The organism is Salinarimonas soli (assembly GCF_008386575.1).
GTDB classification, from domain to species: Bacteria; Pseudomonadota; Alphaproteobacteria; order Rhizobiales; family Beijerinckiaceae; genus Salinarimonas_A; species Salinarimonas_A soli.
Genome location: NZ_VUOA01000016.1, coordinates 23,465 through 77,122 on the forward strand (window position 1 = coordinate 23,465; position 53,658 = coordinate 77,122).

The 53,658-nt window shown below is 70.8% G+C and carries 61 protein-coding genes; 43 read left to right on the forward strand and 18 right to left on the reverse strand.

Annotated elements, in window-relative coordinates; genetic code table 11:
- Positions 1–88: 88 nt before the first annotated feature.
- The gene (purU, locus tag F0L46_RS06755; RefSeq protein ID WP_149816298.1) at positions 89–931 is read right to left on the reverse strand and encodes a formyltetrahydrofolate deformylase; all 843 of its coding nucleotides are present in this window, start codon (positions 929–931) and stop codon (positions 89–91) included.
- A 232-nt stretch (positions 932–1,163) separates the two neighbouring features.
- Here purU and ccoN point away from each other — a divergent pair, with 232 nt between their 5' ends.
- From ccoN to ccoP, 4 genes are read left to right on the forward strand one after another with little or no spacing between them, the layout of a single operon-like run.
- Entirely contained in the window at positions 1,164–2,792 is a 1,629-nt protein-coding gene (gene ccoN, locus F0L46_RS06760) for a cytochrome-c oxidase, cbb3-type subunit I (RefSeq protein WP_149816299.1), read from the forward strand.
- An 11-nt stretch (positions 2,793–2,803) separates the two neighbouring features.
- Positions 2,804–3,541: a cytochrome-c oxidase, cbb3-type subunit II gene (gene ccoO / locus F0L46_RS06765; protein ID WP_149816300.1), complete on the forward strand. Its 738-nt coding sequence runs from the start codon at positions 2,804–2,806 to the stop codon at positions 3,539–3,541.
- Between the two features lie 12 nt (positions 3,542–3,553).
- Positions 3,554–3,706 carry a cbb3-type cytochrome c oxidase subunit 3 gene (locus tag F0L46_RS06770; protein WP_149816301.1) on the forward strand — a complete coding sequence of 51 codons (153 nt, stop codon included), beginning with the start codon at positions 3,554–3,556 and terminating at the stop codon, positions 3,704–3,706.
- Positions 3,707–3,710: 4 nt separating this feature from the next.
- On the forward strand, positions 3,711–4,592 hold the full coding sequence (gene ccoP / locus F0L46_RS06775) for a cytochrome-c oxidase, cbb3-type subunit III (RefSeq protein WP_149816302.1): 882 nt from the start codon (positions 3,711–3,713) through the stop codon (positions 4,590–4,592).
- A 292-nt stretch (positions 4,593–4,884) separates the two neighbouring features.
- Here ccoP and F0L46_RS06780 read toward each other — a convergent pair whose 3' ends face one another.
- The 4 genes from F0L46_RS06780 to F0L46_RS27145 all read right to left on the reverse strand — a co-directional run bounded on the left by F0L46_RS06780 (position 4,885) and on the right by F0L46_RS27145 (position 7,053).
- Positions 4,885–5,586 carry a DUF4142 domain-containing protein gene (locus tag F0L46_RS06780; RefSeq protein ID WP_188311881.1) on the reverse strand — a complete coding sequence of 234 codons (702 nt, stop codon included), beginning with the start codon at positions 5,584–5,586 and terminating at the stop codon, positions 4,885–4,887.
- Between the two features lie 191 nt (positions 5,587–5,777).
- Positions 5,778–6,413: an SGNH/GDSL hydrolase family protein gene (locus F0L46_RS06785; RefSeq protein ID WP_149816304.1), complete on the reverse strand. Its 636-nt coding sequence runs from the start codon at positions 6,411–6,413 to the stop codon at positions 5,778–5,780.
- 83 nt (positions 6,414–6,496) lie between these two features.
- Positions 6,497–6,766, reverse strand: a complete 270-nt coding sequence (locus tag F0L46_RS06790) for a GlsB/YeaQ/YmgE family stress response membrane protein (RefSeq protein WP_149816305.1) — start codon at positions 6,764–6,766, stop codon at positions 6,497–6,499.
- Entirely contained in the window at positions 6,763–7,053 is a 291-nt protein-coding gene (locus F0L46_RS27145; RefSeq protein WP_306461767.1) for a hypothetical protein, read from the reverse strand. Before F0L46_RS27145 ends, F0L46_RS06790 begins: the two co-directional genes overlap by 4 nt.
- A gap of 227 nt (positions 7,054–7,280) precedes the next feature.
- Between F0L46_RS27145 and F0L46_RS06800 the strand changes: the two genes are divergently transcribed.
- Entirely contained in the window at positions 7,281–8,525 is a 1,245-nt protein-coding gene (locus F0L46_RS06800; RefSeq protein ID WP_149816307.1) for a cytochrome P450, read from the forward strand.
- 16 nt (positions 8,526–8,541) lie between these two features.
- Here F0L46_RS06800 and F0L46_RS06805 read toward each other — a convergent pair whose 3' ends face one another.
- The gene (locus F0L46_RS06805) at positions 8,542–8,832 is read right to left on the reverse strand and encodes a hypothetical protein (protein WP_149816308.1); all 291 of its coding nucleotides are present in this window, start codon (positions 8,830–8,832) and stop codon (positions 8,542–8,544) included.
- A gap of 241 nt (positions 8,833–9,073) precedes the next feature.
- On the opposite strand from F0L46_RS06805, the gene F0L46_RS06810 reads away from it, so the two are divergent.
- From F0L46_RS06810 to F0L46_RS06820, 3 genes are all read left to right on the forward strand, one after another.
- The gene (locus F0L46_RS06810; protein ID WP_149816309.1) at positions 9,074–9,355 is read left to right on the forward strand and encodes an SWIB/MDM2 domain-containing protein; all 282 of its coding nucleotides are present in this window, start codon (positions 9,074–9,076) and stop codon (positions 9,353–9,355) included.
- Positions 9,356–10,074: 719 nt separating this feature from the next.
- A complete protein-coding gene (locus tag F0L46_RS06815; protein ID WP_149816310.1) occupies positions 10,075–10,419 on the forward strand; it encodes an ArsR/SmtB family transcription factor in 345 nt (114 codons plus the stop codon).
- Positions 10,409–10,915, forward strand: a complete 507-nt coding sequence (locus tag F0L46_RS06820; protein WP_149816311.1) for an SRPBCC domain-containing protein — start codon at positions 10,409–10,411, stop codon at positions 10,913–10,915. Before F0L46_RS06815 ends, F0L46_RS06820 begins: the two co-directional genes overlap by 11 nt.
- Positions 10,916–10,924: 9 nt before the next feature.
- On the opposite strand, the gene F0L46_RS06825 is transcribed toward F0L46_RS06820, so the two are convergent.
- Positions 10,925–11,977 (reverse strand): histone deacetylase family protein, encoded by a 1,053-nt coding sequence (locus tag F0L46_RS06825; RefSeq protein WP_149816312.1) that lies wholly within the window; start codon positions 11,975–11,977, stop codon positions 10,925–10,927.
- A gap of 145 nt (positions 11,978–12,122) precedes the next feature.
- Here F0L46_RS06825 and F0L46_RS06830 point away from each other — a divergent pair, with 145 nt between their 5' ends.
- From F0L46_RS06830 to F0L46_RS26060, 11 genes are all read left to right on the forward strand, one after another.
- Complete coding sequence (locus F0L46_RS06830) at positions 12,123–12,611, forward strand: YbaK/EbsC family protein (protein ID WP_149816313.1); 489 nt, start codon at positions 12,123–12,125, stop codon at positions 12,609–12,611.
- Complete coding sequence (locus F0L46_RS06835; protein ID WP_149816314.1) at positions 12,608–12,940, forward strand: hypothetical protein; 333 nt, start codon at positions 12,608–12,610, stop codon at positions 12,938–12,940. The genes F0L46_RS06830 and F0L46_RS06835 overlap by 4 nt, the downstream gene beginning before the upstream one ends.
- A gap of 85 nt (positions 12,941–13,025) precedes the next feature.
- On the forward strand, positions 13,026–14,459 hold the full coding sequence (locus tag F0L46_RS06840) for a patatin-like phospholipase family protein (protein WP_188311882.1): 1,434 nt from the start codon (positions 13,026–13,028) through the stop codon (positions 14,457–14,459).
- A 141-nt stretch (positions 14,460–14,600) separates the two neighbouring features.
- On the forward strand, positions 14,601–14,987 hold the full coding sequence (locus F0L46_RS06845) for a c-type cytochrome (RefSeq protein ID WP_149816316.1): 387 nt from the start codon (positions 14,601–14,603) through the stop codon (positions 14,985–14,987).
- Positions 14,988–15,481: 494 nt separating this feature from the next.
- Positions 15,482–16,663: a cell surface protein gene (locus F0L46_RS06850; RefSeq protein ID WP_210247617.1), complete on the forward strand. Its 1,182-nt coding sequence runs from the start codon at positions 15,482–15,484 to the stop codon at positions 16,661–16,663.
- On the forward strand, positions 16,656–17,645 hold the full coding sequence (locus tag F0L46_RS06855; protein WP_149816317.1) for a DUF6384 family protein: 990 nt from the start codon (positions 16,656–16,658) through the stop codon (positions 17,643–17,645). Before F0L46_RS06850 ends, F0L46_RS06855 begins: the two co-directional genes overlap by 8 nt.
- A 28-nt stretch (positions 17,646–17,673) precedes the next feature.
- Positions 17,674–19,083 carry a coiled-coil domain-containing protein gene (locus F0L46_RS06860; RefSeq protein WP_188311883.1) on the forward strand — a complete coding sequence of 470 codons (1,410 nt, stop codon included), beginning with the start codon at positions 17,674–17,676 and terminating at the stop codon, positions 19,081–19,083.
- Between the two features lie 487 nt (positions 19,084–19,570).
- On the forward strand, positions 19,571–20,536 hold the full coding sequence (locus F0L46_RS06865; RefSeq protein WP_149816318.1) for a hypothetical protein: 966 nt from the start codon (positions 19,571–19,573) through the stop codon (positions 20,534–20,536).
- A 239-nt stretch (positions 20,537–20,775) separates the two neighbouring features.
- Positions 20,776–21,783 (forward strand): 2-hydroxyacid dehydrogenase, encoded by a 1,008-nt coding sequence (locus F0L46_RS06870; protein ID WP_149816319.1) that lies wholly within the window; start codon positions 20,776–20,778, stop codon positions 21,781–21,783.
- A gap of 192 nt (positions 21,784–21,975) precedes the next feature.
- Positions 21,976–22,356: a response regulator gene (locus F0L46_RS06875; protein ID WP_149816320.1), complete on the forward strand. Its 381-nt coding sequence runs from the start codon at positions 21,976–21,978 to the stop codon at positions 22,354–22,356.
- 76 nt (positions 22,357–22,432) lie between these two features.
- Complete coding sequence (locus tag F0L46_RS26060; RefSeq protein WP_188311884.1) at positions 22,433–22,579, forward strand: hypothetical protein; 147 nt, start codon at positions 22,433–22,435, stop codon at positions 22,577–22,579.
- Positions 22,580–22,594: 15 nt separating this feature from the next.
- Here F0L46_RS26060 and F0L46_RS06880 read toward each other — a convergent pair whose 3' ends face one another.
- A complete protein-coding gene (locus tag F0L46_RS06880) occupies positions 22,595–22,999 on the reverse strand; it encodes a rhodanese-like domain-containing protein (protein ID WP_149816321.1) in 405 nt (134 codons plus the stop codon).
- A gap of 81 nt (positions 23,000–23,080) precedes the next feature.
- On the opposite strand from F0L46_RS06880, the gene F0L46_RS06885 reads away from it, so the two are divergent.
- Entirely contained in the window at positions 23,081–23,764 is a 684-nt protein-coding gene (locus tag F0L46_RS06885) for a DUF599 domain-containing protein (protein WP_149816322.1), read from the forward strand.
- A 79-nt stretch (positions 23,765–23,843) separates the two neighbouring features.
- Positions 23,844–24,161, forward strand: a complete 318-nt coding sequence (locus F0L46_RS06890; RefSeq protein ID WP_149816323.1) for a DUF3253 domain-containing protein — start codon at positions 23,844–23,846, stop codon at positions 24,159–24,161.
- Here F0L46_RS06890 and F0L46_RS06895 read toward each other — a convergent pair.
- The 4 genes from F0L46_RS06895 to F0L46_RS06910 are packed head-to-tail and all read right to left on the reverse strand — an operon-like array spanning position 24,092 to position 27,010.
- Entirely contained in the window at positions 24,092–24,913 is an 822-nt protein-coding gene (locus F0L46_RS06895) for a YdcF family protein (protein WP_149816324.1), read from the reverse strand. The two genes, F0L46_RS06890 and F0L46_RS06895, sit on opposite strands and share 70 nt — an antisense overlap.
- 19 nt (positions 24,914–24,932) lie before the next feature.
- Entirely contained in the window at positions 24,933–25,637 is a 705-nt protein-coding gene (locus F0L46_RS06900) for a ribonuclease activity regulator RraA (protein ID WP_149816325.1), read from the reverse strand.
- Between the two features lie 24 nt (positions 25,638–25,661).
- Positions 25,662–26,528, reverse strand: a complete 867-nt coding sequence (locus F0L46_RS06905; protein ID WP_149816326.1) for an HpcH/HpaI aldolase/citrate lyase family protein — start codon at positions 26,526–26,528, stop codon at positions 25,662–25,664.
- Positions 26,528–27,010, reverse strand: coding sequence for a MaoC family dehydratase (locus F0L46_RS06910; protein WP_149816327.1), 483 nt, complete (start codon positions 27,008–27,010; stop codon positions 26,528–26,530). The genes F0L46_RS06905 and F0L46_RS06910 overlap by 1 nt, the downstream gene beginning before the upstream one ends.
- Positions 27,011–27,134: 124 nt before the next feature.
- Here F0L46_RS06910 and F0L46_RS06915 point away from each other — a divergent pair, with 124 nt between their 5' ends.
- Positions 27,135–28,139, forward strand: coding sequence for a lytic transglycosylase domain-containing protein (locus tag F0L46_RS06915; protein WP_149816328.1), 1,005 nt, complete (start codon positions 27,135–27,137; stop codon positions 28,137–28,139).
- Positions 28,136–29,359 carry a DUF2336 domain-containing protein gene (locus F0L46_RS06920; RefSeq protein ID WP_149816329.1) on the forward strand — a complete coding sequence of 408 codons (1,224 nt, stop codon included), beginning with the start codon at positions 28,136–28,138 and terminating at the stop codon, positions 29,357–29,359. Before F0L46_RS06915 ends, F0L46_RS06920 begins: the two co-directional genes overlap by 4 nt.
- Here F0L46_RS06920 and hemB read toward each other — a convergent pair.
- Positions 29,356–30,429, reverse strand: a complete 1,074-nt coding sequence (gene hemB / locus F0L46_RS06925; protein ID WP_149816330.1) for a porphobilinogen synthase — start codon at positions 30,427–30,429, stop codon at positions 29,356–29,358. The two genes, F0L46_RS06920 and hemB, sit on opposite strands and share 4 nt — an antisense overlap.
- A 309-nt stretch (positions 30,430–30,738) precedes the next feature.
- Positions 30,739–31,011, reverse strand: a complete 273-nt coding sequence (locus F0L46_RS06930) for a hypothetical protein (RefSeq protein ID WP_149816331.1) — start codon at positions 31,009–31,011, stop codon at positions 30,739–30,741.
- A 172-nt stretch (positions 31,012–31,183) separates the two neighbouring features.
- Between F0L46_RS06930 and F0L46_RS06935 the strand changes: the two genes are divergently transcribed.
- From F0L46_RS06935 to F0L46_RS06950, 4 genes are all read left to right on the forward strand, one after another.
- A complete protein-coding gene (locus tag F0L46_RS06935) occupies positions 31,184–32,251 on the forward strand; it encodes an enoyl-CoA hydratase/isomerase family protein (protein ID WP_149816332.1) in 1,068 nt (355 codons plus the stop codon).
- On the forward strand, positions 32,248–32,703 hold the full coding sequence (locus F0L46_RS06940) for a DUF6163 family protein (RefSeq protein ID WP_149816333.1): 456 nt from the start codon (positions 32,248–32,250) through the stop codon (positions 32,701–32,703). Before F0L46_RS06935 ends, F0L46_RS06940 begins: the two co-directional genes overlap by 4 nt.
- A 262-nt stretch (positions 32,704–32,965) precedes the next feature.
- Positions 32,966–33,478 (forward strand): transcriptional regulator LdtR, encoded by a 513-nt coding sequence (gene ldtR / locus F0L46_RS06945; RefSeq protein WP_149816334.1) that lies wholly within the window; start codon positions 32,966–32,968, stop codon positions 33,476–33,478.
- 335 nt (positions 33,479–33,813) lie between these two features.
- The gene (locus tag F0L46_RS06950; protein ID WP_149816335.1) at positions 33,814–35,082 is read left to right on the forward strand and encodes a L,D-transpeptidase family protein; all 1,269 of its coding nucleotides are present in this window, start codon (positions 33,814–33,816) and stop codon (positions 35,080–35,082) included.
- Between the two features lie 64 nt (positions 35,083–35,146).
- Here the strand turns inward: F0L46_RS06950 and F0L46_RS06955 are convergent, their stop codons facing one another.
- From F0L46_RS06955 to F0L46_RS06965, 3 genes are all read right to left on the reverse strand, one after another.
- On the reverse strand, positions 35,147–35,401 hold the full coding sequence (locus F0L46_RS06955; protein WP_149816336.1) for a hypothetical protein: 255 nt from the start codon (positions 35,399–35,401) through the stop codon (positions 35,147–35,149).
- Positions 35,398–36,285 (reverse strand): DNA/RNA non-specific endonuclease, encoded by an 888-nt coding sequence (locus F0L46_RS06960; protein WP_149816337.1) that lies wholly within the window; start codon positions 36,283–36,285, stop codon positions 35,398–35,400. Before F0L46_RS06960 ends, F0L46_RS06955 begins: the two co-directional genes overlap by 4 nt.
- A gap of 150 nt (positions 36,286–36,435) precedes the next feature.
- Complete coding sequence (locus tag F0L46_RS06965) at positions 36,436–37,497, reverse strand: ATP synthase subunit B family protein (RefSeq protein WP_240539895.1); 1,062 nt, start codon at positions 37,495–37,497, stop codon at positions 36,436–36,438.
- 371 nt (positions 37,498–37,868) lie between these two features.
- Here F0L46_RS06965 and glyA point away from each other — a divergent pair, with 371 nt between their 5' ends.
- From glyA to F0L46_RS07015, 10 genes are all read left to right on the forward strand, one after another.
- A complete protein-coding gene (gene glyA / locus F0L46_RS06970) occupies positions 37,869–39,173 on the forward strand; it encodes a serine hydroxymethyltransferase (RefSeq protein ID WP_149816338.1) in 1,305 nt (434 codons plus the stop codon).
- A 234-nt stretch (positions 39,174–39,407) separates the two neighbouring features.
- Positions 39,408–39,902 carry a transcriptional regulator NrdR gene (gene nrdR / locus F0L46_RS06975; protein WP_149816339.1) on the forward strand — a complete coding sequence of 165 codons (495 nt, stop codon included), beginning with the start codon at positions 39,408–39,410 and terminating at the stop codon, positions 39,900–39,902.
- Positions 39,903–39,928: 26 nt separating this feature from the next.
- Positions 39,929–41,011: a bifunctional diaminohydroxyphosphoribosylaminopyrimidine deaminase/5-amino-6-(5-phosphoribosylamino)uracil reductase RibD gene (gene ribD / locus F0L46_RS06980; RefSeq protein ID WP_149816340.1), complete on the forward strand. Its 1,083-nt coding sequence runs from the start codon at positions 39,929–39,931 to the stop codon at positions 41,009–41,011.
- The gene (locus F0L46_RS06985) at positions 41,011–41,637 is read left to right on the forward strand and encodes a riboflavin synthase (RefSeq protein ID WP_149816341.1); all 627 of its coding nucleotides are present in this window, start codon (positions 41,011–41,013) and stop codon (positions 41,635–41,637) included. The genes ribD and F0L46_RS06985 overlap by 1 nt, the downstream gene beginning before the upstream one ends.
- A gap of 387 nt (positions 41,638–42,024) precedes the next feature.
- Positions 42,025–42,516: a 6,7-dimethyl-8-ribityllumazine synthase gene (gene ribH / locus F0L46_RS06990; RefSeq protein WP_149816342.1), complete on the forward strand. Its 492-nt coding sequence runs from the start codon at positions 42,025–42,027 to the stop codon at positions 42,514–42,516.
- A 3-nt stretch (positions 42,517–42,519) separates the two neighbouring features.
- The gene (nusB, locus tag F0L46_RS06995) at positions 42,520–43,017 is read left to right on the forward strand and encodes a transcription antitermination factor NusB (RefSeq protein WP_149816343.1); all 498 of its coding nucleotides are present in this window, start codon (positions 42,520–42,522) and stop codon (positions 43,015–43,017) included.
- 56 nt (positions 43,018–43,073) lie between these two features.
- On the forward strand, positions 43,074–44,072 hold the full coding sequence (gene thiL / locus F0L46_RS07000) for a thiamine-phosphate kinase (protein ID WP_149816344.1): 999 nt from the start codon (positions 43,074–43,076) through the stop codon (positions 44,070–44,072).
- A 19-nt stretch (positions 44,073–44,091) separates the two neighbouring features.
- Positions 44,092–45,288, forward strand: coding sequence for an MFS transporter (locus tag F0L46_RS07005; RefSeq protein ID WP_149816345.1), 1,197 nt, complete (start codon positions 44,092–44,094; stop codon positions 45,286–45,288).
- Between the two features lie 198 nt (positions 45,289–45,486).
- The gene (locus F0L46_RS07010; protein ID WP_149816346.1) at positions 45,487–47,643 is read left to right on the forward strand and encodes a sodium-translocating pyrophosphatase; all 2,157 of its coding nucleotides are present in this window, start codon (positions 45,487–45,489) and stop codon (positions 47,641–47,643) included.
- Positions 47,644–47,743: 100 nt separating this feature from the next.
- A complete protein-coding gene (locus tag F0L46_RS07015) occupies positions 47,744–48,979 on the forward strand; it encodes a cytochrome P450 (protein ID WP_149816347.1) in 1,236 nt (411 codons plus the stop codon).
- A gap of 3 nt (positions 48,980–48,982) precedes the next feature.
- Here the strand turns inward: F0L46_RS07015 and F0L46_RS07020 are convergent, their stop codons facing one another.
- A complete protein-coding gene (locus F0L46_RS07020) occupies positions 48,983–49,438 on the reverse strand; it encodes an outer membrane protein assembly factor BamE (protein ID WP_149816348.1) in 456 nt (151 codons plus the stop codon).
- Between the two features lie 194 nt (positions 49,439–49,632).
- On the opposite strand from F0L46_RS07020, the gene F0L46_RS07025 reads away from it, so the two are divergent.
- The 6 genes from F0L46_RS07025 to F0L46_RS07050 all read left to right on the forward strand — a co-directional run bounded on the left by F0L46_RS07025 (position 49,633) and on the right by F0L46_RS07050 (position 53,627).
- Positions 49,633–49,929 carry a hypothetical protein gene (locus tag F0L46_RS07025; protein WP_149816349.1) on the forward strand — a complete coding sequence of 99 codons (297 nt, stop codon included), beginning with the start codon at positions 49,633–49,635 and terminating at the stop codon, positions 49,927–49,929.
- A 169-nt stretch (positions 49,930–50,098) separates the two neighbouring features.
- Positions 50,099–50,632 carry a ubiquinol-cytochrome C chaperone family protein gene (locus tag F0L46_RS07030; RefSeq protein WP_149816350.1) on the forward strand — a complete coding sequence of 178 codons (534 nt, stop codon included), beginning with the start codon at positions 50,099–50,101 and terminating at the stop codon, positions 50,630–50,632.
- Entirely contained in the window at positions 50,629–51,138 is a 510-nt protein-coding gene (locus F0L46_RS07035) for a YceD family protein (RefSeq protein ID WP_149816351.1), read from the forward strand. Before F0L46_RS07030 ends, F0L46_RS07035 begins: the two co-directional genes overlap by 4 nt.
- A 79-nt stretch (positions 51,139–51,217) precedes the next feature.
- Positions 51,218–51,499, forward strand: a complete 282-nt coding sequence (locus F0L46_RS07040; RefSeq protein WP_149816352.1) for a hypothetical protein — start codon at positions 51,218–51,220, stop codon at positions 51,497–51,499.
- Between the two features lie 97 nt (positions 51,500–51,596).
- Positions 51,597–52,631, forward strand: coding sequence for a phosphate acyltransferase PlsX (gene plsX / locus F0L46_RS07045; protein WP_149816353.1), 1,035 nt, complete (start codon positions 51,597–51,599; stop codon positions 52,629–52,631).
- Positions 52,632–52,649: 18 nt separating this feature from the next.
- Entirely contained in the window at positions 52,650–53,627 is a 978-nt protein-coding gene (locus tag F0L46_RS07050; protein WP_149816354.1) for a beta-ketoacyl-ACP synthase III, read from the forward strand.
- Positions 53,628–53,658 lie beyond the last annotated feature (31 nt).

A 53,658-nucleotide genomic window follows, 5' to 3' on the forward strand; every position in this document is an offset into this window, starting at 1 on the left:
ACAAGCGGAGGTGCAGGAGCGAACCTTCCGGCGTGCACCCTCACTCCCTGGCACTTCCTGCATTTCTGTCCCATCCGGGAGAGGGGAGTCAGCGGAAGACCACCGTCCGGTTGCCGTTCGGCAGCACCCGGCGCTCGATGTGGAAGCGGACCGCCCGCGCCAGCACCGAGCATTCCACGTCGCGGCCCGCCGCCATGAGGTCGTCGGGGGTCATGGTGTGGTCGACCCGGACCACGTCCTGCTCGATGATCGGCCCCTCGTCGAGGTCGGGCGTCACGTAATGCGCCGTGGCGCCGATGAGCTTCACGCCGCGGGCATGGGCCTGGGTGTAGGGCGCGGCGCCCTTGAAGCTCGGCAGGAACGAGTGGTGGATGTTGATGGCCCGTCCCGACAGGGCGACGCACAGGTCGCGGGACAGGATCTGCATGTAGCGGGCGAGCACCACGCAGTCGATGCGCTCCTCCTCGACAAGCTCCAGGATCTTGCGCTCCTGCACCGCCTTCGTCTCGGCCGTGACGGGCAGGTGGTGGAAGGGCACGTCGTAGGACGCGGCGAGCCGGTAGAAGTCGCGGTGGTTCGACACCACGGCGGCGATGTCGGCCTTCACGAGCCCCGACCCGTAGCGGTAGAGCAGGTCGTTGAGGCAGTGCCCGAACTTCGACACGAGGATGAGCAGCCGCGGACGCCGGCCAGCATCCGCGAGCAGCCACTCCATCCTGAACCCCTCGGCAACGGGCGCGAAGGCCCGGTTGAGTTCGTCCTCCCCTGCCTCGATCTCGAAGCGCACCCGCATGAAGAACCGGCCCGAGGCCCGGTCGTCGAACTGCGCGCTTTCCAGGATGTCGCCCTGGCGCTCGGCGAGGAATCCCGCGACTGCGGCCACGATGCCGATGCGGTTGGGGCAGGAGAGGGTGAGGATGTAGGAGGGCATGCGGGCTTCTGACCGGTGGGGCAGGGGGAGTCAACGGGGGGCTCCCCTCTCCCCATGGGAGAGGGGGGCGTTCCCCTCCGTAGCGTTCCCGATGCTTGATCCACATCAAGGAGGCGGCTCGCGGGAGGTCCGATGAAAGGGGCAACGTCCGGGGAACCCTGGGCGAACGGCTCCAAATCGGGGAACCCACATGGCCTCGGCAGGCACATTTCCGACCGCTCCGGGCAAGCGGATGACGACGGGTGAGGGCGGGACGGCCGTCGCGCTCGGGCTGCTCGCGCTGCTCTCCATCATCATCGCGTCGGGGGCCCACACGGCCGCCTACGCCTTCCATGCCTATCTCTTCGCCGCAGCGAGCGTCGCCGGCGTGTTCGCGGTGATCAACCGCTATTACGAGCGCCCGGCCGAGCTTCCGCCGCAGGAGATCGCGGGCAAGCCGAACTACAATTTCGGCCCCGTGAAGTTCGCGGTCACGGCGTCCATGCTCTGGGGTATCGCGGGCTTCCTGATCGGCTGCATCATCGCGTTCCAGCTCGCCTATCCGGTGGTGAACCTCGACATCGCGCAGATCGCGTTCGGGCGCCTGCGGCCGCTGCACACGTCCGCCGTGATCTTCGCCTTCGGCGGCAACGTGCTCATCGCCTCGTCCTTCTACGTGGTGCAGCGCACCTGCCGGGCGCGGCTGGCGGGCGACGTCGCCCCCTGGTTCGTGGTGCTGGGCTACAACTTCTTCATCGTCGTCGCCGGCACCGGCTACCTGCTCGGCATTACGCAGGGCAAGGAATACGCCGAGCCCGAGTGGTACGCCGACCTGTTCCTGACGGTGGTGTGGGTCGCCTACCTCCTCGTCTTCCTGGGCACGATCTGGAAGCGCAAGGAGCCGCACATCTTCGTGGCGAACTGGTTCTACCTCGCCTTCATCGTCACGATCGCGATGCTCCACATCGTCAACAACGCCGCGATCCCCGTCTCGATCTTCAGCCCGAAGTCCTACATCGTGTGGGCGGGCGTGCAGGACGCCATGGTGCAGTGGTGGTACGGCCACAACGCGGTGGGCTTCTTCCTCACCGCCGGCTTCCTCGCCATCATGTACTACTTCATCCCCAAGCGCGCCGAGCGGCCGGTCTATTCCTACCGCCTCTCCATCATCCACTTCTGGGCGCTGATCTTCCTCTACATCTGGGCGGGCCCCCACCACCTGCACTACACGGCGCTGCCCGACTGGGCCCAGACGCTGGGCATGGTGTTCTCGATCATGCTGTGGATGCCCTCCTGGGGCGGCATGATCAACGGCCTCCTGACGCTCCAGGGCGCATGGGACAAGCTGCGCACCGACCCGGTCCTGCGCCTCATGGTCGTGTCGCTCGCCTTCTACGGCATGTCGACCTTCGAGGGCCCGATGATGTCGATCAAGGCGGTGAACGGCCTGTCCCACTACACCGACTGGACCATCGGCCACGTGCATTCCGGCGCGCTCGGCTGGGTGGCCTACGTGTCCTTCGGCGCCATCTACTGCCTCGTGCCCTGGCTGTGGAACCGCGAGCGGCTCTACTCCCTGCGCCTGGTCTCCTGGCACTTCTGGGTCTCGACGCTCGGCATCGTCCTCTACATCTCGGCGATGTGGGTGGCAGGCATCATGCAGGGCCTGATGTGGCGCGCCTACAATGCGCTGGGCTTCCTCGAGTACTCGTTCATCGAGTCGATCGACGCCACCCACCCGCTCTACGTGATCCGGGCGCTGGGCGGCGTGCTGTTCCTCCTGGGCAGCCTGATCATGGCCTTCAACCTCTACATGACCGTGCGGTCGCCCTCGACCGCCGCCGAACCCCGCGCCGCCGGCGCTCTCGTCCCGGCCGAGTGAGGAGGGAACCCATGTCCGTCTGGAACAAGCACGCGATCTTCGAGAAGAACTCGATCATCCTCATCGCCGGCATCCTCGTGGTCGTCGCCATCGGCGGCCTCGTGGAGATCGCCCCCCTCTTCTACCTCAAGAACACGATCGAGACGGTGGAGGGGATGCGTCCCTACACGCCCCTCGAGCTCGCCGGCCGCAACATCTATGTCCGCGAGGGCTGCTACAACTGCCACAGCCAGATGATCCGCCCCATGCGGGACGAGGTCGAGCGCTACGGCCATTACTCGCTCGCCGCCGAGTCCATGTACGACAAGCCTTTCCAATGGGGCTCCAAGCGCATCGGCCCGGACCTCGCCCGCGTCGGCAGCAAGTACTCGGACGACTGGCACGTGGAGCACCTGAAGGACCCGCGCGCCGTGGTGCCGACCTCGATCATGCCGGCCTACGCCTTCCTGTTCGCCACGCCGCTCGACTACCGGCACATCGAGAGCGACATGAAGGTGCAGTCGGTGTCGGGCGTGCCCTACACGCCGGAGATGATCGCGCACGCCAAGGCCGACGTGCAGATCCAGGCCGCGGCCGACGATCCGGACGCCCCGAAGCTCCAGGCCCGCTACCCGAAGGCCGTCGCCCGCAACTACACGGGCAACCGCACGGGCGAGGTTTCCGAGGGCGACGCGCTCGTCGCCTACCTGCAGATGCTGGGCACGCTCGTCGACTTCAAGAAGTACGACGGCAAGGCCAACGTTCGCTGAGGGGAGAGCATCATGAGCACCTACACGTTCCTGGCGGGGATCGCGCAGACCTGGGGGATGATCGCCTTCATCTCCGGCTTCGCCCTCGCCGTCCTCTACGCCCTCCTGCCGTCGAACCGGGTCACGTTCGACGAGGCGGCCCGCCGCCCGCTCCTCGAGGACTAAGGCCATGGCACATCCGAACGCTAACCCCGTCGACGCCGCGACCGGCGTCCCCACCACCGCCCACGAGTGGGACGGAATTCGCGAGCTGAACAACCCGCTGCCGCGCTGGTGGCTCAACGTGTTCTACGTGACGATCGTCTGGGCGCTGCTCTACGCGATCGCCTATCCGGCGATCCCCCTGATCCACTCCGCGACGGGCGGCCTGTTCGGCTGGAACACCCGCTCGGCGGTGGAGCGGGACCTCGCGGCTTTGAGCCAGCAGCGCGGCGCGCGGCTCGACGTCCTCAAGAGCGCGTCCCTGGAGGAGATCGCCGGCAACCCCACGATGCTCACCTTCGCCCGCGCCGCCGGCAAGGCGGCCTTCGCCGACAATTGCGCCGCCTGCCACGGCGTGGGAGCGGGCGGCGCCAAGGGCTACCCGAACCTCAACGACGACGACTGGCTGTGGGGCGGGACGCTGGCCGAGGTGCAGCAGACGATCCAGTACGGCATCCGGTCGGGTCACGACCAGGCCCGCGCCGGCGCCATGCCCGCCTTCGTCCGCGACGGCATCCTCAAGCGCGACGAGGCCGTGGTGCTGGCCGACTACGTGCGCTCGATCGCGGGGCTGCCCGTCGAGCCCAAGGCCGACCTGAAGCGTGGCGAGACCCTGTTCGCCGCCAACTGCGCCGCCTGTCACGGCGACAAGGGCGCCGGCAACAAGGAGATGGGCGCCCCCAACCTCACCGACGGCATCTGGCTCTACGGCTCGGAGAAGGCCGCGGTCGTCGAGACCCTCACCAACGGCCGCGGCGGCGTCATGCCCGCCTGGACCGGCCGCCTCGACGAGGCGACCATCAAGGCGCTGACGGTCTACGTGCACACGCTGGGGGGCGGGACGAAGTAGGGGCTCTCCCCTCTCCCGGATGGGAGAGGGGCCGGGGGTGAGGGAGTACGCTGGGCGTTACATGTGACGTCTCCGCCTCACCACCGTCATCCCCGGGCCTGACCCGGGGACCCAGCCCCACGCCTCGACTGGATGGCCGGGTCAAGCCAGGCCATGACAACCGGAGAGGTGAGGTAAACCTCTCGGCGTGCACCCTCACCCCAACCCCTCTCCCATCCGGGAGAGGCGAGCCACACATGAAAACGGCGGGCCTTGCGGCCCGCCGTTCCCGTTTCAGAGGTGCCCTTGAGCCTTAGCGCGCGCGGTTGCGAACGCCCGGCAGGCGGGACGACATGGCGATGTGCTGCTCGACGACGGGGGCCGTCTGGGCCGCGAAGGCGCGCAGGTTCGGGTCCGTGCCATTCTGGGCGAAGGCCATGTGCATGGCGAGCGCCTCCTGGTGCGAGGCATACTGCATCTGGCCGTAGGCCGCGTCGAACGACGCGCCCTGGAGGCCCTGGAGCTGGGCCAGCATGGCGGCGTGGCGGGCGTCGAGCTGGGCCACGACGATGGGAGCCTGGCGTCCGCCGGCGACCGAGCCGGTCTGGTCGGCGGTCATGCCGCCCGTGGCGGCGCCCGAGGCCGCGCCCACGCCGGCACCCACCACGGCGCCGACCGGGCCGGCCACCAGCGCGCCCACGCCCGCGCCCACCAAGGCGCTGGAGCCCGTGCCGACGCCGGCGCTCGCCTGGGCGGCCGGCAGCAGCATCTGGGTGGTCATCGCGTGGTGCTGGATCATCGTCTGCGCGTGACGGCGCACCCGGGGATTGCGCGAACGCTCGAGGGCGAGCGCGCTCGTCTGAATCTCGAACGAGTCGGAGATCAGGGACATCTGGCGGTAGCCTTCCGCGGTCATCGGCATAGCCATCGGCGCGGGTGCCACCGCCATGCCCTGGGCGAGGACGGGGGAGGCGAGCGCTGCCATGAGGGCGGCGAGAGCGATCTGCTTTTTCATAACGGCTCCTGTTGCGCGGCGGTCCTTGGGACCTGTTGTCGATCGGCCGACGCGGCGTCCGCCGGGCGGGCGCCTCGCAAGCCGATGTCGTGCAACCAACGGGCTTTCACCTGCACAGTTCCCTCGCAACCCGCGCCAAACCCTCGCGCGCAATGAAGCCTGGCAGTATTGGTTGAGCAAATCTTGCATCGTCACCGCGCGAAGACCTCGGTGCGGCGCCGACCGAAGGAATGTTCCGTTACGGCACGTGCGATGGCCGCCGCGATCTTGTCGCCGCCCTTCGTCGAGGGCTCGATCGGGTTGGCGAAGTCCTCGTCGGCGTCGCATACGAGCCGCAGGTCGAGAACCGGCACGCCCCGGGCGGTGGCGGCGCGCAGGATGGCGTCGTTGCACAGCGCGAGGCCCAGGATCGCGAGGCGGCGCTGGAGCGGATCGGGGAAGCGCGGGTCGTAGATCGTGCACACGATCGTGGGCAGGCCGCGGGCCGTCACGGCGTCGAGCATGGAGTCGTAATCGCCCGCGAAGCCGCGCACGATCCCGCCGACCCGCGCCAACGCCTCGCCGACCGTGCCCGCGCGCTCCTGAAAGGCGCCCGTGTGGCGCAGGGCGTCGTTGCCGCCGACGCTCACCACGAGATGCGTCGCCTCCGCGGGGATGCGCTCCAGCTGGCGCGCGACGCCCCGGGTGACGTCGCCGTCGATCGCCCGGAGGCTCGCCTCGCTGCCGGGCCCGAGCCGGGCGCGCAACTGGCGCACCACGTCGGGGCCGCCGGCCACATAGGCGGCGTTGTCGAAGATGGAATCGCCGAGGAGAACGATGTGGGTCACGGGCCGACCGGTGCGCGAGGGGGCATGAAAAAGGCCGCCTCCCGAGGGGAAGGCGGCCGATCGGACAGGCGCGGTGCGCCGGCTCAGTAGGTGGTGTGCGTGCTGCGGCGGCCGGCGATCATGCCGTAGATGAACAGCACGACGATGGCGCCGACGATCGAGCCGATGAGGCCCGCGCCCTCGCCCGCCCGATACCAGCCGATGGCCTGGCCCAGATAGGTGGCGACGACGGCGCCGACGATGCCGAGCAGCGTCGTCAGGATGAAGCCCGACGGCTCGTTGCGGCCGGGCATGATCAGCTTGGCGATAATGCCGGCGATGAAGCCTATGATGATGGTCCAGATGATGCTCATGACGTGTGGGCTCCGTGAGAGGCAGTGTTGGTGCGGGTCGAGGGGATCGGCTGGCGGCCCCGATCCTCGTGGGTCATGCGGGACCCGCCCTGCCGGCCGATCATCGAGCCGTCCGCCCCGCCGTCGACGAGCGCCGCCTTCACGGGGCAGTGGCCCTGATAGCCGCTGAGCACGAGATAGGCGCCGCCCGCCAGGGCGAGCAGGTTGAGGAGCGGGTTGGGGCGCGGCTGCGCGGCGGCGGCCGCGAGGCCGAGACCCCCTGCGATGTAGAGACCGCGCTGGGTCATCGAGAGATTGCGCTCCCCCCCGAAAATGGGGTCGAGCAAGTCGCTGGCTGAGGTCACGTCGATCTCCATCGTTCCTAGGCCGAACGCGGCAATCGCGCGCAGGTTCCGAACCTTGGCCTAGGCGCGAGGGCCATTCCGGGCGGGTTTCGGGGCCGACCCGGCGGCAACCAAAGCGAGTCCCGGCGCTTGTCCCCGCGCCTGCCCCTCAGACCAGCCCTGGAGCCCTCATGCCGATCCCCCGGGACCCGAGCCCCGACAGCACGCTCGCCCTCCTGCGTGAGGGCTACGCCTTCATTCCCGAGCGCTGCCGGCGCCTCGGCTCGGACCTGTTCGAGACGCGGCTCATGTTCACGAAGGCGGTCTGCATGTCCGGTCCGGAGGCCGCCGCGCAGTTCTACCGGCGCGACCGGTTCACCCGGCGCGGCGGCATGCCGATCACCACGCTCACCCTCATCCAGGACGTGGGCAGCGTCATCACGCTCGACGGCGACGATCACCGGCGCCGCAAGGCGATGTTCCTCGCCATCATGGGCCCCGGCCGCCTCGAGGGCATCGCCGAGCGCACCGCCGAGCACTGGCGCGCTGGCGTGCGGGCCTGGGAGCGGAGGGACGAGGTGGCCCTGTTCCACGCGGCCCATGAGCCGCTGTGCGGCGCGATCTGCGAATGGGCGGGCCTGCCGCTCCAGGGAGACGAGGTGGCGCAGCGGGCGCGCGAGTTCGAGGCCATGGTCGAGGGGACGGGCTCGGTCGGCCCGCGCAACTGGCGCGGCCACGCCATGCGCTTTCGCACCGAGCGCTGGATGCGCGGGGTCATCCGGCGGATCCGCTCAGGCGAGCTCGCGGTGCCGGAGGGCAGCGCGGCCCATGTGGTGGCCCACCACCGCGACCGCGACGGCGAGCTCCTGCCCGTGCCCGTCGCCGCCGTGGAGCTCATCAACGTGCTGCGCCCCACGGTGGCCAATGCCCGCTTCGTCGCCTACGCGGCGCATGCCCTGCACCTGAACCCGGCCTGGCGGGAGCGGCTCAGGGCGTCGGACGAGGACCTCGAGCTCTTTGTCCAGGAGGTGCGCCGGTTTTATCCCTTCATCCCGCTTATCGGCGGACGCGTGATCGAGCCGTTCTCCTGGCGCGGGCACGAGTTCGGCAAGGACGATTGGGTGCTCATCGACCTCTACGGCACGAACCGCGACGGGCGGACGTGGGAGGAGCCGGACGCGTTCAGGCCCGACCGCTTCCGCGGCCGCGCGATCGGCTCCTACGACATGATCCCCCAGGGCGGCGGCGACCATGCCGACACGCATCGCTGCCCCGGCGAATGGCTGCTCATCGAGCAGCTGAAGACCGTCGTCCGGGGGCTGACGCGGGAGATGACCTACGACGTGCCCGACCAGGACCTGGGGATCGATCTCGGCCGGATGCCCGCCCTGCCCAACAGCCGCTTCGTCATGCGCAACGTCCGCGCCGCCGCGTAAGGCGGCGCGGGGCGGGTCAGCGGCAGGTGCGGACGGTGCGGTTGACCACCCGGCCGTTGGGGCGGACCACTTGCTGGCGCTCGACCCGGCAGCGCTCGACGCGGCGCGGGCGGCAGTCGCGGACGACGCGGACCACGACGCGCCCGTTCGGACGGACGGTGCGCACCCGGCGGACCGAGCAGGCCTGCGCCCATTCGGCGGGCGGCTCGGCCCGGACCGGGCCCGCCTCGCTCCGGGCGGAGGCCGCGCCGGGGATCATGAAGGACATCAGGGCTGCGGCCGCGAGAGCGGCGAGAACTGGCTTCATGGCGTCTCTCCTTGTGCCGATGGGGCCCGCCTCAACCCGTGCGGCGCCATATCGTTCGACGGCGGGGCGCGGAAAATAGGCCCAGCGCGCAGACACCCCTGCCCGAGGCCGATCGCACGTCAAGGAATCGCGTCTCACTTGTGGATTGCGCTCGCGCCGCTCTTGTGGGAACCGTCAAGCTGCGTCCAAGTTGTCCGAGTCGCTGACCCAGCGCAGGACCCATCGCACCAGGAGGCGAAACATGGCCACGAAGCCCACGACCAAGGACAGCGCCGGCAAGAAGCCGAACGCGCTCCAGCAGCCGCTTACCCCGTCCAAGGAGCTCGCAGCCGTGGTCGGCGCCGGCCCCATGCCGCGCGGCGAGGTCGTCAGCAAGATCTGGGCCTACATCAAGAGCAACAAGCTCCAGAATCCCGAGAACGCCCGCGAGATCATCGCCGACGACAAGCTGAAGCCCGTCTTCGGCCGTGACAAGGTCACGATGTTCGAGATGAACAAGTACATCGCCCAGCACCTGAAGTGAGCGGAATGCGCGGCGGGTGAGCCCGCCGCGTCCCGACGGACCGTCCGAACCCCGGTGGCGACCGCGATCGCGCCGGGACGTCGTCGTTTGCGCACGGAGGCGCGGGCGGCCGGGCCACTTGCACAAGGCGGCGTGAGCCGTTCGTGATTCCGGCGGTTCCCGCCTCGGCGGACCGGGTGAGGCGGCAGTGATGCGCGATGGCCGGCGTCGAGAGCGATGCTCCGCGCCAGGCATATCCTGCGCCCGATTGATCGCGTGCCAGGCATGGGCGAGACGTGCGATGCGCTCGCCCGGCACCATTGCCGTGGGGGCGCCCCTCCCACGCGCCGTGGCTTCTGATCGGCCGCCTTGTCGGCATCATGGCGGCGCGCAGGCTGCACGACGACCTCTGCCGCGGCCTCGCCTTTCGCCGCTTTTGCCGCCCGACGCGCCCGTGGCGCACGCTCGGCACCCAGCAAACCCTGCCATGGGCGCTTCCAGGGCGCGGGCGTGTTCCGCCAAATGTTCGAACGGAACGTGCCGCACCGGTGCGGCGCCAATCGCCCGCAGGGATACCGCACGGACCCCCAAGCTCCTCACTGCGGGCGCAGAGCGGCGCCGCAAGATGCGGAATGCCGCAGCTGCAGCGCTTGCGACGCCCCATCGGCGAGGTCAACGGGATCCAGTGCAAGCAAAGTTAGCCGTTGACCTAACCGATGCGCGAGCCTATGGTTAGCCACATGGATAAGCATTCGGTCGTGTTAGACGACGTGTTCCATGCGCTGGCGGATCCGACGCGCAGGGCCGTGCTCGAACGCCTCGGCAGGGGCGCGGCGACGGTGAGCGAGTTGGCGGAGCCGTTCGATATGGCCCTGCCGTCGTTCATGAAGCACATCGGCGTGCTCGAACGATCGCGCCTCATCGTGTCCCGCAAGACGGGGCGGGTGCGGACATGCGCGCTCGATCGGGACCGCCTGATCGCGGCGGAGCGCTGGTTCGGTGAGCAGCATCGGCTCTGGCAGAGCCGGTACGACAATCTCGACACGCTCCTGGCGAGCATCAAGGGGGACGACGATGAAGCCTGATCTTCGGTTCGATTTCACGCCTGACAGGGCAAATGCGCGGATCACGGTCGCGCGCGAGTTCGATGCAAAGCGCCAGCTGGTCTGGGATTGCCATACGAAGCAGGACCTGCTCGACCGCTGGTTCGCGCCGAAGGGCCTCACGACCCGGACCCGGCACATGGACTTCCGCGACGGCGGCTACTGGCATTACGCCATGGTCACACCGGACGGCCATCACTTCTGGAACCGGCTCGACTATGGGACCATCGATCCCATCGACGGCTACACGGCGAAGGACGGCTTCTGCGACGAGGCCGGCACGGTCAACCCCGGCATGCCGCGGTCCGATTGGACCGTCACCTTCGCGGAGTTGTCCGATCGGACCCTCGTCACGACGGTCGTGCGCTACGCCTCGCCCGAGGACCTGCAGAAGGTGATCGAGATGGGCCTGGAGGGCGGCATGGCCTCGACGATGGAGCGGCTGGACGAGCTGCTCCCGCTCCTGGCGGCCGGCTAGCGCCGGCCTCTAGCCAAGCGCGTCCCGCAGGGCGCCGACGAAGAGCGGGGCGGCCTCTTCCACGGCGGCGAGGGAGTAGCCGCCTTCCTGGACGACCAATGTCGGGAGCCCGAGCCCGCCGATGATCCGGCCGAGCCGCGCGTAAGACCCCGAGGTGACGGCAAGACGCGAGAGCGGGTCGGCCCGATGCGCGTCCCAGCCCGCCGCCACCACGATCGCCTCCGCGCCGAAGGCTCGGGCCGCCTCCGCGATGCGCTCGACGCCCGCCACGTAGGCCTCGTCGCCGGAGCCCTCGGGCAGGGGGACGTTGAGGTTGAAGCCTTCTCCCTCGCCCGCGCCCCGCTCGTCCGCATAGCCCACGAAATGCGGGTAATAGGCGGAAGGGTCCGTGTGGACCGACGCGGTCAGGACATCGGCGCGGCGGTAGAAGATCGCCTGCGTCCCGTCGCCGTGATGGGTGTCGATGTCGAGGATCGCGACCCGGGCGAAGCGGGCGCGCAGGACGCCCGCCGCGATGGCGCTGTTGTTGAGGAAGCAGAAGCCCGAGGCGCGGTCGGCATAGGCGTGGTGGCCCGGGGGCCTGCACGCGGCGAACGCGGCCCCCATCCCGTCGCGCACCGCCCCCGCGGCCGCGATGGCGCTCTGGGCCGAGGCATAGGCCGCTGTGAACGTGTCGGCCGTCATGCCGGAGGAGAGGTCGCCCATATACCAGCCCGCCCGCCCGACGATCCCCGTCGGCCGCGGACGCCCGCGCGGGGCGAAGTCGGGCGCCGCCGAGACGTGGGGATGGATGTTGGGCATCACCTCCGGCCCTGCGTTCGGCAGCAGCTGGAACGCCTCGTAGGCCTCCCGCAGGAACGCGACGTAATGGTCCGCGTGCACCGCGTGGATCGGGTCGAGCCCGGCATCGGGCACGGGCGCGCGGGAGAAGCCGAGGGCCTCCAGGCCCCGGAGCAGAGCCTGCGCCCGGTCGGGGTTCTCGACGGGGGTGACGAGGCGTCCATGCACCATGAACTGGGTCGGGCGGTGGAGGAGCTGGCGCTCGTCGAAATAGAGGTTCATCCGGGCTCCTCGGCGCGAGGGAGGCGATCGGGCGCGATGCGACGAATCGCGTCCAGGGGCCGCGGGACAGGCTAGGAGGGCCGGGGGCTTCCCGAAAGAGGCCGGGTCTGAGATGTAGGGGCAGCCCGGAGCCAGGAGCCCCAGCATGAGCCTCGAGTCGGTCCGCGCGTTCCTTGCCGAGAAGGCGCCCGACCTCGCGGTGATCGAGCTGCCCACCTCGACGGCGACCGTGGCCGAGGCCGCCGCGGCCCACGGTGTCGAGCCCGGCCGCATCGCCAAAACCCTGTCCCTGCGGGTCGGCGAGCGCGTTCTCCTCGTGGTGGCGCGGGGGGACGCGCGCCTCGACAACCGCAAGGTCAAGGCGGCCTTCGGAGGCAAGGCGTCGATGCCCAGCCCCGATGAGGTGCAGGCTCTCACGGGGCATCCGGTGGGCGGCGTCTGCCCCTTCGGCCTCGCGACCCCGCTGCCGATCTATTGCGACGTCTCGCTCAAGGGATCCGACGAGGTGGTTCCGGCGGCGGGCGCGATCAACGCCGCCGTGCGCATCGCCCCCGAGCGCATGGCCGCGATCACGGGCGCGGTGTGGGTCGACGTCTGCCAGGACCGGAACGCGGAGGCAGCCGGCGCCCCATGAGCGACGCCCATGATCTGATCGGCGACATCGAGGAGCGTATCGAGGAGCTCGCGGAAGCCGCCGAGCGCAGCCGCAAGCTCGTCCTCGCCGGGCGGATCGCGGCCTGGGGCGGCGCGGCGCTCGTGGTCGTGACGCTCACAGGCATTCTGGGCCTGCCGCCCACGGCCCTCGTCGTCGGGCTTGCCGGCGCGCTGGGCGGCTTCGCCATGGCAGGATCGAGCAGCAGCTCGCTCGACCAGACCCTCGCCGAGATCGCGGACCTGGAACGGAAGCGAAGCGAGGCCATCGACGGGATCGGCCTGCGGGTCATTCCCGGTGGGCGGGCGTAGCGTGACCCGGCCGGACGTGCGCCCGCGCACGGACCGCCACGCTTCTGCCGGGGCACGTGCCATGCCGGGCGGGGGCGCGGATCGCATGGAACCGGGACGTTTGATCAGGGCGGCGGCGTTCGCGGCCGTTCTCGGCCTCGCGGCCTGCGCGAGCGAGGCGCTGAACCTGCCCATCAACGCGCCGATCGGCGATTCGAGGCAGCAGGGCAACTGGACCTTCGGCGATCCCGTCCACGACGAGACCTATGTGGGCCTCGCCTTCTCGGGCGGGGGCATGCGGGCAGCGGCCTACACCTATGGCGCGCTCCAGGAGCTCGATGCCTACCGCGTCCAGACCCGCGCCGGCCTGCAGCCCCTCACCGAATCGATCGAGCTCGTCGGCGGCGTGTCGGGCGGCTCGGTGACGGCGGCCTATTTCGGGCTCAAGGGCCGGGAGGGGCTGCCGGAGTTTCGCCGCCGCTTCCTCGAGCGCAACGCCGAGGAGGGCTTTGACACCCAGGTCTCCATCGGCAACGTGGTGAAGGTGCTCAGCGCCGGCGGGCTCAACGACCGCTCCCGCTTCCCGCGCTGGCTCGACGACAACCTGTTCGAGGGCGCCACCTACGCCGACCTCTTCGCCCGCCGCCGGCCGGTGGTCTGGGTCACGGCCTCCGACCTCTACAACCGGGTGCCCTTCGTCTTCGAGCCGATCACCTTCAGCGCCATCTGCAGCGATCTCTCGACCGTGCGGCTCTCGGAGGCGGTGGCGGCCTCGGCGGCGGTGCCCGGCGTGTTCCTGCCGGTGAACGTGGAGAATTTCGGCGCCACCTGCGGCAGCCGTGTGCCGATGTTCATGCAGCGCGCGCTTGCCGACAGCGGCTCGGCCGCCATGCTGCGGGCGAGCGCCCAGGCCCTGACCCGCCTGCGCGACGATCCCGCGGCGCACCGCTACGTGAAGCTCCTCGACGGCGGCATCACGGACAATTTCGGGGTCCACCCGCTCGCCATCATGCGCACCAACCGCGACCGGGGGCACGTCCCGCTCACGGCCGAGCAGGGGGCGAGGCTCAAGCGCTTCCTGTTCCTCGTGATCGATTCCGGGCGCGGCCCCGCGGGCGACTGGTCGCGGGAGCTGAAGGCGCCGGGCGTGGGCGACCTCGTCAACGCGCTCACGGACGCGGCGATCGTCGGCGCCACCTATCGCGGCTACGACTACCTGCGCGCCGTGATGCGCGACTGGGAGGAGGAGATGAAGCAGTGGCGCTGCTCGCTCTCCCCCGCCGAGGTCCGCCGCCTGCGCGGCTCGCTCCAGGGCTGGAATTGCCGGGACGTGACCTTCTCCATCGGCCGCGTCACCTTCGAGGATGCCGGGCCGCAGGTGAAGCCGCTCCTCGACGCCGTGCCGACCCGCTTCGTCCTGGAGCCAGCGATCCGCGAGATGGTGATCGACGCGGGCGCGGCGGCGGTGCGCAACAACCCGACCTTCCGCGAGTTCGTGCGGCGCAGCGGCATCAAGCGGGTGGGGGAGGCGGGGCTGTAGGTCGCGTCGTCGAGGGAGCGCCTCCGGCCCCGGGCCCAAGCCTTGCCTCGAGCGCGAAAGCCGAGCAGAACCCTGAGGCCGGCTCCTGGAGCCGCGCCCGGCGCACGGGACGGCACCCCCGGCCATCCCCAGGAGAACCCGATGCTTCGAGTCACGCTTGCCGCCGTCTCGCTCCTCGCTTTCGGCACCGCAGCCCAGGCCCAGGACGCCGCCGCTGGAGAGAAGGTGTTCGCGCAGTGCCGCGCCTGCCACCAGATCGGCCCGACGGCCAAGAACGCGGTCGGCCCCCAGCTCAACGGCGTGATCGGCCGGCACTCGGGCAGCGTCGAGGGCTACAACTACTCGCCCGCGAACAAGAACTCAGGGCTGACTTGGGACGAGGCCACCTTCCGCGAGTACATCAAGGACCCGCGCGCCAAGGTGCCTGGCACCAAGATGGTGTATGCGGGCCTGAAGGACGAGCAGCGCATCAACGACCTCGTCGCCTACCTCAAGTCCTTCGACGCGTCCGGCAACAAGGTGCCCTGAACGGCACGCTCGTTCCAAAAACAGGGAAGGCGGCCGAGGCCGCCTTCAAGTCACCTTCGCTGGGAGGACGAGAGGAACCTAACCTGATTCTCCGTCCCTCCGATGTGATTTTTTGGCCACCCTCGGCAGGATTGACGGAGCCGGCCTGAAACGGCTCGCCGATCTCATTCTCACCCTCGTGCTGAGGTGCCCACCGCAGGTGGACCTCGAAGGGCGTTCCAGGGATCTCCGGGCAGCTGTGGCAGTGTGTTGCGTGCTTCGAGGGTCGCTCCGCTCGCGCTTCAGCATGGAGGGGTGGGAGAGCACTGGTTTGAGGTGGTACCCCCTCAGCCCCTGGCACTTCGTGCATACCTCTCCCCATGGGAGAGGGGAGGTTGTCGCGTCCTCGCCCGTAGGGCTGCCACCGCCGCATCTCGGCCCCGCATCGTCCCCTTGCGTGAACGGATCGCCGCACCCACCGTTATTCACGGCGCTGCCATGAACGGGAGGTCCCATTGGCGAACGAGGTCGTGATCAAGTCGCCCCTGCAATATCTCGACAAGGCGACGGGAACGCTGCGGGACCTGGGGCTCCTGCCCGCGAAGGTGGAGGACGCGCCCATCGTCGGCCTCCTGGAGAAGATCTCCGATCTCGACGAGGACAAAATCGCGGTCATCGCCCGCACGCTGGCCCAGGCCGGCGTCTTCAACGAGGTGGTGCGCGACCAGATCCAGGCGGTGGAGATCGGCCAGCGCTACCAGGAGATCACGAACGCCTTCAACTCCATCCGCGACGACGCCAAGACCATGGTGGACCAGATCGCGGACGCGAAGATCGACCTCATGGAGCGGGTCACGAACGTCTGGATGAAGATCTCGCGCGGCGATATCGCCGACCGCTTCGACAGCATCCGCTCCACCTATCTCGACGTGACGCGCTCCACGAAGGACCAGATCGAGCGCGAGACGGTGATCCTGGAGGCCTATCGCGACTTCCGCGGCGCGCTGAAGCAGGCCGAGGTGCTGGCGCTCGAGGTGCTGCACAAGGCCGAGGGCAAGCTGCAGGAAGCCCAAGGCGAGCTCAAGAAGGCCTCCGAGGCGGTCACGTCCTTCCAGGGCACCGAGATCGCCGGGCGCGCCCGCCTCGAGCTCGCCCGCGACGAGCACCTGCGCCGGACCCAGGACGAGGAGAAGCGCTACCAGATCGCCAAGGACCTCGCCGACAACCTGACGATCTCCTACAACACGTCGGAGGTCATCATGGCGCGGCTCCTCCAGACCACGAACGCCAAGGAGCGCGTCTACGCCCAGGCCGTGAGCTTCTTCACCACCAACGATTCGGTGCTCACCGCGCTCAAGGCCTCCTTCACGGGCCTGTTCGGCCTGCACGAGTCCACCCAGACCCTGGAGGCGATGAAGGAGGGCGTGTCGCGCAGCCTGGAGGTCCTGGCCGAGATCGGCGACCAGGTCGGCGAGGCGGCGGTCCGGGCCGGCTACGGCCCGACGATCCGGGCGGACGCCGTGACGAAGCTCGTGGACTCGGTGGTCACCTTCCAGGAGCGCTCCCGGGAGATCGTGAACGAGATGCGCCAGGCCTCGACCCAGAACTCCGCCGAGATCCGCGACGCGGTCGAGAACGGCAAGCGGCGGCTGGCGCGTCTCGTGGCCGAGGGGAAGGCGCTGCCCATCGATGACTGAGGCCGCCGCATCGCGGGTACCCGCCGCGCCGGAGGCCTCCACCGGGGCGGGCCGCCTCGACGACCTCATGCTCGCCATGGACGTCGTCGACACGCTGCGCCACCAGGACACCCTCGTGGCGCGCGAGCTCGACGGCGAGCGCCGCGAGGCCGACCTCGTGGAGCGCCTGCGCCGCCTCTACAAGAGCCAGGGCATCGCCGTGCCCGACCGGGTGCTCCTGGAGGGCGTGCGCTCCCTGGAGGAGGCCCGCTTCGCCTATGCGCCGCCCCCGCCCGGCCTCTCGCGCACGCTCGCCGAGCTCTGGGTCGGCCGCCACCGCCTCTACCGCGCGCTCCTCGGCCTTCTCGCCCTCGCGGTGGTCGGAGCGGGGCTCTACTACGCCGGCGTGGTCCGGCCGCGGCAGGAGCGGATCGAGGCGGCCAGGATCGCGGGCGAGCAGGAGCGGCGCGAGCTCTCCGAGCTCCTGCCCCGCGCCCTGGAGACGGGCCATCGCGAGGTGCTCGACGAGGCCCGGGTCGACGAGGCCCGCGCGCGTGCCGACCAGATCCTCGGCGACGGCCGGTCGGCCCTGGCGCGCCGCGACCGCGAGGGCGCCCAGCGCGCCGTGTCGGACCTGGAGGAGCTGCGGGCCCAGCTGCGCCGTGAATACACCCTGCGGATCGTCTCCCGCCCGGGCGAGCCCACCGGGGTCTGGCGGATCCCGGCCCGCAACCGGAACGCCCGCAACTACTACGTCGTCGTCGAGGCGGTGAGCCCCGACAACCGCCTCGTCGAGCTGCCCGTCACGAGCGAGGAAGACGGGCGCACCGCCGTGGTGTCGCGATGGGGCCAGCGGGTGAGCGAGGCCACGTTCGAGTCGGTTCGGCGCGACAAGGACGACGACGGCATCGTCCAGCGCAACCAGCTCGGCGAGAAGCGGCGGGGCCAGCTCGACGTGGATTACGCGATCCCCGTCGAGAACGGCGCGATCCTGCGGTGGTGAGGCACGGATGATTTCCGGACGGCAGGCATTGCAGAGACTCGAGGATGCGATCCACCAGGCGCGCGCCGACGAGAGCCGGCTCGACGAGGCCTTCCGTGCGGCGGCAGAGCGGGTCGCGCGACTTCGCGCCGAGCGCGTGGAGGCGTTCCGGCGCCTCGCGGAGCTGAAGCTCGACGCCCTGACGCGCCAGACTTTGGTCGGCGAGATCGACGCCGTGGAGCGTCGCGCCCTCGACCTCATCCGCGACGGCCGCCGTGCCATGGAGCACCTGTCCGAGCGCCGCCGCGAGGCCGAGCGGCTCGTCGCCGATGCCGAGGGGCGGCGCCACGAGCGGGCCGAGGCCGTGGAGGCCGCGCTCAAGGCCATCGCCGACCTGCGGGCGCGCGTCGAGGCGGACGCGCGGGTGAGCGCCGAATGGGTGCAGCAGCGCGACCGGCTGGAGGCGCAGGCCCACACCGCCGACGAGGCGGAGCGCAAGGCCGAGCAGGCCGAGCGCGACCGGGTCGAGAAGGGCCGCCCCTACGAGGCCGATCCGCTCTTCTCCTATCTCTGGCGCAAGGGCTTCGGCACGTCGGCCGACCGGTCGGGGCCGCTGGTGCGCTACTTCGACCGCAAGGTCGCCCGCCTCGTGGGCTACGACAAGGCGCGGGCGAACTACGCGCTCCTCACCGAGATCCCTGTGCGCCTGCGCGACCACGCAGCGCGCATGCGCGAGGAGATCGCCGCCGAGCGGGCGCGGCTCACGGCCGTGGAGCGGGCAAGCCTCGTCGAGGCGGGGATGGAGCCCCTGGAGGCCCGCGCGACGGAGGCCCGTATGGCGCTCGACGCCGCCGAGCGCGACCTCGCCGAGGTGCGCCAGCGCCTCAACGTCCTCGACCGCGAGAGCAACGCGTCGGGCGGGAACATGCCCTATCGCGAGACCGTCGAGCTCCTGGCGCGCGCCGATTCGCAGCAGAGCCTGCGCCGCCTCATGCAGGAGGCGCAGGCGACCGCGACGCCCGAGGACGACGCGCTGGTGCGCCGCATCGAGGCCGCGGAGGCGCAGATCGGCGGCGCGGAGGCGGAGATGAACCGCATCCGGCGCGAGATGCACGGCATCGTGGAGCGCCGTGCCGCCATTGAGCGCGAGCGCGACGAGTTCCAGCGTCGCGGCTACGACAACCCCTGGGGCACCGTGAGCAACGAGCAGGTTCTCGCCAACGTGCTCGCGGGCGTGCTGGGCGGGATCGTCCAGGGCGCCGTGCTGCGTGACGTCCTGCACGGCGGCTATCACCAGGGCCGCAGTCCCTGGGACGGCGGCTTCGGCGGCGGCTTCCCGTTCCCGACCGATTCCGGCTCGCAGGGCGGGGGCGGCCCGTGGGGCGGCGGAGGCGGCGGCGGGCCTTGGAGCGGCGGGGGAGGGCGCGACGACGGCTTCACCACGGGCGGGTCGATCTAGGGGGCGGCCCGAGGGTGGTCGCCAATCCTATCCTCTCCCCTCGTCCTGGGGTGCCCCGCAGCGCGGGGCCTCCAAGGTCGTTCCAGAGATCGCGGGAGGGCAGTGGCAGGCGTGGTGCGTGCTTCGAGATGCCCGGTGGCGCGGGCTCCTCAGCATGAGGAGTGCGGAGCCTCGGTCGCTGTGCGCGAGGCGCTAGCGGCCGTTCGGGCCAACGGCTTTCGGCGCGCCCCTCGACTGGATGTTACGCGCGTCGCTGGCAGCCTCGAAGCTCACGTTTCGCATCATCCCATCGCTGCTTCCCCGTTCCAGGAACAAAGGCACAGCTTATTGCCAAGCTTGCAACGCCAGCGCCGAAGCAAATTGAGCGGGGAAAAGTCGCTATTGCCCCGGTTGCTTTGTACCTCACGTTGCGGCAGGTTGTGCGGATGCCAGATTTAAACATGGCGCTGCAACGAATGACCTGGTGGGGGCGCACCGGAGATCATCGATGAAGAACAAGAACAGCATCCCGACCCCGACCGACCCCGCCTTCGGTGGAGGCTATGCCGGCCTCAAGGGTGTGTACGGCGACTTCGACGGCAATCTCACCGGCAAGATGATGGCGGCCGGCCAGACGCTGTCCGGCCCCACGCAGCCCTTCGACGGCGTGATCTACGGCGACGTGACGGGGAGCCTGTTCGGCCGCTCCTCGGGCGGGAACGACACCATCAGCGGCCAAGCGCGCGCGATCATTGTTTATGGTGACGCGGGCAAGGCGATCGGCGATCACGCACGAGGCGGAGACGACACGATCACGGTCGGTGGCAGCAGCGGCAGCATCTACGGCGACGCGCAATCGATGCTCGGTCAGGCCCGGGGCGGCAACGACGTCATCACCGCGAAGTTCGGCTTCGGGGGCGTCTTCGTCTACGGCGACGCAGGAACGATGACCGACAGGTCGGTCGGCGGCGACGACGTCATCCTCCTCAACGCCGAGCGTGGAAGCGCCTATGGCGACGCCAAGGAGATGTCGGGCTCTGCCGTCGGCGGCAACGACACGATCACCTCGATGCCCCCGGCCAATGCCCAACCCGGAATGGAGGTCTTCCTCTACGGCGACGCGCAGACGATGTCCGGGCGGGCGCGCGGCGGGAACGACACCCTCGTGAGCGGCGCGGGCGCCGACCAGATGTGGGGCGATGCGGCGGTCATGCTGGACGCCGCGCGGGGCGGGGCCGACACGTTCGTGTTCGCGGGGAATTTCGGCTCCGATCGCGTCTACGATTATCGTCCGGGCGAGGGGGACCGGCTGCAGATCGACGTCGCCGATCCATCGAACCCCTATGGCGAGATCCACTGGGAGACGTCGGGCACCGACGTGATCATCCACGTCTCGGGTCCGTCGTCGACGGGGGACATCGTGCTCGTGAACAGCACTCATGCGTTCTCGGTGAGCGACCTCCTGCTCGTCTGACCACGGGCCGGGCGCCCCTGCCGGACCGGCAGGGTTCGGGCAGGGAGCGCCGCCACCGACCCGGGATGCGGCCCGGGACGCTCGATGAGCGGTGATGGATCGGCCCCGTACATCCATCACCGTCCTTGCAGCCGCCGGGGCCGGCCGCGGCCATCGGCTGCCTCAATGGTCCCTATCGGGCCGCTCCCGCCCTCGACGCATCGCGGAACTCTGTCATCTTCATGACATTGAGGAACACGATGCAGATCGCCGTTTTCAGCACGAAACCCTATGACCGGGCGTTCCTCACCGAGGCGAATGCCGGGGCGGGGCACCGCCTGCGCTTCCTCGAGGCACGCCTGTCGCCGGAAACCGCTTCGCTGGCAGCCGGGGAGGGGGCCGTGTGCGCCTTCGTGAACGACGATCTGGGTGCTGCGAGCCTGGAGGCCCTCGCAGAGGGGGGCGTGCGGATCGTCGCCCTGCGCAGCGCCGGCTTCAACAACGTGGACCTCGGCGCCGCCCGGGCGCTCGGCATGACGGTCGCCCGGGTGCCGGCCTACTCGCCCCACGCCGTGGCCGAGCACACGATCGCGCTCATCCTCACCCTCAACCGGCATATCCACCGGGCCTATAACCGCGTCCGCGAGGGCAATTTCGCCCTCGACGGCCTTCTCGGCTTCGACCTGTGCGGCAAGACCGCGGGCGTGGTCGGCACAGGCAAGATCGGCGAGGTGGTGGCGCGGATCCTCACGGGCTTCGGCTGCCGGGTGGTGGCCTTCGATGTGGCGCCGAACCCGGCGTGCCAAGCCATGGGCGTGGCCTATGTCGGCCGCGAGGAGCTCATCGCCACGAGCGACCTGATCACGCTCCACTGCCCCCTGACCCCGCAGACCCATCACCTCATCGACGACGCGGCGATCGGCCAGATGAAGCGCGGGGTCATGCTCGTCAACACCAGCCGCGGCGCCGTCATCGACACCCAGGCCGTCCTGCGCGGCCTCAAGGACGGCGTAGTGGGAAGCCTCGGCCTCGATGTCTACGAGGAGGAGGCGGACCTGTTCTTCGAGGACCTGTCGAACCGCTTCATCGCCGACGACCTGTTCGCCCGCCTCCTCACCTTCCCGAACGTGCTCATCACGGGGCACCAGGCCTTCTTCACCCGCGAGGCGCTGGGCGCCATCGCGCGGACCACCATCGAGAACCTCACGAGGTTCGAGCGCACCGGCCGGGCGCGGCACGAGGTGGCGATCGACAAGGTCATGGGATGAGGCCGCGGCCCGCAATATCGAGGATTTGCCGGAACCTTGTTCGTGCTAAGGCTACGCTTGGGTAACCGGGATCGCGGTTACCCCCGGGAGAGCGCGGGCCGGTGGGCCGGATCGCCCGTTTTCACGTTGCGAGGTCCGATCGCGCGACCTTAGGGTCCGCTGGCCCTTCCGTTGGGGCAGGAGAGGGAGAGAATGATGGGAGCGCCGGCTCGGCGAGTTCTCGTGGTGGAGGACGAGGCGCTCCTGCGGGACGTGGTGGCGCAGGAGATGCGCGACCACGGCTACGAGGTGGAGGAGGCCGAGACCGGCGAGATCGCGGTGGCGATGCTGGAGCGGTGCGCCGCCTTCGACGCGCTCTTCACCGACATCCGCCTGCCGGGCTCCGTCGACGGCTGGCAGGTCGCCAAGGCGTTCCGGGCGCGGTTCCCGGCGGCGCCCGTGTTCTACGCCACGGGCTATTCCTCGACCCGCGACGAGGTCGACCGCTCGATGTTCTTCCGCAAGCCCTTCAAGCTGCCCCAGCTCATCCTGTGCCTCAAGGCGCAGCTCGGCGAGACACCCGCCGATCCCTGAACGGGGCGCTCAGGCGGCGTTCAGCCGGGGACCCCTAGAACGGAGGCCAGGAAGCGTTCCGTCTTGGAGAACCGCCATGGCCGCCTGGGGCCTCATGATGTTCGTCGCCTCGCCCTTCGCCACCGTGCTCGGCGTGGTGGATCCCAACCTGAAGCGCGGCACGGCGCTCACGGTCGCCTCCCTCGTCGCCGCGCCGCTCGGCCTCATCCTCTCGGCGCTCTGACGCCGCGGCGGGCGGCTACCCGCCCGCGCTCTCTTCCACCGGTCCCCCAGCCTTCTTCCAGGCTGAGAACCCGCCCCCCATGTGCGACACGGGCTTGAGGCCCATGTCCTGGGCGGTCGCCGCGGCGAGCGCGGAGCGCCACCCGCCGGCGCAGAAGAACACGAAGCTCTTGTCCTCCGCGAAGACCGGCTTGTGGTAGGGGCTCTCGGGGTCGATCCAGAACTCCAGCATGCCGCGCGGGCAGTGAACGGCGCCCGGCAGGCGCCCCTCCCGCTCCAGCTCGCGCGGATCGCGCAGGTCCACGAACACCACGTCGTCGCGGCCCACGAGCGCGATCGCCGCCTCCGGCGAAAGGGTCTCGACCTGCGCGTTCGCTTCGTCGAGCAGGGCCTTGTAGCCGCGGTGGATGGTCTGAGGCATGGTGCGCTCCTCGGGCGATTCAGGGAGAGGGGCGACGGTGCTTGAGGCATGCCCCTGCGTCAATGTCGGGAGGGGGCGGGCGTGGACGGTTTCTCGGTGGTGGATTACGGGGCGCTCGCCTTCTTCGTCGCGTCCTGGCTCGGCTACCACGTGGCCGTCGAGATGCTGCCCGCCGGACGGCGCAGCCTCAACAAGATGATGGACGAGCATCGCCGCGGCTGGATGGCCCAGATGCTCCGGCGCGACATGCGGATCATCGACACCACGATCATGGCCTCGCTCCAGAACGGCACGGCCTTCTTCGCCTCGACCTCGCTTCTCGCGGTGGGCGGCGCCCTGACCCTGCTCGCCTCCACCGACGCGGCCCTCACGGTCTTCGCCGACCTGCCCTTCGGCTTCGTCACGACGCGGCTGAGCTGGGAGGTGAAGGTGATGGGGCTCGCGGTCCTGTTCGTCTATGCCTTCTTTAAATTCGCCTGGTCCTACCGACTGTTCAACTACGCCGCGATCCTGCTCGGCGCCGTGCCCATGGCGCACGCGGCGGACGACCCCGAGGCCCGCGCCGCGGCGGCACGGGCGGCGGCCATGAACGTGGTGGCGGGGCGCCACTTCAACCGGGGCCAGCGCGCCTTCTTCTTCGCGCTCGCCTATCTCGGCTGGTTCGTCAGCGCCTATCTCCTCTTCGCCACCACGGCCGCGGTCCTTTGGGTGATGTGGCGCCGCCAGTTCGCCTCCGACGCAGTCGAGGCCTTGGAGGCGCGATAGGCGGGGTTCTGGACGGCGGCGGGCGTCCCGTCCTATCTCCGGGGCGAGGGGCGCGGTGCCCCGCCCCACGAGGACCGCCATGCCCCGCCCCACCGTGTCGCCCGAGCTCATCCGCGAGCGCCTGCTCGCGCTCCTCGCCGAGCGCGGCGAGGGCAAGACGATCGGCCCCTCGGACGTCGCCCGCGACATCGGCGGGCCGCATCCGGACGGCTGGAGCCCCCTCATGACCCCGATCCGTAAGGTGGCGGCGCGGCTCATGAAGGAGGGGCGCGTCGCCATCCTGCGCAAGGGCAAGCCCGTGGAGGATCCCGACGATTTCCGGGGCGTCTACCGCATCGCGGCGGCCACGCCGGAGGAGGGCGAGGGGAACAGCTCGCCGGTCCTGCCGCCGACATAATAGCCCACGAGCCCGGCCCATTCCTTCGCCGCGACGTCAACCCGCCGGAGGCCCTCGGACACGAAGGCGAAGGGCAGGAGATCGCCGGTCCCGGTGGTGCGGTAGTCGACCGGGTAGGCCGTGACGGGGAAGCCCGCCTTGCGGAAGGCCGCGACGGAGCGGGGCATGTGCCAGGCGGAGGTGACGAGGAGCCAGCGCTCGCCGGGCTTCGGGTCCGCGATCCGCCGCGAGAACACGGCGTTCTCGGCGGTGGTCCGGGAACGGTTCTCGAGGACGAGCCGGTCCCGGGGGAGGCCGAGCCGCACGAGGTAGTCCGCCGTGATGTCCGCCTCCGGCGGCTCGTCCACGAGGAGAGCCCCGCTCCCGCCCGAGAGAAGGATGCGCGCGCCCGGATAGCGGCGCCCGAGGTCGAGGGCCGCGATGAAGCGCTCGCCCGCCTCGTTCACGGTGAGCTGCCCGCGCCTCACCGTCTCCTCGGCCTGCACCGCCCCGCCGAGGACGACCACCCCGTCCACCGGCCGACCGTCGTCCTGAAAAGCCGGGAAGCGCTGCTCCAGGGGCAGGATCAGGAGGGTGCCGAGCGGCGACAGGCCCATGACGAGGAGGCCGATCGCCGCCGTGACGGCGAGCCCGAAACCGGCCCGGCGCGTGCGCCCGACGAGCGCCAGCGCCAGCCCGAGAAGGATCAGGCTCGCGACGAGGTTCGACGGCGTGGCGAAGAACCAGGCGATGTTGGAGAGGTAGTAGAACACCCGGGTCCCCGCTCGGGCCTCACGCCTTGTCGCGCTCGGCCTCGTAGCGGGCCTTGGTTTCGGCATTGGGCGGATAGAGGCCCGGCAGGGGCACGCCGCGCTCGACCTCGCGCATGATCCAGCCCTCCAGCCGCTCCTGCTCCACGGCGGCCTTCGCGACCTCCTCCACGATGGCGGCGGGGATCACGACCGCGCCGTCGCCGTCGGCCACCACGAGGTCGCCCGGGAACACCGCGACGCCGCCGCAGCCGATGGGCTCCTGCCAGCCCACGAAGGTGAGGCCCGCGACAGAGGCCGGCGCCGCCACCCCGGAGCACCAGACCGGCAGGCCGGTGCCCTCGACGCCTGCGCCGTCGCGCACCACGCCGTCGGTGATCAGGGCCGCCACGCCGCGCTTCTTCATGCGGGCGGTGAGGATGTCGCCGAAAATGCCGGCATCGGCCACGCCCATGGCGTCCACCACCGCCACGCAGCCCTCGGGCATGTCCTCGATGGCGGCGCGGGTGGAGCGGGGCGAGGACCAGGATTCGGGCGTCGCCAGATCCTCGCGGGCGGGCACGAAGCGCAGGGTGAAGGCGGGGCCGACGACCCGCTCCTCGGCATGGAAGAAGGGGCTCGCGCCCTGCATCCAGATCCGCCGCAGGCCCTTCTTGAGGAGCACGGTCGTGAGCGTCGCCGTGGTGACGGAGCGCAGGGCGTCGAGGATGGCGGGATCGTAGGTCATGGGGCTCTCGTTGGGTTCGCGGTGTCAGCCGAGCCGGCGCAGCAGGCGCTCGGCGCGCTTCAAGTGGGGCATGTCGATCATCTGCCCGTCGATGGCGACGACGCCCAAGCCGGGATTGGCCTGGAACGCGTCGACGATGGCACGGGCCTTGGCGATCTCGCCGGGGGAGGGGGCGAAGGCCTCGTTGATCACGGGCACCTGCGCCGGGTGGATCGCCATCTTGGCCACGAAGCCGTCCCGGCGGGCCTCGCGGCACTCGGCGGCAAGCCCCTCCATGTCGCGGAAGTTCGTGTAGACCGTGTCCACCGCGTCGGCCTCCGCAGCCGCGGCGCCGAGCAGGGTGAGGGACCGGGCGAGACGGTAGGGGTCGGCATAGGCGCCGTCCTCGCGCCGGTTGGTCTCGGCGCCCAGATCCGCCGAGAGGTCCTCGCCGCCCCAGGCGACGCCCATGAGCCGGTGGCTCGCGCCGGCGAGCGTCCCGAGCGCGAAGACCCCTCGGGCGTTCTCCGTCGCGATGGCGAGGATCCGGGTGATCCCGTCGCCGAGGCCGTATTCCGCCTCCCGGACGGCGAGCTTCGCCCCGAGATGCGTCACGTCCGGGCCGCCCACGGTTTTGGGCAGCACGATGCCGTCGGGTCCCCCCGGCATCACGGCGTCGAGGTCGGCATCGGTGAGGCCGGTGTCGAGGGCGTTGACCCGCACGAAGAGGCGCGGCCGGCTCGCCGCGTCTCGGGCCCGCGCGAGGAAATCCGCCGTCACCCGGCGCGCCTCCTCCTTGGCGCCGGGCGCCACCGAGTCCTCCAGGTCCACGATGAGCGCGTCGGCGCCCGAGCCGAGGCCCTTCTCCATCTTGCGCGCGCTGTCGCCCGGCACGAAGAGGTACGAGCGCATCAGGCGGGCCTCTTGCGCATGAAGGCCTGGCGCTTGCACTCGCCCACCAGGGTGCCGTCCTGCTTGTAGGCGCGGTGGTGGAAGTCGACGATGCCGGCGTCCGGGCGCGACTTCGATTCGCGCTTGCTCAGCACCTCCGTGGTCACGTTCACCGTGTCGCCCTCGAAGAGCGGGGCGGGGAAGCGCACGTCCGTCATGCCGAGGTTAGCGATGGTGGTGCCCACCGTCGTGTCGTTGACCGAGATGCCGATCATGAGGCCCAGCGTGAACAGCGAGTTCATGAGGGGGCGGCCCCACTCGGTCTCGGCGGCGCAGAAATGCGCATCGATGTGAAGGGGTTGCGGGTTCAAGGTCATGTTGGAGAACAGCATGTTGTCCATCTGCGTCACCGTGCGGGTGAGGCGATGGGCCATCACGGAGCCGATCTCGAAATCCTCGAAATACAGGCCCCCGCGGGGGTGGGGCTTGGCGCTGGCATTCATGGGCAGGGCTCCCGACGCTCGTGCATGGGGGTGATGAGGCGGCTTAACGGTTCATTGACCATAAAGGCCGCACTCTCAAGCCCAAGCCGCGGGGATCCCGCCTCGCGGCTCGCCTGCGGTCCCCATGTTCCTGTTCACCACGCCCCCCGCCCGCGAGACGGCGCCGCGCAGCCCGGTCGTCGATGCGATCCGCTTCGGCGCGGACCGCACCGGGACGGGCTTCGACTACCTGCTCCAGACGGCCCAGCGCGAATCGGCGCTCGACCCGAAGGCCAAGGCGAAGTCCTCGTCGGCCTCGGGCCTGTTCCAGTTCGTGGAGCAGACCTGGCTCGGGCTGATGAAGCAGGAGGGGCCCAAGCTCGGCCTTGAGCGCGAGGCGGCGGCGATCACCACCCGGGGCGACGGCACCCACGCGATCGCCGACCCGGCGATGCGGGGCGAGGTGTTGGGGCTTCGCGAGGACCCGAAGGTCGCGGCCGTGATGGCCGGGATGCTCACCCAGCGCAACCGCGACATGCTCGGCAACGAGCTCGGGCGCGAGCCGAACGCGGGCGATCTCTACGTCGCGCATTTCCTCGGCGCCCGCGGGGCCGCCGACCTGATCAGGCTCGCCCAGACGCAGCCGAGCCGCCCGGCTGCCGACGCCTTCCCCGAGGCCGCTGCCGCGAACCGCGCCATCTTCTATGACGGGCGCGGCGCCCCGCGCGGCGCGGGCGAGGTCTATGCGGGGCTCGTGGCGGCGCACCGCTCCGTCGGCGCGCCCGTGAACGCCGCCCCTGCATTTGGAACCGATAAGCCTCTCGCGCCCGTCCAGGCCGATGGCGGCGCCTTCCACGGCCTGTTCCGCGAGCCGACGCCCGGCGCGGTCTCCTCCACCGTGGCGCGCCTGTGGCGGCCCACCGGCGGCGGGGCTTCGCGCACCGCGGCGCTCGGCGGGTTCTTCCCGCGCTCGACCGGCGCGCCCGAGCCGCAGCCCGCCGCTCCCGCCCCCGAGGCGGAGCCCGCGCCGACCCTCGTCGAGGCGCCGCTGCCGCCCCCCCGGCCCGCCTCGCTCGGGGGAGACGCGTCCCGCGCCACCGGCCGTCCCCTCGACCTCAGCCGCTTCAGCCTCGTGCGGAGGGGCTCGTGATCGTGCGGCGCTTCCTCTCCTGGGTGCAGTCCGCGACGCCCGGCGAGCGTGCCGAGGGGGTGAGCTCGCTCGCCCGGACGCTCCTCTATGCCGATCTCTCGCCCGAGGACCGGCGCGAGGCCGAGACGGCGCTCACCGCCATGCTCGACGATCCCTCGCCCCTGGTGCGCCGCGCCATGGCGGAAGCCTTCGCCAATGCCGCCGAGGCGCCGGCCCATCTCGTCCTGGCGCTCGCCAACGATCAGAGCGACGTCGCCGCCCTCGTGCTGGCGCGCTCGCCCCTCCTCGACGACCACGACCTCGTGGACTGCGCGGCGCTCGGGGACGAGGTGATCCAGGCGGCCGTGGCGTCGCGGCCCCGGGTGTCCGCGGCGGTGGCTGCGGCGCTCGCCGAGATCGCGGGCCCGCGGGCCCTCGCCGTGCTGGTGGAGAACCACGACGCGGCGGTCATGCCCGCGAGCCTCGCCCGCATCGTCGAGCGGCACGGCGACGACGGCGCCCTACGCGAGGCGCTGCTCGCCCGCCCTGATCTCCCCCTCGAGGTCCGCCAGGCGGTCAGCGTGGCGCTGGCGCAGTCGCTCGGCGCCTTCGTCGTCGGCTGCGGCTGGCTCTCGCCGGAGCGCTGCGAGCGGGCCGTGCGCGAGGCGCGGGAGAAGACAGCGGTCGCTCTCGCGACGTGGGCCGATCCAGGGGACGCGCAACGCCTCGTCGCGCATCTGCGCCGCTCCGGGCAGCTCACGCCCGCCCTGATCCTGCGCGCGATCCTCTCGCGCGGCCTCGCCTTCGCGGAGGCCGCCTTCGCCGAGCTCACCGGCCTGCCGCCTGCCCGCGTCGCCGGCCTGATTCACGACCGGCGCTCCGGCGGGCTCAGGCCACTCTACAAGCGCGCGGGTCTGCCAGAAGCCCTGCGCCCGGCCTTTGAGGCGGCGCTCGCGGCCTTACGCGAGACGGGGCACGTAGACGGCGCCAAGGCCGGCGCCCAGCTCTCCCGGCGCATGGTGGAGCGCGTGCTCACCGCCTGCGCCCACCTGCCGCCCGCGGACGCCGGCAAGCTCATGGCGCTGCTCCGGCGCTTCGAGGTGGAAGCCGCCCGGGAGGAGGCCCGCGAGCAGGCCGAGGCCATGGCCGACGAGGCCGCGCTCGCCGCGGTGCTCGCCTACATGCCCCAGGCCATCGCCGAAGCGGTGCGCCAGCAGCGGGCCCTGCCGTCGGCGGCCTAGGCCCTCAACCGCTCGGCCACGCGAGGCGCGAAATAGGTCAGCACGCCGTCGGCGCCCGCGCGCTTGAAGGCGAGCAGGCTCTCCATCATGGCGCGCTCGCCGTCGATCCAGCCGTTGGCGGCGGCGGCCATGATCATCGCGTACTCGCCCGACACCTGGTAGGCGTAGGTGGGCACCGCGAAGGTCTCCTTGAGGCGCCGCACGATGTCGAGATAGGGCATGCCGGGCTTGACCATGATCATGTCGGCCCCCTCCTCGATGTCGAGGGCGGCCTCGCGCACGGCCTCGTCCGTGTTGCCCGGGTCCATCTGGTAGGTGCGCTTGTCGCCCACCAGCGTCGCGTTGGTGCCGATGGCGTCGCGGAACGGGCCGTAGAAGGCCGAGGCGTACTTGGCCGAATAGGCCATGATCTGCACCTCGGTGAAGCCTGCCGCGTCGAGCGCGTCGCGGATCGCGCCGATGCGGCCGTCCATCATGTCCGAGGGCGCGATCACGTCGGCGCCCGCCTCGGCCTGGATCACGGCCTGCCGGGCGAGGACCGACACCGTCTCGTCGTTGAGGATCCGCCCGTCGGCGAGAAGCCCGTCATGGCCGTGGCTCGTATAGGGGTCGAGCGCGACGTCCGTCACGATGCCGATTTCGGGCACGGCGGCCTTGATGGCCCGCACCGCGCGGCAGACGAGGTTGCGCCGGTTCTGGCACTCCGAGCCCTCGGGATCGCGCAGGGCCGGGTCCACGTTCGGGAAAACGGCGATGGCGGGGATGCCCAGCCGCGCCGCGCGCTCCGCGTCGCGCACCGCCTCGTCCACGCCGATGCGCTCGACCCCCGGCATGGAACCGACCGGCGTCCGCCCCGAGCTCTCGTTGAGGAAGAGCGGCCAGATCAGGTCGTCGACGGTGAGCACCGTCTCGCGCACCAGGCGGCGCGACCAGTCGGCCTTTCGGTTGCGCCGGGGGCGCTGGCGCAGGTCGAGGGACGCGCCGGCCGCGCCTGTCTTGGGCTCGGCGGCAGGCGCATGGGCCAGGGGGCTCGCCAATGGGCGGACGAGAGGGCTCGGGGTCGACGGCATCGGCGGGCTCCGCACGGCCGGGGACGTCGGTCCGGCCTGTTTAGAACCTTCCTAACATAGCCCGGGCACGGGTTTGAATGCGTGAGGGCACGGATGAAACGCCGCGCCCGCATTTCTTTCGCGACATCGTCGCACAGGATGCCCCGAGACAGCCTGCGAAACGGCTCCGGAGCGACTGGCTCCTGGCCACCTCATCCTGAGGAGCCCGCGCCAGCGGGCGTCTCGAAGCACGCACCACGCCTGACACAGCCCTAAGGCCCGCCTGCGGCGGGCACCTCAGGACGAGGGTGAGGAGGGGACAGAGCTCCCTCAGGCCCCCATGTGGGTCGCGAACAGGAATACGATAAACAGCAGCGCCGCCACCACGGGCGTGCCGAGGCCGATGAGGGCGCCGCGGGTGCTGCGCGTGTCATGCCCGATGCTCGCCGCGTCGTCGCCGCCCTGCGTGACGGGGCCGGTCTGGTGCGAATAGCCGGTGTGACGCGAGCGGGTGTGCTGCATGCCGAAATAGATCGCGATGCCGAGCAGGATCGGCCCGAGGATGACCATCGCCGTAAAGAGGATGCCGTTGAGTTGAGCCATGACAGGTCCCGATGATTGTGAGCCCGCGCGGGCGCAGGCGGATCTGAGGGGTCAACCGACCCCGCGCGGCCCGGTTCCGGGAGAGGCGCCCCGTCCGGGGATCGCGAATTCGCCCGTCTGGACAAGGCCGGACGAACCTGCGATGCGCGGATGCGGAGCAGGGGAGGGCGGGATGAGCCAGGACGTCGAAGCGATCTGCGAGCGGTCGGGGGCGGCGGGCCTCATCGTTCTCAACCGGCCCGCGGCCCTCAACGCACTCACCCTCGGCATGGTGCGGGCCATGCGTGAGGCCCTTGACGCCTGGGCCGCCGATCCGGCGGTGACCCGGATCGTGGTGACGGGCGCGGGCGAGAAGGCGTTCTGCGCCGGCGGCGACATCCGCCGGCTCTACGAGGCCGGACGGGCTGGGCGCCGCGAGGAGGCGCTCACGTTCTGGCGCGAGGAATACGAGCTTAATGCGCTCATCCGCCGCTACCCGAAGCCCTACGTGGCGCTCGTCGACGGCATCGTCATGGGCGGTGGCGTCGGGGTCTCGCTGCATGGCAGCCATCGGGTGGCCGGCGAGCGCTATCTCTTCGCCATGCCGGAGGTCGGGATCGGATTCTTCCCCGATGTCGGCGCGACCCACGCCCTGCCGCGCCTGCCCGGCCGGACGGGGGTCTACTTGGCGCTGACGGGCGAGCGGGTCCGCGCCGGCGACGCGCTGGCCCTGGGGCTCGCGACCCACGCCGCACCCTCGGCCGCCATGCCGGCGCTCCGGGAGGCGCTGATCGCGGGCGAGCCCGTGGACGCGGTTCTGGCCCGGCACGCCGCCGCGCCGGAGCCCGGCCCCGTCGCGGGCGAGCGGGCGATCATCGACCGCTGCTTTGCGGCCGACACCGTCCCGGCGATCCTCGCCCGCCTCGACGAGGCCGCGGCCGGCGGCTCGGACTTCGCGGGCAAGACCGCCGCGACGATCCGCGCGAAGTCGCCGACCAGCCTTGCCATCGCTCTTGAGCAGATGCGGCTCGGAGCGGGGCTCGATTTCGAGGAGGCGATGCGCACGGAGTTCCGGGTCGTGTCCCGGATCGCCGAGGGGGTGGACTTCTACGAGGGCGTGCGCGCCGTGATCGTCGACAAGGACGGGGCGCCGCGCTGGCGGCCCGATACCCTGGACGGGGTCTCGCGCGCCGATGTCGAGGCCTATTTCGCTCCGCTGCCCGGAGCGGAGCTCGACCTCTCGGCGGTCGGGCGGTCATGAGACGGCTGTCCCGCCAGCGCGCCGCGCCGGTCCCGGCCGGCGACGCGGCCCTGCGCCGGCGCGAGGAGCCCAAGCCCCGCGCCGTGCGCTGGAACCTCACGCTCGTCTGGTTCATGCGCGTGATGTCGCTTCTATGGATCGCGAAAGGCCTGAGCTTCTGGGCGCTCATCGTCGGGGCGGGCTACGGGCCAAGCTTCGAAGAAAAGGGCCTCGGCTTCCAGACCACGATCGTCTACTTCGCGGTCGTCGACCCGATCGCGGCCGTGGGGCTGTGGCTCACCAGCGCGTGGGGCGGCGTGCTCTGGCTGCTGGCGATCATGAGCCAGCTGATCCTGTGGTTCTTCTTTCCGAACCTCGTTCCCGGAAATCTCGTTACCGCGATCGTCTACGGCGGCTTTATATCCGCTTACTTGATTCTGTCGTGGTTGGCGGCTCGCGACGAGGACGCGTGAGCGGCGCCGGGTCCGGTCGGATGGCCAGATCGCTGCCGTGAGAGCCCGGAGGCCAAGCGCAGCAAGGCTTTTCGGGCGCTGGTAAATGCGCGTCAAGGATCTCGCAGGGTAAATTTGCTTTCAATTTTAGTCTTTGTTCATCGCAATGGGTAAATCGCAAATTCATCTTGTTACTTAAACTCGTTTTCACTCGCGGCGCATACATTGACCTCACAAACGGACCGGGCAAACCGGCCGAAGACATAAAACAGTGAGGCGAAACATGGCACAGGTTGCGAAGACCCTGAAGGAGGCGGCTCCCGTCGGCGACGAGAGCCTGGTGAGGACGCCCTACCTCGATGCGCTGCATCTCGTGGAGCGTCTTCACCGCCGCCTTCTCGACGTGATCAAGGACGAGTTCGAGCGCCGCGGCCGCGACGACGTCAACTCGGTCCAGGCGCTGCTGCTCTACAATATCGGCGACAAGGAGCTCACCGCGAGCGAGCTGCGCACGCGGGGCTACTATCTCGGCTCCAACGTCTCCTACAACGTCAAGAAGCTCGTCGAGATGGGCTATCTCCACCACGCCCGCTCCCGCGTCGACCGCCGGGCGGTGCGCATCAGCCTCACCGAGAAGGGGCGCGAGGTGCACGAGATCGTCAAGAACCTCTACGACAAGCACGCCCGCACCATCGAGCCCATCGGCGGCATCAACGCCGAGGATTTCGGCCGCATGAACCAGGCCCTCGTGCGCCTGGAGCGCTTCTGGACGGACCAGATCCGCTACCGGCTCTGACCGCCCGCGCTCAACCCCCGAGCCGCCCCGAGCCCCGCCCCCCGCGGGGTTCGTCGTTTTGGGCCTTCCATGAAGGAAAGCCCGCTCCGATGCTGTTGCCCTCAGGTCACAGCGCGCCTCACTCCTGCCCGGTTCCGCCCCCCGCCCCGTTTTCGCCCCCTTTGCCCCGTTGATGCTCGGGTCAAGAACCCGTGATTTGCAAAGCTTGCTGCACTGCGATCATGGTTCCTTAACCCTGGCCCGCCACCTTCGCGACGTTGAGACGAGGGAGCGGGGTCCGGGACCACGGCGGGACCTCCCGCTCCAGGACCAGGCAAAGAGACGAGACCAGATCGATGATCACCCGCGCTCAGTTCCTCTGGGGTTCGCTGGCGGCCGCGTTCGCGTCCTCCGCCTCAGGCCAAGCCATGGCGCAGAGCGTCGCCGAGGCCGCCGGGCAGGCGGAGTGGCGCCAGAACTACGACGCCGCCTCCCGCGTCCGCGTGACCCGCTCCAACACCCCGATCCTGTCGCAGCCCGCTCTCGCCGCCACCGAGGAGGTGATCGAGCGCTATCGCGACATCGCGGCCCGGGGCGGCTGGGGTACGGTGCCGGGCGAGCGCCTGAAGCTCGGCTCGCGCTCGAACACGGTGGTGGCGCTGCGCCAGCGCCTCATCATGACGGGCGATCTCGATCCGGCCGCGGGCTCCTCGCCCGTGTACGACTCCTACGTCGAGGCGGGCGTGCGCCGCTTCCAGGCCCGTCACGGCCTCAACACCACGGGCGCGCTCAACTCCGCGACGCTCGCCTCAATGAACGTGCCGGTGGAGACCCGCCTGCGCCAGCTCGAGCTGAACGTGGTGCGCCTGCGCTCCTACGCGGGCAATCTCGGCAACCGCTACGTGATCGTGAACATCCCGGCCGCCGTCGTCGAGACGGTCGAGGCGGGCAACGTGGTGTCGCGCCACGCCGCCGGTGTCGGCAAGATCGACCGCCAGTCGCCGATCATGAACGCCAAGATCACGGAAGTGAACTTCAACCCGTTCTGGACCGTGCCGGCCTCCATCATCCGCAAGGACCTCATCCCCAAGATGAGGAAGGAGCCGACCTACCTCACGGACAACAAGATCCGCATCTTCAACGGCGCCGGCCAGGAGCTCCAGCCCTCCCAGGTGAACTGGAACTCCGACGAGGCCACCCGCTACATGTTCAAGCAGGACCCGGGCGGGGACACGAACTCCATGGGCTTCGTGCGCATCAACATCCCCAACCCGCACGGCGTCTACATGCACGACACGCCCTCGCGCGGCATCTTCGGCGACGACTTCCGCTTCGTCTCCTCGGGGTGCGTGCGCATCCAGAACGTTCGCGACTACATCCAGTGGCTCCTCGCCGAGACCCCGGGCTGGACCCGCGAGCAGATCGACGAGACCTTCCGCGCCGGCCAGCGCCTCGACGCGCGCCTGGCGCAGCCCGTCAACGTCTACTGGACCTACATCACCGCCTGGGCGACCCCGGACGGCCTCGTGCAGTTCCGCGAGGATATCTACAACCGCGACGGCGTCGGCGTCCCGATCGCCCGCGGCCCGGCCACGGACGAAGCCCAGGACGAGATGCTCAACTGAACGCATCTTCACGTCCGGAGACGGGGAGGGCTCGCCGGGAGGCGGGCCCTTTCGCGTTTCAGGCTCACGCGAACGGGTTCTTCACCGTCTTCGTCGGCCGAGGCGGCGCTGCCTTGTCGGGGAGGGTGTCGCCCGCCTCCAACGCCGCGACCGCCGCGTCGAGGATCGCCTTCAGGGCGCGGGCCTGCTCCAGCCCGGCCTTGTCACGGGTGATGTCGAGGGAGCCGTAGAGGGCGAGCCGGTCGCGGCCGTTCTCGATCGTGAGGCCGCCGAGGGTGCGGGAGGCACGGTCGTCGGCGAAGGGTTTCAAGGTTTTCATCGGCGTCCGGCTCCGTCGATCGCGTCAAGGAGCCCCGACAGGAAATCCCCGGGCGGCGGGGCGGCGGAGGGAGGCTCGGCCCTGCGCCGGGTCGAGGACGTGCGGGGCACGTCGGCGCCCGGGGCCGCGTCCGCCGGGATCGGCAGGTCGGCGGCTTGCGCCTTCAGCTGCGCGGGAAGCGAAGGGAACGGGTCGATGCCGGTGAGGCGGGCAAGCTCGCGGATCGACACCACCTCCACCCCGCCGCCCTCCCGGTTCGCGGCGACATAGGCACCGGCCGCACGGCGGGCCGGCAGGTAGATCGCCTTGAAGACGTGGGTCGGGACGAGCACGCGGCCGTGCAGCGCCCCGATCTCGGCGCCCTGGAAGACCGGTCCGGTCACTGCAAAGACCTCCCCCTCGCGGGTGGCGATGTCCCGGGTGGCGCTCTCGATGCGCTCCCACAGGTGCCGGTTCAGCTCCGGGTTCTGGGGCACCATGTTGGCGAGGCTGAAGGACTCCTCCTGCGCCTGCGCGTCGGGCATGTCGCCGGCGGGCGCCATGTGGCCCCGGTCGAAGCCCGAGCGGGCATAGTCCGACAGCTCGGCGCGCTCGTCGCGGGGGAGGTTGGGATCGGCGTGGAAATCGTCCACCCGGTCCGTCCGGCGGGCGCCCCGCATGGTCTCGCGCGTGAGGTGCTCGGCGGCCCAGAGCGGCGTGCGGGTGAGCCCGGAATGCAGGACGGCGAAGCCCGAATAGCACAGGGGCCGGGTCTCCGGCGTCAGCTTCGCGTCCAGGAGATCGGGTGCGTGGCCCGTCGCGAAATGCTCGGGGCAGGCGGTGGGGGCCGCGAGCGCGGGGCTGCCGGCGAGAAGCGCGAGAGCGACGAGAAGGCGCGCGATCATGACCGGGCGCCTCCTTCCACGCCCCGACCGGACCCGACGGGATCCTTGTTGGGGAATCCGCGAACGGGGCCGTGGTTCGGGCTTGGCCGTAAGGGTTGGTCGTTCGGAACGATCACGCGGCCACCGGAGCGGCCGCGTGATCGATGTGCGTCACAGGGTGCGGTCGGTGCCCGTCTGCGTCGTCGTTCGGCTGTCGTCCACCACCACGGCCGTGCGGTTCGCCGGCGTGATTTGCTCGTGGGTGGTACCCGCGGAGCGGGTGCCCGTCGACAGGAGGGCACGGTCCGTCATCGTCGGATCGACGGCGCCGGTCCGACCGCCGAACCACGAGGCCGCGGCGCCGAGGATCAGGCCGAGGGCGCCGAGCAGGGCGCCGCGGGAGACGCCCTTGGCGGCGGTGTCGGCCGCCTGCTTGGCCTGCTCCTTGGCCTGGTCGGCGGTCTGGCGATACTGCTGCTCGTAGTCGGCGACGCGCTTGCGCGCCTCCTCGACGGGGATGTTCTGGGCCTTCGCGATCGCCTCGGCCGCACGGGTGCGGGCCTCGTCGGCCTTGGCCTGGTCACCCGTCAGCGCGGCGCGGACCGCGCTCACGGCGGCGTCGCGCAGGGCCGCGGGATCGTTGCCGCCCGTCGAGTCGCGCACTTGACGCTCGATGGCACCGAAGGGATCGGTCACCTGCGACAGCTGGGGCGCCGCGGCCTGGGCCGCCGTCTGAGCCGTCTGGCCCACCGCGGAGGTCACGCCGCCGAGCGCGCCCGAGACGGTGCGGTAGGCGCCGCCCACGAGGCCGCCGAGGGTGGAGGTGAGGAGGTAGAAGATGAGGAGCGTGGTGAGCGCCCAGGCCGTGAGCCCGTGCCAGCCCGCCGTCGACTCCTTCGGACGGCCCGACAGCCGGCCCGCCGCGTAGCCGCCGACGAACGAGGCGATCACGCCCGACAGGACGAACCAGATCGCCGCCCCGATCGAGAAGGTGCTCGCCGACGGGTTCGCGGCGGCGCCGCCCGCCGGATCGAGGGTCGCGGCGCCGATGCCGATGCCGAGCATGTTGAGCACGAGCTGCGTCACGAGGGCCGTGGCGACGCCCGCGAGCACGGCGCCCCAGGAGATGTTGTTGAGGAGAACGGTGCGGGAATCCTCGGCGGGCGTGACGGGGCTCATGTGAGGCGCGTCATGGTCGCCCATGTTCCTCGGGGTGGCGGGATGATTGGCCATGGTGCGTCTCCGGGCAAAGCTACGGGTCAGCGCCAGAACATCGCACCAATGATAGAGTTCCCGTGCGTCGTGCAATCTGGTGTGGAAAATGCGAAAACTTCCGGAAAGCACGGCGAGCCGATCTTTGTTCATGGCGATATTTCGCCGGCATCTGCTCTGGACTGCAAAGCTTGCGGTCCGACGGATCCCGGGCCCGCGCACGGCGCCGTTGCGCCGCACGGCCCTTGGGCCGCAACGGATTGGCGTGGCCCCGGGCCGCATGGTAAGGCCGCTTCCGCGGACGGCGGGCAGGGGCCATATCCGGGTCGGGCGACCCGTACGGCTCTCGAACGGGGCGCGCCGCCACTGAACCAGCTGAGGCGAGGCATCCCATGAGCGCGAGCACGGCGGCCCAGGGCCATCTGTCGAATTCCTTCTTCTCCGCGTCCCTCGCCGATGCGGATCCCGAGATCGCACGCTCCATCGAGCTCGAGCTCGGCCGCCAGCGTGACGAGATCGAGCTCATCGCCTCCGAGAACATCGTGTCGCGCGCCGTCCTGGAGGCGCAAGGCTCGGTGATGACGAACAAGTACGCGGAGGGCTATCCGGGCCGTCGCTATTACGGCGGCTGCCAGTTCGTCGACATCGCGGAAAAGCTCGCCATCGAGCGCGCCTGCCGCCTCTTCGATTGCCGCTTCGCCAACGTCCAGCCCAATTCCGGCTCCCAGGCCAACCAGGCCGTGTTCATGGCGCTGATGAAGCCCGGCGACACCTTCATGGGCCTCGATCTCGCCGCCGGCGGGCACCTCACCCACGGCTCGCCCGTCAACATGTCGGGCAAGTGGTTCAACGTGGTGAGCTACAAGGTGCGCGAGGACGACCAGCTCATCGACATGGACGAGGTGGAGCGGCTCGCGAAGGAGCACCGCCCCAAGGTGATCGTGGCCGGCGGCTCGGCCTATTCGCGCCACTGGGACTTCGCCCGCTTCCGCGAGATCGCGGACGAGGTCGGCGCGTTCTTCATGGTCGACGTCGCGCATTTCGCGGGTCTGGTGGCCGGCGGCGCGCATCCCTCGCCGTTCCCCCACGCCCATGTGGTGACCACCACCACGCACAAGACGCTGCGCGGCCCGCGCGGCGGCATGATCCTCACCAACGACGAGGATCTGGCCAAGAAGTTCAACTCGGCGATCTTCCCCGGCCTCCAGGGCGGGCCGCTCATGCACGTCATCGCCGCCAAGGCCGTGGCCTTCGGCGAGGCGCTGCGGCCGGAATTCAAGCTCTACGCCCGCGCCGTGGTCGAGAACGCCCGCGCGCTGGCCAGCACCGTGGCGTCCGGCGGCTACGCCATCGTGGCGGGCGGTACCGACAACCACCTCATGCTCGTCGACCTGCGGCCCAAGGGCCTCACGGGCAAGGCGGCGGAAGCCGCGCTCGGGCGCGCCCACATCACCTGCAACAAGAACGGCGTGCCCTTCGACCCCGAGAAGCCGATGGTGACCTCGGGCGTCCGCCTCGGCACCCCCGCCTGCACCACCCGCGGCTTCGGCGTGGCCGAGTTCCGCCGCGTGGGCGAGCTCGTGGTCGAGACCCTCGACGGTCTGGCCGCGAACGGCGAGGCGGGCAACGGCGCCGTCGAGGAGGGCGTGAAGGACCGGGTTCACGAGCTCACCCGCCGCTTCCCGATCTACGGGTGATCTTTCCCCCTCCCCCTTGTGGGGAGGGGTTAGGGGTGGGGGTCGGGACGCGAGATCGTCCGGTGCAAGGCTAGCCTGTACGGGCGTGCGTGCTCCCTTCCTCCCCGCCAGCTCCGACTTTGCGACCCCCACCCCCAACCCCTCCCCACAAGGGAGAGGGGAGCGCGTCGCGCTTGCTCCACGCCCGAACCCGTCATAGATCGCCCCCAGCGCACCACGCGCCCGAGGACCCCCATGCGCTGTCCCTTCTGCGGCAACGCCGACACCCAGGTGAAGGACTCCCGGCCGACCGAGGACGCCGCGGCGATCCGGCGGCGGCGCGTCTGCTCGGATTGCGGCGGGCGGTTCACCACCTTCGAGCGGGTGCAGCTGCGCGAGGTCACCATCGTCAAGCGCTCGGGCGAGCGGGAGATCTTCGACCGGGACAAGCTCCAGCGCTCCGTCGAGATCGCCCTGCGCAAGCGCAACGTCGACCGCGAGCGCGTCGAGCGCATGATCAACGGCATCGTGCGCCAGCTGGAGAGCGCGGGCGAGGCCGAGGTGCCGGCCGAGACCGTGGGCGGGCTCGTCATGGAGGGGCTGAAGGGCCTCGACGAGGTGGCCTATGTCCGCTTCGCGTCCGTTTACAAGAACTTCCGCGAGGCCAAGGACTTCGAGGACCTGCTCGGCGCCATGAGCGGCGACGAGGAGCCCCCGTCGCGCGCCGGCCGGGTCCCGTCCAAGGGATGAGCGCGCCGGCCGCCGACGAGCGGTGGATGCGCCTGGCGTTGGCCGTCGGGGCGCGCCATCTCGGGCACACCTGGCCCAACCCGAGCGTCGGCGCCGTGGTGGTGGGCGAGACGCGAGGCGTCCCGATCGTGCTCGCCACGGGGGTCACGCAGGCGGGCGGGCGCCCCCACGCCGAGCGCGTGGCGCTCGCGGCCGCAGGCGACGCGGCCCGGGGCGCGACCCTCTACGTCACCCTGGAGCCCTGCTCGCATCACGGCCGCACGCCGCCTTGCGTCGATGCCGTGATCGCGTCCGGCATCGCCCGCGTCGTCGTGGCTCTCACCGACCCCGACCCCCGCGTGAGCGGCCGGGGCGCTGCGCTCCTGCGGGGGCAGGGGATCGCGGTCGAGACGGGGATCCTGGAGGCGGAGGCTGCGCGCGCCCATCGCGGGCACGTGAAGCGCGTGACGCGGGGCCTCCCGGCCCTCACCCTGAAGCTCGCCCGCACCCGCGACGGCTTTGCCGCCGCCACCGGCCCGCGCCTCCTCATCACGGGCGAGATCGCGGCCGGCCACGTCCATCTCATGCGCTACCACGCGGACGCGATCATGGTCGGCTCCGGCACCGTCGCGGCCGACGATCCCCGCCTCGACGTGCGGCTGCCGGGGCTCGGCCCGGGCTCCCCCGTGCGGGTGGTGATCGACAGCGCGCTGTCGATCGACCCCGCGGCGCGCCTCGTCGCCACCGCCCGCGAGATCCCCACCTGGGTGATCGCCACCGAGGGCGCGCCGGTCGGCCCCGAGCGTATCCTGGCAGGCGCCGGCGTCGAGGTGATGCGGGTCGCCGCCGACGCGGCAGGCCGGGTGGACGTGGCGGAAGCCCTGCGGCTCCTAGCCCTGCGCGGCATCACGCGGGTGTTCTGCGAGGGCGGCCCGCGTCTTGCGGATGCGCTCGCGGCTGCCGATCTCGTGGACGAGGCCGTGATCCTCACCGGGCCCGCCTCGCTGGGCGCGCAGGGAATCCCGGCGGTTGGACCGGGGCTCGCGGACGCCCTCGCCCGGCGCTTTCGCCCCGTCTCGGCCTGGCCCGCCGGCCCCGACCTGATCGAGACCTTTGAGAGGACCGCCTGATGTTCACCGGGATCGTCACGGATGTGGGCCGGGTGTCGGCCGTCTCGGAGGCCGCCAATGTCCGGCGCATCCGCATCGAATCGGCCTACGACCCCGCCACGATCCAGCTCGGCGCCTCCATCGCCTGCTCGGGGCCGTGCCTCACGGTGGTAGGCTTCGGTCCGCAGGGTGCGGGCGCCTGGTTCGAGGTGGATGCCGCCGCCGAGACCCTGGCGCGCACGAGCGTGTCCAACTGGGGGGAGGGGACCCGGGTGAACCTGGAGCGCTCCCTCAAGATCGGCGACGAGCTCGGCGGGCATATCGTGACGGGCCACGTGGACGGCGTCGCCGAGATCGTGCGCCGCGTCGAGATGAGCGCCTCCGACGACCCCTGGGGCCCCACCGCCCGCTTCGACATCCGCGCGCCCGCCCGCCTCTCCCGCTTCATCGCCGAGAAGGGCTCGGTCGCGCTCGACGGCACGTCGCTCACGGTGAACTCCGTCGAGGGCGACGTCTTCTCCGTCCTCCTCATCCCCCACACCCTCGCCGTCACCACCTGGGGCGACCGCAAGGCGGGCGACGGGCTGAACCTGGAGGTGGACCTGATGGCCCGCTACGCGGCGCGCCTGAGCGAGGCGCGGGGGTAGCCCCCCTCTTCCATGGGGAGAGGGGTTGGGGGTGAGGGGGTAACACGCTGGTGGGTTCGCACGAGTACCCTCTCCCCTAGAGGGAGAGGGTAGCCTGCGGAGCAGGCCGGGAGTGGGGGCCGTCAGGAGGTTCGCGCTGCCTGGGCCGCCGCGTGAGACCAATGTCCCGCGGTCCTGCAAGCCTTCAGCTCCGCTTTTGCGCTCCCCGTCACTCGACCCCCGCTGACGCGGGGGCACCCTCTCCCTCCAGGGGGGAGTTCTGCTGGTTCGAGGTTGTACCCCCTCACCCCCGACCCCTCTCCCCATGGGAGAGGGGAGGGTGCCTCGCCCTTGCCCTTCCGTCCGCCCTCCCGTACACGACCCCGTCCCGCTTCCCGGAACCCCGCCATGGTCGCTCATTCCCCCGCCCGTCTCGACGCCACGCCCCTGCCCGGCGCCCGCGTGCTCGTGGTCGAGGCGCGCTACTACGAGGATCTCGCGGACGAGCTCCTGCGCGGCGTGCGAGCGGCCGCGGAGGCGGCGGGCGCGTCCCTCGACGTGCTCACCGTCATGGGGGCGCTCGAGATCCCCGCCGCCATGGCGATCGCGCTCGACGCCGCCGAGCGCCGGGGCGCGCCCTATGACGCCGCGGTGGCGCTGGGCTGCGTCATCCGGGGCGACACGGGGCATTACGACATCGTGGCCGGCGAGAGCGCGCGGGCGCTCATGGATCTCTCGGTCGCGCGCCGCCTGCCGCTCGGCAACGGCATCCTCACCGTGAACACCGAGGACCAGGCCTGGACCCGGGCGCGGGTCGGGGAGTTGAACAAGGGCGGCGGGGCTGCCGAGGCGGCGCTCGCCGTGCTCCGGCTCAGGCGCCGGCTCCAGGGGGACATCTAGGACATGGCGAAAGCCACCGAACGCAGCGCCGCGCGCCTCGCCGCCGTCCAGGCGCTCTACCAGATGGACGTGGCCGGCAAGGGTATCGTCGATGCCCTCGCGGAGTTCGAGGCGCACTGGATCGGCCGCGAGGTCGACGGCGTCGAGTTCCAGCCTGCCGAGAACGCGTTCTTCCGCGACCTCCTGTCGGGCGTGGTCGAGCAGCAGCGCGCCGTCGACCAGCGCATCGACGCGACGCTCGCCGAGGGCTGGCCCCTGCGCCGGATCGAGGCGGTGCTGCGCGCCATCATGCGGGCGGGCGCCTACGAGCTCATGTTCCGCAAGGACGTGCCGGCCCGCGTGGTCATCACCGAATATGTCGACGTGACGCACAGCTTCTACGGCGATGACGAGCCGGGCCTCGTCAACGCGGTGCTCGACGCCATCACCCGCGAGGTGCGCCCGGGCGAGCTCGACGCCCGCGGGGCCGGCCGCGGCGGGGAGCGCCGGGGAAAACAATAGGCCGCGGGGCTTATCGGCTCGACACCGCGCGGCGGCGGGTTCAAGTTGCGTGAGCCATGTCGACCCCCGCCGCCCGCCCCACCGAAGACGAGCTGATCGCACGCTATTTCGCGCCGATGGCCGGGGAGGGCGGGCTGCGCTTGCTCGACGACGCCGCCCGGATCGTGCCACCCGAGGGGCAGGACCTCATCGTCACGGTCGACGCCCTGGTGGCGGGCGGCCACTTCTTCTCCGACGATCCCGCCACCGCCATCGGCCGCAAGGCGCTCGGCGTGAACATGTCGGATCTCGCGGCGAAGGGCGCCGCGCCGCTGGGCTTCCTGCTCACCCTCGCCCTGCCGGACGACTGGACCGCCGAGTGGCTCTCAGGGTTCAGCGACGGCCTTGGCGAGGCGGCCTCCACCTATCGCTGCCCGCTGCTCGGCGGCGACACGGTCGCGGCGCGAGGTCCGCTCACCATCTCGATCACCGCGCTCGGCACCGTCCCGCACGGGCGCATGGTGGCGCGCACGAGCGCCAAGGCCGGCGAGCGGGTCTGCGTGACGGGCACCATCGGGGACGCGGCGCTGGGCCTCGTGCTGCGCCGTCAGCCCGGCGCGGGCTGGACCTCCGGCCTGTCGATCAACCACCGCGTCTACCTCACCGACCGCTACCTCCACCCCCGCCCGCGCCTCGCCCTCGCCGAGATCCTGCGCGAGCACGCGAGCGCGGCGATGGACGTCTCGGACGGGCTCGCGGGCGACCTCGCCAAGATGGCGCGGGCGAGCGGGCTCAGCGCCGAGGTCGACGTCGATCTCATCCCGTTCTCCCTGGCCGGACGCGGCGCGATCGCCGCCGACGGGCGCCTGCGGGACCGGATGATCACCGGGGGCGACGACTACGAGATCCTCTGCACCGTGCCCGACGCCAAGCTCGCCGCCTTCCTCGACGCCGCCGCCCGGGCCGGCGTGCCCGCCACCGTGATCGGGCGGATGATCGAGGGCGACGAGACGCCGGTTTTCCGCGACGGCGGCCTGGAAAGGCGCTACGACCGCGGCTCCTTCAGCCATTTCTGACCCCAGTCCCGCGAGCCCGATGCACGCTCCCACACAGGCCGGCGACAGGCTCGCCAAGCGCAACGTCCTCGTCCTCGCCGGCGCCCAGGCGCTCGGCGGCGCGAACCCCGCCATCGTGATCTCGCTCGGCGGGCTCGTCGGGCAGGCCATCGCCGAGAACAAGCTGCTCGCCACCCTGCCCGTGAGCCTGCTCAATCTCGGCCTTGCCCTGGGGACGATCCCGGCCGCCCTCGTCATGCGCCGCCTTGGCCGACGAAACGGCTACGTCCTCGGGGCGAGCATCGGCGTGCTCGCCGGCTGCATCGCGGCCTATGGCATCGCGTCGGCCGCCTTCGTCGTGTTCTGCCTCGGCACCTTCGTGTCGGGGTTCTACGGCGCCTTCGTCCAGAGCTACCGCTTCGCCGCCGCCGACACCGCCTCGCCCGCCTTCCGGGCGCGGGCGATCTCATGGGTGATGGCGGGCGGGCTCGCGGCGGGGATCATCGGCCCGCAGGTGGTGATCTGGACCCGGGACCTCGTGCCCGGCGCCCTGTTCGCGGGCGCCTTCCTGGGCCAGGCGGGCCTGGCGTTCCTCTCGCTCATGGTGGTCTCGTTCCTGCGCGCGCCGCCCGTCGCGGCGGCGGCGCAGCCGGGCGGGCGGCCGCTCGGCGAGATCATGCGCCAGCCCCGCTTCGTCATGGCCGTGCTCGCGGGGCTCACGTCCTACGGTCTCATGAGCTTCGTGATGACCGGCGCCCCCCTCGCCATGGTCGGCTGCGGGCATGGAGTCGATCTCGCGGCGCTCGGCATCTCCCTGCACATCCTCGCGATGTTCGGCCCGAGCTTCATCACCGGCCGGCTCATCGACCGCTGGGGCAAGGAGCGCGTCACCGCGGCGGGCCTCCTCCTCATCGCGGCGGCCGCCGCCGTGGGGCTGTCGGGGCTCAGCGTCGCCCATTTCTGGGTCGCGCTGGTGCTGCTCGGCGTCGGCTGGAACCTCGGCTTCATCGGCGCGACCGCGCTCGTGACCGAGTGCTACCGCCCGGAGGAACGCGCCAAGGTGCAGGCGGCGAACGACTTCCTCATCTTCGGCTCCGTGGCGCTGGCCTCGTTCTCGTCGGGCAAGCTCCTCAATCTCGGCGGCTGGGACGCGCTCAACTGGCTCGTCTTCCCGCCCGTCGCGCTCGCTATCGGCCTGCTCGCCTGGCAGGGCCGCAGCCGCACCGCCGCGGCGTGAGATCCCGGGCCGGGACGCTGCCGCGAATCAGGGGAGGGGAGCCGCAAGGGCGTCCAACCCCCGCGAAACGTTCGGCTGTGCATGCCTCCAACGTCCTGTTTGCGCTTGCAGGAAAAGTTTGGCACCAAAAGGGTCCCATTCCGTTGGCGAAGCCTCCCCGGCCATAACAATCCCGCCTCGGCACCCAAGGACGGAAACATGCTCACCATCCTCCTGATCATCCTGGGCGGCGCTTTGTCGATCGCCTATGGCCTGTGGGCCATCAACGACGTGATGAGACGCGACGCCGGAACGCAGCGCATGCAGGAGATCGCTGGCGCGATCGCCGAAGGCGCCCAGGCCTATCTCCGGCGGCAATATGCGACCATCGCGGTCGTGGGCGTGATCCTCTTCGGTGTCCTGGCCTTCCTGCTCGGCGTCTGGGTCGCGGTCGGCTTCGCCGTCGGCGCGATCCTCTCGGCGGCCGCGGGCTTCATCGGCATGAACGTGTCGGTGCGGGCCAACGTGCGCACCGCTCAGGCCGCCACGCAATCGCTCGGCCTCGGCCTCGACGTCGCGTTCAAGTCGGGCGCGGTGACGGGCATGCTGGTGGCGGGCCTCGCGCTGCTGGGCGTCGTGATCTACTACGCGGTGCTGACCCGGGCCCTGGGCTTCGCGCCCTCGAGCCGCGCGGTCATCGACGCCCTCGTGGCGCTCGGCTTCGGCGCCTCGCTGATTTCCATCTTCGCGCGCCTCGGCGGCGGCATCTTCACCAAGGGCGCGGACGTCGGCGGCGACCTCGTCGGCAAGGTCGAGGCCGGCATCCCCGAGGACGACCCGCGCAACCCCGCCACCATCGCCGACAACGTGGGCGACAATGTCGGCGACTGCGCCGGCATGGCGGCCGACCTGTTCGAGACCTATGCCGTCACCGTGGTCGCCACCATGGTGCTCGCCGCGATCTTCTTCGCGGGCCAGGACATCCTGGAGACGGTGCTCCTTTATCCGCTGGCCATCGGCGCCGCCTGCATCGTGACCTCGATCGCGGGCACGTTCTTCGTTAAGCTCGGCCCCAACCAGTCGATCATGGGGGCGCTCTACAAGGGCTTCATCGCCTCGGGCGTGCTCTCCATCGCGGCCATCGCGGCCGTGACCTGGGCCATGTTCGGCGGCTTCTCCCGCACCCTCACCATCACCGGCGGCACAAGCTTCTCCACGAGCGCCCTGTTCATGTGCGCCGTGGTCGGCCTCGTGGTGACGGCGCTCATCGTGGTGATCACCGAATATTACACGGGCACGGGCTACCGGCCGGTGCGCTCCATCGCGCAGGCCTCCGTCACGGGCCACGGCACGAACGTCATCCAGGGCCTCGCGGTGTCCCTCGAGGCGACCGCGCTGCCCACCATCGTCATCGTCGCTGGCATCGTGTTCAGCTTCAAGCTTGCCGGACTCTTCGGCATCGCCATCGCGGTGACCGCGATGCTGGCGCTCGCCGGCATGGTTGTGGCCCTCGACGCCTTCGGTCCGGTCACCGACAACGCGGGCGGCATCGCCGAGATGGCCGGCCTCCCGAAGGAGGTGCGCAAGTCCACCGACGCGCTCGACGCGGTGGGCAACACCACTAAGGCCGTGACGAAGGGCTACGCCATCGGCTCGGCGGGCCTGGGCGCTCTGGTGCTCTTCGCAGCCTACACCTCGGACCTGAACTACTTCATCGCGGAGGCGAACCGGCAGGGCTCCACGGCCTACCAGTACTTCCGCGGCGTGACGCCCGACTTCTCGCTCGCCAACCCTTATGTCGTCGTGGGCCTCCTGTTCGGCGGCCTCATCCCCTACCTCTTCGGCGGCATGGGCATGACGGCGGTGGGCCGCGCGGCGGGCGCCGTGGTGGAGGAGGTGCGCCGGCAGTTCCGGGAGAAGCCCGGCATCATGGAGGGCACCGAGCGTCCCGATTACGGCCGGGCGGTCGACATGCTCACCCGCGCCGCGATCAAGGAGATGATCGTCCCCTCGCTCCTGCCGGTCCTGGCGCCGGTCGTGACCTACTTCGTGATCCTCGCGGTGGCAGGCAAGAGCCAGGCCTTCTCGGCGGTGGGCGCCATGCTGCTGGGCGTGATCGTCACGGGCCTGTTCGTCGCCATCTCGATGACCTCGGGAGGCGGCGCGTGGGACAACGCCAAGAAGTCCTTCGAGGACGGCTTCGTCGACGAGGCCGGGGTGCGCCACATGAAGGGCTCGGACGCCCACAAGGCCTCCGTGACCGGCGACACCGTCGGCGACCCCTACAAGGACACGGCAGGCCCCGCCGTGAACCCCGCGATCAAGATCACCAACATCATCGCCCTCCTGCTGCTTGCGGTGCTCGCGCACAGCTGACGGCGAATCGCCCGGCCGCTCCAGCGAGCGGCCGGGCGACCGTCTGCCGAGCGCCCTGAGCGCAACGAGCCGCCGCGCGCGGCACCAGATGGAGGGCACCATGGCGTCGGACGACAGCCCCGCCCTCGATCCCCTCTCCCCCGCCTTCGCCTGGGATCCGTACCCCGCCTATGCGCGCCTTCGCGCCCGGCCGGAGCCCGTCTACGACCCGCTGACCGACACCTTCCTCGTCGCGCGCTTCGCCGACGTGGCGGCCATCGCCCGCGACCCTACGATGGTGCGGGCGCCCGAGGCCGTGATGTCGCCGGAGGAGGTGGCAGAGCGGCGCCGGCGCGAGAACTGGCACGACATGCCCTTTCACGCCCGCTTCGTGCAGTTCAGCCTGCTCGACAGCGACGGCCCCGTGCACGATCGCCTGCGCCGCCTCGTGCTCGGCTGGTTCACCCCGAGCCTGATGGGCCTGCAGCGGCCCGCGATCGAGGCCGTCGTCGACACGCTCGTCGACGGCTTCGCCGGGGGCGGCGAGATCGAGTTCATCGAGGACGTCGCGGCCCGGGTGCCGGGCCGGGTGATCGGGCGCGTGCTCGGCGTCCCTGACGCGGACGGGCCGCGCCTGCGCCGGTGGTCCGAGGACATCGTCCAGTTCTTCGACGTCGACCGCTCGGACGCTCGCAAGGCTCTCGCCGAGGCGACGACGCGGGAGTTCCACGACTATCTCGTGGCGGCCCTCGACGAGCGGCGCGCCCGGCCCCGCGGGGACGTCCTGAGCCGGCTCGCCGCGGCCGAGGCGGCGGGGCGGGCGAGCCGGGACGAGGCGATCTCCACCGCCATGCTCATCCTCATGGCGGGGCACGGCTCCACCATCGACGTGCTCGGGACCGCGCTCCACGCGCTCCTGCGCTTCCCCGACGAGATGCGGCGGTTGCGCGAGGATCCGGCGCTCGCGCCCAGCGCCGTGCAGGAGATGCTGCGCTTCGAGTCGCCCCTGCCGTTCTTCCACCGCTACGCGACGCGGGAGACGGAGGTCGGCGGGCGCGTCTTCCCGCGCGGCACCCGCTTCGGGCTCCTCTACGGGGCGGCGAACCGCGATCCGCAAGCCTTCCCCGAGCCCGACCGGTTCGACGTCGGGCGCGCGCCGAACCGCCACCTCGCCTTCGGCGGCGGGCCGCATCTGTGCCTGGGGCTGCACCTCGCGCGCCTGGAGCTCGACGTGGTGTTCACGACGCTGCTGCGGCGCTTTCGCGAGATCGCGCCTACAGGCCCAGAACCCGTCTACAAGACGGGCCTTTCGGTGCGGGGCCTGCGGGCGCTGCCGGTCGCCTTGCGCCCGGCTTGAGCTTTACGACCCGAACGGGTTGAGCGAGGCGACGCCGCGGAAGAGCTGGCCGACGAAGTTCTGGTCGGAGCCGCCCGTGGGCGTGGTGCGGGATACGAAGTCGAACACCCGGCCGTCCTGGAGGCCGTAGAGCGCCACGCGCTCCACCTTCAGGTTCTTCGTGAAGTACACCGCCGCGACCCGCTGATCGACGACCGTGTCGTTCATGAACTGGACCCGGCGGGTGGAGCGCTGGCTGATATAGTACCAGCTGCGGTTCCCCACCGTGGACACGGTGGACGGGGTGCCCAGGATCTGGAGCACCTGCTGCGCGTCCTGACCCGGCTTCACGCTGGCGAAGGCCTGCTCGTCGAGCAGGTAGCCGCGCTGGAACTCCTCGCCGACGACGCAGGCGCCGCTGACGCCGGCGATCAGGGCAACCGCCGCGAGGCGGGCGATGAGGCTCGATGTGCGACGCATCTGTGGAACGCGCTCCCCCTGCGGCACTTGGCGATGTGGCCGCTCCGGGCTGATGCCCTAACCCGGCGCAGGGTCTTTGACAAGGCGTCGAGGAGAGCGGGCGCGCCTCGCCGGGGGACGGTGTGAGGCAGCCTCGTTAAGGATCTGTTAACGTTTTGCGCGCGATAGTCGGGGCCGTTGTCCCGGGGTTCGATATGAAGCGCTTCATTGGACTGTCCCTCGTCGCCGCGTCCCTCATGGCGGCCAGCGCGCCGGCCTCCGCCCGCGACGGCCAGAACGCGGCGGCCGCCGCCCTCGGCGTCGTCGGCGGGCTCGCGCTCGGCGCCATCGCCTCGCAGCCGCCCCCGCCTCCGGCCACCGTCTATGTCCGCCGTCCCGCGCCGGTCTACGTGGAGAGCTACGAGGAGGAGCCCGTCTGCGTGATCAAGCGTCGCCGCTACGTCGACGAGTTCGGCGACGTGACGATCCGCCGGATCAAGGTCTGCGACTGATCTTCCACGGATCGTCGAACGCCACCTTCACGGCCCGCCCAGCGCGGGCCGTTCTCGTTTGTGCGCGGAGCGGATCGCCGCAAGCGGGCGGGAAACCCTTGAATGGGCAGCCCTGCGGCGGCATGTCAGGGAAGCGGGCGCCTCCGCGCCCTCGAAGACAGGTCCCGCCGTGATCCTCAGCCTCTTTCGCCGCAACCCGCGCCGCGCCGCCATGGAGGTGCTCTACGACCGGATCGCGGCGGCCTCGCGCCAGCCGGCCCTCTACACCGACCTCGGGATCCCGGACACGGTGGAGGGGCGCTTCGAGTCGCTGGCGCTCCACACCGTCCTGCTCCTGCGCCGCCTTCGCACCCTGCCGCCGCCGGCGGGCGATGTCGGCCAGGACTTCATCGACACCTTCTTCAAGCGCATGGACGCGTCCCTGCGCGAGCTCGGCGTCGGCGACATGGGGGTGGGCAAGCGCATGAAGAAGCTCGCCCATTCGTTCTACGGCCGGGCCGACGCCTATGACGGCCCCCTCGACCGGGGCGACGATGCCGCGCTCGCGGGGGTGCTCGGGCGCAACGCGCTGGGTCAGGCGGAACCCGCGCCCGCGCTCGCCGCTTACGTGCTCGCGAGCGACCGGCGGCTCGCCGGCCAGAGCCTCGACGAGATCCTGGGCACCGGTCCGGTCTTCGCCGACCCGAAGGAGACGCCCCGATGACTGCCCCAGCCTTCCCGCTCGTCCGTCTCGTCGCCGTCGACAGGCTCCCGGAGGGCGGCGCCCGCCCGAAGATCGAGGCGACGCCCGAGGAATGCGCGGCGCTCGCCCGGGAGTTCAAGATCCCCGCGGTCCACGCGCTCACGGGCGAGTACCGCGTCAAGGGCACGCCCCGGCGCATGAACGTGACCGGGACCGTGCGGGGCCGGGTCACCCAGGTCTGCGTCGTGACCCTCGAGCCCTTCGAGACCGAGATCGCCGAGGAGGTCGACGTCGACTTCTCCGAGCATCTCGGCCCCGAGCCGGAGGGGCGGGACGAGGCCGACCTCGACCGGCCGGACGAGATCGTCAACGGCAAGATCGACCTCGGCGCGCTCACCGCGGAGTTCCTGGCGCTCGGCCTCGATCCCTATCCCCGCAAACCCGGGGTGGCCTTCGACGAGCCCGCGGCGGCCCCGGACGAGACCTCCCCCTTCGCGGCGCTCGGGCGCATGAAGCCGGGCTCCTGACGGCACACGCGCCCGTTAAACCATTATCAGCACGGGTGTTCTAGCCTGCCGGCGGGGATGTCTGCCTGAGGACGGGGCGGTGCGGGGACGGATCATGATCGCCGGGACGGCGCTCTTCGGGCTCGGCGCGCTCGCCGTGTTCCCGGTCCCCGTCCTGTTCGGCCTCGTGATCGCGATCCTCTGCCTCGTCGGCATCGTGCTGTCGGGGCTCGGCTGGGCGCTGGGCCAGGCCTATGACCGGCTCCTGGCGGAGCGGGATCCCGACCGCAAGGGCGTGCGCGTCCACCGCCTCAGCGGCATCAAGAAGCGCACCGGCCGGAGCGTCGTGGCGGACGCGGACGAGCGCGAATCGCGCGCCTGACCCAGCGGCAGCGCGCGGCGAGCGGCCCTCTCCCCCTTGCGGGCACGCCCGGAGTGGGTATGGTCCGCGCACTTTTGCAGGAGCCGCGGACAGATCGATGGCCCAGACCGTTCGGATCGCGCTTGATGCCATGGGGGGCGACCATGGCCCGGAGGTGGTCGTGCCCGGCGCCGCCCTGGCGCTGGAGCGCCACCCCGACGCGCGGTTCCTGATCTATGGCGACGAGGCTGTCGTCCGCCCGGTCCTCGAGCGCCATCCGGCCCTGCTGCCCGTGACGGAGCTGCGGCACGCCGACGTGTCGATCCGCATGGACGAGAAGCCGAGCCAGGCGCTGCGCATCGGCCGCAACAAGTCGTCCATGTGGCTCGCCATCCAGGCGGTGCGCGACGACGAGGCGGATATCTGCGTTTCGGCGGGCAACACGGGCGCCCTCATGGCGATGTCCATGTTCTGCCTCAAGACGCTCCCGGAGATCGACCGCCCGGCCATCGCGGCGATCTGGCCGACGATTCGCGGCGAGAGCGTGGTCCTGGACGTCGGCGCCACCATCGGGGCGGATGCGAGCCATTACGTGAACCTCGCCGTCATGGGCGCCGCCATGGCCCGTATCGTCTTCGACATCGAGAAGCCCACCGTGGGCCTCCTCAATGTCGGCCGCGAGGAGATCAAGGGGATCGAGGCGGTGAAGGAGGCCGGCCGCATCCTGCGCGAGGCGAACCTCGCCGGGCTCGACTATCGCGGCTTCGTCGAGGGCGACGACCTGGGCAAGGGCACCGTCGACGTGGTGGTGACGGAAGGCTTCACGGGCAACATCGCCCTCAAGACCGCCGAGGGGACGGCCAAGCAGATCGGCGAGTACCTGCGCGCCGCCATGAGCCGCACCTGGACCGCCAAGCTCGGCTATCTCCTGGCCAAGACCGCGTTCGACGCCCTGCGGGCCAAGATGGATCCGAGCCGGGCGAACGGCGGCATCTTCCTCGGCCTCGACGGGCTCGTCATCAAGAGCCACGGCGGCGCGGACGCGCTCGGCCTGGCCTCCGCCATCGACATTGCCTACGACATGGCGCATTACGATTTCATGCGAACCATCCGGGACATGCTCGACCAGATCCCGGCCGAGGCGTCCGCTTGAGACCATGAAGGCCTTCGCTTGACCCGTCTTCGTTCCGTCGTCCGCGGCTGCGGCTCCCACCTCCCCGACCGCGTCCTGACCAATGCCGACCTAGCCCGGATGGTCGACACGTCGGACGACTGGATCGTCCAGCGCACCGGCATCCAGCAGCGCCACATCGCGGGCGACCACGAGACCACCTCCGTGCTCGGCATCGGCGCGGCGCGCGCGGCCCTGGCGCATGCAGGGCTCACGCCCGACGACATCGACCTCGTGGTCTGCGCCACGTCGACGCCCGACCTCACCTTTCCGTCCTGCGCCAGCCAGATCCAGTTCGGCCTCGGCATCAACCAGGGCGCGGCGTTCGACGTGCAGGCGGTGTGCACGGGCTTCGTCTACGCGGTTTCGGTCGCCGACAAGTTCCTGACCTCCGGCTCGCACAAGCGGGCCCTCGTGATCGGGGCCGAGACCTTCTCGCGCATCCTCGACTGGGAGGACCGCACCACCTGCGTGCTCTTCGGCGACGGCGCGGGCGCCATCGTGCTGGAGGCGCAGGAGGCGGAGGGCGGCAATGCCGACCGAGGCGTGCTCACCTCGCATCTGCGCTCCGACGGCCGCCACCGCGAGAAGCTCTACGTCGACGGGGGGCCAGGCTCGACGCGCACCACGGGCGTCCTGCGCATGGAGGGCAAGGAGGTCTTCCGCTTCGCGGTGGCGCAGGTGGTGGACGTGATCCGCGACGCGTTCAAGGCCACAGGCACCACCCCCGACGACCTCGACTGGTTCGTGCCCCACCAGGCCAACAAGCGCATCATCGACGCCTCCGCCGAGAAGCTCGGCATCGCCCCGGAGAAGGTGGTGATCACGGTCGAGCGCCACGGCAACACCTCCGCCGCGTCGATCCCGCTCGCCCTCGACGCCGCGGTCAAGGACGGGCGGATCAAGACGGGCGACCTCGTCATGATCGAGGCCATCGGCGGCGGCTTCACCTGGGGCAGCGCGCTCATCCGCTGGTGAGCGGGCGGGGAGGTGCGAGCCGCTGGACATC

Excerpts from the sequence above, each read along its gene's own strand:
- purU (WP_149816298.1), bottom strand. The coding sequence starts at position 931 with ATGCCCTCCTACATCCTCACCCTCTCCTGCCCCAACCGCATCGGCATC.
- ccoN (WP_149816299.1), top strand. The coding sequence starts at position 1,164 with ATGACGACGGGTGAGGGCGGGACGGCCGTCGCGCTCGGGCTGCTCGCG.
- ccoO (WP_149816300.1), top strand. The coding sequence starts at position 2,804 with ATGTCCGTCTGGAACAAGCACGCGATCTTCGAGAAGAACTCGATCATC.
- F0L46_RS06770 (WP_149816301.1), top strand. The coding sequence starts at position 3,554 with ATGAGCACCTACACGTTCCTGGCGGGGATCGCGCAGACCTGGGGGATG.
- ccoP (WP_149816302.1), top strand. The coding sequence starts at position 3,711 with ATGGCACATCCGAACGCTAACCCCGTCGACGCCGCGACCGGCGTCCCC.
- F0L46_RS06780 (WP_188311881.1), bottom strand. The coding sequence starts at position 5,586 with ATGAAAAAGCAGATCGCTCTCGCCGCCCTCATGGCAGCGCTCGCCTCC.
- F0L46_RS06790 (WP_149816305.1), bottom strand. The coding sequence starts at position 6,766 with ATGAGCATCATCTGGACCATCATCATAGGCTTCATCGCCGGCATTATC.
- F0L46_RS27145 (WP_306461767.1), bottom strand. The coding sequence starts at position 7,053 with ATGACCCAGCGCGGTCTCTACATCGCAGGGGGTCTCGGCCTCGCGGCC.
- F0L46_RS06800 (WP_149816307.1), top strand. The coding sequence starts at position 7,281 with ATGCCGATCCCCCGGGACCCGAGCCCCGACAGCACGCTCGCCCTCCTG.
- F0L46_RS06805 (WP_149816308.1), bottom strand. The coding sequence starts at position 8,832 with ATGAAGCCAGTTCTCGCCGCTCTCGCGGCCGCAGCCCTGATGTCCTTC.
- F0L46_RS06810 (WP_149816309.1), top strand. The coding sequence starts at position 9,074 with ATGGCCACGAAGCCCACGACCAAGGACAGCGCCGGCAAGAAGCCGAAC.
- F0L46_RS06815 (WP_149816310.1), top strand. The coding sequence starts at position 10,075 with ATGGATAAGCATTCGGTCGTGTTAGACGACGTGTTCCATGCGCTGGCG.
- F0L46_RS06820 (WP_149816311.1), top strand. The coding sequence starts at position 10,409 with ATGAAGCCTGATCTTCGGTTCGATTTCACGCCTGACAGGGCAAATGCG.
- F0L46_RS06825 (WP_149816312.1), bottom strand. The coding sequence starts at position 11,977 with ATGAACCTCTATTTCGACGAGCGCCAGCTCCTCCACCGCCCGACCCAG.
- F0L46_RS06830 (WP_149816313.1), top strand. The coding sequence starts at position 12,123 with ATGAGCCTCGAGTCGGTCCGCGCGTTCCTTGCCGAGAAGGCGCCCGAC.
- F0L46_RS06835 (WP_149816314.1), top strand. The coding sequence starts at position 12,608 with ATGAGCGACGCCCATGATCTGATCGGCGACATCGAGGAGCGTATCGAG.
- F0L46_RS06840 (WP_188311882.1), top strand. The coding sequence starts at position 13,026 with ATGGAACCGGGACGTTTGATCAGGGCGGCGGCGTTCGCGGCCGTTCTC.
- F0L46_RS06845 (WP_149816316.1), top strand. The coding sequence starts at position 14,601 with ATGCTTCGAGTCACGCTTGCCGCCGTCTCGCTCCTCGCTTTCGGCACC.
- F0L46_RS06855 (WP_149816317.1), top strand. The coding sequence starts at position 16,656 with ATGACTGAGGCCGCCGCATCGCGGGTACCCGCCGCGCCGGAGGCCTCC.
- F0L46_RS06865 (WP_149816318.1), top strand. The coding sequence starts at position 19,571 with ATGAAGAACAAGAACAGCATCCCGACCCCGACCGACCCCGCCTTCGGT.
- F0L46_RS06870 (WP_149816319.1), top strand. The coding sequence starts at position 20,776 with ATGCAGATCGCCGTTTTCAGCACGAAACCCTATGACCGGGCGTTCCTC.
- F0L46_RS06875 (WP_149816320.1), top strand. The coding sequence starts at position 21,976 with ATGATGGGAGCGCCGGCTCGGCGAGTTCTCGTGGTGGAGGACGAGGCG.
- F0L46_RS26060 (WP_188311884.1), top strand. The coding sequence starts at position 22,433 with ATGGCCGCCTGGGGCCTCATGATGTTCGTCGCCTCGCCCTTCGCCACC.
- F0L46_RS06880 (WP_149816321.1), bottom strand. The coding sequence starts at position 22,999 with ATGCCTCAGACCATCCACCGCGGCTACAAGGCCCTGCTCGACGAAGCG.
- F0L46_RS06890 (WP_149816323.1), top strand. The coding sequence starts at position 23,844 with ATGCCCCGCCCCACCGTGTCGCCCGAGCTCATCCGCGAGCGCCTGCTC.
- F0L46_RS06900 (WP_149816325.1), bottom strand. The coding sequence starts at position 25,637 with ATGACCTACGATCCCGCCATCCTCGACGCCCTGCGCTCCGTCACCACG.
- F0L46_RS06905 (WP_149816326.1), bottom strand. The coding sequence starts at position 26,528 with ATGCGCTCGTACCTCTTCGTGCCGGGCGACAGCGCGCGCAAGATGGAG.
- F0L46_RS06910 (WP_149816327.1), bottom strand. The coding sequence starts at position 27,010 with ATGAATGCCAGCGCCAAGCCCCACCCCCGCGGGGGCCTGTATTTCGAG.
- F0L46_RS06915 (WP_149816328.1), top strand. The coding sequence starts at position 27,135 with ATGTTCCTGTTCACCACGCCCCCCGCCCGCGAGACGGCGCCGCGCAGC.
- hemB (WP_149816330.1), bottom strand. The coding sequence starts at position 30,429 with ATGCCGTCGACCCCGAGCCCTCTCGTCCGCCCATTGGCGAGCCCCCTG.
- F0L46_RS06930 (WP_149816331.1), bottom strand. The coding sequence starts at position 31,011 with ATGGCTCAACTCAACGGCATCCTCTTTACGGCGATGGTCATCCTCGGG.
- F0L46_RS06935 (WP_149816332.1), top strand. The coding sequence starts at position 31,184 with ATGAGCCAGGACGTCGAAGCGATCTGCGAGCGGTCGGGGGCGGCGGGC.
- F0L46_RS06940 (WP_149816333.1), top strand. The coding sequence starts at position 32,248 with ATGAGACGGCTGTCCCGCCAGCGCGCCGCGCCGGTCCCGGCCGGCGAC.
- ldtR (WP_149816334.1), top strand. The coding sequence starts at position 32,966 with ATGGCACAGGTTGCGAAGACCCTGAAGGAGGCGGCTCCCGTCGGCGAC.
- F0L46_RS06950 (WP_149816335.1), top strand. The coding sequence starts at position 33,814 with ATGATCACCCGCGCTCAGTTCCTCTGGGGTTCGCTGGCGGCCGCGTTC.
- F0L46_RS06955 (WP_149816336.1), bottom strand. The coding sequence starts at position 35,401 with ATGAAAACCTTGAAACCCTTCGCCGACGACCGTGCCTCCCGCACCCTC.
- F0L46_RS06960 (WP_149816337.1), bottom strand. The coding sequence starts at position 36,285 with ATGATCGCGCGCCTTCTCGTCGCTCTCGCGCTTCTCGCCGGCAGCCCC.
- F0L46_RS06965 (WP_240539895.1), bottom strand. The coding sequence starts at position 37,497 with ATGGCCAATCATCCCGCCACCCCGAGGAACATGGGCGACCATGACGCG.
- glyA (WP_149816338.1), top strand. The coding sequence starts at position 37,869 with ATGAGCGCGAGCACGGCGGCCCAGGGCCATCTGTCGAATTCCTTCTTC.
- nrdR (WP_149816339.1), top strand. The coding sequence starts at position 39,408 with ATGCGCTGTCCCTTCTGCGGCAACGCCGACACCCAGGTGAAGGACTCC.
- ribD (WP_149816340.1), top strand. The coding sequence starts at position 39,929 with ATGCGCCTGGCGTTGGCCGTCGGGGCGCGCCATCTCGGGCACACCTGG.
- F0L46_RS06985 (WP_149816341.1), top strand. The coding sequence starts at position 41,011 with ATGTTCACCGGGATCGTCACGGATGTGGGCCGGGTGTCGGCCGTCTCG.
- ribH (WP_149816342.1), top strand. The coding sequence starts at position 42,025 with ATGGTCGCTCATTCCCCCGCCCGTCTCGACGCCACGCCCCTGCCCGGC.
- nusB (WP_149816343.1), top strand. The coding sequence starts at position 42,520 with ATGGCGAAAGCCACCGAACGCAGCGCCGCGCGCCTCGCCGCCGTCCAG.
- thiL (WP_149816344.1), top strand. The coding sequence starts at position 43,074 with ATGTCGACCCCCGCCGCCCGCCCCACCGAAGACGAGCTGATCGCACGC.
- F0L46_RS07005 (WP_149816345.1), top strand. The coding sequence starts at position 44,092 with ATGCACGCTCCCACACAGGCCGGCGACAGGCTCGCCAAGCGCAACGTC.
- F0L46_RS07010 (WP_149816346.1), top strand. The coding sequence starts at position 45,487 with ATGCTCACCATCCTCCTGATCATCCTGGGCGGCGCTTTGTCGATCGCC.
- F0L46_RS07015 (WP_149816347.1), top strand. The coding sequence starts at position 47,744 with ATGGCGTCGGACGACAGCCCCGCCCTCGATCCCCTCTCCCCCGCCTTC.
- F0L46_RS07020 (WP_149816348.1), bottom strand. The coding sequence starts at position 49,438 with ATGCGTCGCACATCGAGCCTCATCGCCCGCCTCGCGGCGGTTGCCCTG.
- F0L46_RS07025 (WP_149816349.1), top strand. The coding sequence starts at position 49,633 with ATGAAGCGCTTCATTGGACTGTCCCTCGTCGCCGCGTCCCTCATGGCG.
- F0L46_RS07035 (WP_149816351.1), top strand. The coding sequence starts at position 50,629 with ATGACTGCCCCAGCCTTCCCGCTCGTCCGTCTCGTCGCCGTCGACAGG.
- plsX (WP_149816353.1), top strand. The coding sequence starts at position 51,597 with ATGGCCCAGACCGTTCGGATCGCGCTTGATGCCATGGGGGGCGACCAT.